At 64.6% G+C, this 56,538-nt stretch carries 54 protein-coding genes, 3 tRNA genes and 1 pseudogene (1 of these 58 only partly in view); 41 read left to right on the top strand and 17 right to left on the bottom strand.

Going from position 1 to position 56,538, the window contains the following annotated elements:
* Together glnA and IC50_RS11265 are read right to left on the bottom strand one after the other, a co-directional pair.
* On the bottom strand, positions 1-1,280 hold the 5' portion of the coding sequence (gene glnA / locus IC50_RS11270; protein ID WP_035704055.1) for a type I glutamate--ammonia ligase. Its footprint begins 130 nt before the window's first position; only the first 1,280 of its 1,410 coding nucleotides appear in the window; it begins with the start codon at positions 1,278-1,280; its stop codon lies beyond the left edge, outside the window.
* Positions 1,281-1,432: 152 nt separating this feature from the next.
* Entirely contained in the window at positions 1,433-1,771 is a 339-nt protein-coding gene (locus IC50_RS11265) for a P-II family nitrogen regulator (RefSeq protein WP_007603495.1), read from the bottom strand.
* Positions 1,772-2,152: 381 nt separating this feature from the next.
* Between IC50_RS11265 and IC50_RS11260 the strand changes: the two genes are divergently transcribed.
* On the top strand, positions 2,153-3,652 hold the full coding sequence (locus IC50_RS11260; RefSeq protein WP_035704053.1) for a bifunctional ADP-dependent NAD(P)H-hydrate dehydratase/NAD(P)H-hydrate epimerase: 1,500 nt from the start codon (positions 2,153-2,155) through the stop codon (positions 3,650-3,652).
* A 59-nt stretch (positions 3,653-3,711) separates the two neighbouring features.
* Here IC50_RS11260 and IC50_RS11255 read toward each other — a convergent pair whose 3' ends face one another.
* Positions 3,712-5,025, bottom strand: coding sequence for a multicopper oxidase domain-containing protein (locus IC50_RS11255; RefSeq protein ID WP_035704050.1), 1,314 nt, complete (start codon positions 5,023-5,025; stop codon positions 3,712-3,714).
* Between the two features lie 154 nt (positions 5,026-5,179).
* On the opposite strand from IC50_RS11255, the gene IC50_RS11250 reads away from it, so the two are divergent.
* From IC50_RS11250 to IC50_RS11220, 8 genes are all read left to right on the top strand, one after another.
* Positions 5,180-5,264: transfer RNA gene (locus IC50_RS11250), tRNA-Leu, on the top strand.
* A gap of 173 nt (positions 5,265-5,437) precedes the next feature.
* Positions 5,438-6,799: a trigger factor gene (tig, locus tag IC50_RS11245; protein WP_035704047.1), complete on the top strand. Its 1,362-nt coding sequence runs from the start codon at positions 5,438-5,440 to the stop codon at positions 6,797-6,799.
* Between the two features lie 377 nt (positions 6,800-7,176).
* Positions 7,177-7,812 (top strand): ATP-dependent Clp protease proteolytic subunit, encoded by a 636-nt coding sequence (locus IC50_RS11240; RefSeq protein ID WP_027559514.1) that lies wholly within the window; start codon positions 7,177-7,179, stop codon positions 7,810-7,812.
* Positions 7,813-8,256: 444 nt separating this feature from the next.
* Positions 8,257-9,528, top strand: coding sequence for an ATP-dependent Clp protease ATP-binding subunit ClpX (gene clpX / locus IC50_RS11235; RefSeq protein WP_008547851.1), 1,272 nt, complete (start codon positions 8,257-8,259; stop codon positions 9,526-9,528).
* A gap of 321 nt (positions 9,529-9,849) precedes the next feature.
* Positions 9,850-12,273, top strand: a complete 2,424-nt coding sequence (lon, locus tag IC50_RS11230; RefSeq protein WP_035704042.1) for an endopeptidase La — start codon at positions 9,850-9,852, stop codon at positions 12,271-12,273.
* 168 nt (positions 12,274-12,441) lie between these two features.
* Complete coding sequence (locus tag IC50_RS41240; protein WP_157460954.1) at positions 12,442-13,113, top strand: hypothetical protein; 672 nt, start codon at positions 12,442-12,444, stop codon at positions 13,111-13,113.
* A gap of 213 nt (positions 13,114-13,326) precedes the next feature.
* Positions 13,327-13,731 (top strand): GFA family protein, encoded by a 405-nt coding sequence (locus IC50_RS11225; protein WP_035704040.1) that lies wholly within the window; start codon positions 13,327-13,329, stop codon positions 13,729-13,731.
* Between the two features lie 60 nt (positions 13,732-13,791).
* Positions 13,792-13,868 (top strand) — tRNA-Val (locus tag IC50_RS11220).
* A 203-nt stretch (positions 13,869-14,071) separates the two neighbouring features.
* Here the strand turns inward: IC50_RS11220 and IC50_RS11215 are convergent.
* Positions 14,072-14,431, bottom strand: a complete 360-nt coding sequence (locus IC50_RS11215) for a hypothetical protein (protein WP_050990967.1) — start codon at positions 14,429-14,431, stop codon at positions 14,072-14,074.
* A gap of 251 nt (positions 14,432-14,682) precedes the next feature.
* Here IC50_RS11215 and IC50_RS11210 point away from each other — a divergent pair, with 251 nt between their 5' ends.
* Complete coding sequence (locus IC50_RS11210; protein ID WP_035704039.1) at positions 14,683-15,543, top strand: class I SAM-dependent methyltransferase; 861 nt, start codon at positions 14,683-14,685, stop codon at positions 15,541-15,543.
* 126 nt (positions 15,544-15,669) lie between these two features.
* On the opposite strand, the gene IC50_RS11205 is transcribed toward IC50_RS11210, so the two are convergent.
* Genes IC50_RS11205 through IC50_RS11185 form a run of 5 tightly spaced genes read right to left on the bottom strand, consistent with a single transcriptional unit; the run spans position 15,670 to position 22,478 of the window.
* Positions 15,670-16,650: a cation diffusion facilitator family transporter gene (locus IC50_RS11205; RefSeq protein WP_035704037.1), complete on the bottom strand. Its 981-nt coding sequence runs from the start codon at positions 16,648-16,650 to the stop codon at positions 15,670-15,672.
* 2 nt (positions 16,651-16,652) lie between these two features.
* Positions 16,653-19,883, bottom strand: coding sequence for an efflux RND transporter permease subunit (locus tag IC50_RS11200; protein WP_035704035.1), 3,231 nt, complete (start codon positions 19,881-19,883; stop codon positions 16,653-16,655).
* Positions 19,876-20,853, bottom strand: a complete 978-nt coding sequence (gene ihpB / locus IC50_RS11195; RefSeq protein ID WP_035704031.1) for a divalent metal ion exporter adaptor subunit IhpB — start codon at positions 20,851-20,853, stop codon at positions 19,876-19,878. Before ihpB ends, IC50_RS11200 begins: the two co-directional genes overlap by 8 nt.
* Positions 20,850-22,124: a divalent metal ion exporter subunit IhpA gene (ihpA, locus tag IC50_RS11190; protein ID WP_035704028.1), complete on the bottom strand. Its 1,275-nt coding sequence runs from the start codon at positions 22,122-22,124 to the stop codon at positions 20,850-20,852. The genes ihpB and ihpA overlap by 4 nt, the downstream gene beginning before the upstream one ends.
* A gap of 54 nt (positions 22,125-22,178) precedes the next feature.
* Complete coding sequence (locus IC50_RS11185; protein ID WP_333938077.1) at positions 22,179-22,478, bottom strand: hypothetical protein; 300 nt, start codon at positions 22,476-22,478, stop codon at positions 22,179-22,181.
* A gap of 582 nt (positions 22,479-23,060) precedes the next feature.
* Here IC50_RS11185 and IC50_RS11180 point away from each other — a divergent pair.
* Positions 23,061-23,951, top strand: coding sequence for a phage holin family protein (locus IC50_RS11180; RefSeq protein WP_035704023.1), 891 nt, complete (start codon positions 23,061-23,063; stop codon positions 23,949-23,951).
* A 60-nt stretch (positions 23,952-24,011) separates the two neighbouring features.
* On the opposite strand, the gene pepT is transcribed toward IC50_RS11180, so the two are convergent.
* The 4 genes from pepT to IC50_RS11160 all read right to left on the bottom strand — a co-directional run bounded on the left by pepT (position 24,012) and on the right by IC50_RS11160 (position 26,332).
* Positions 24,012-25,262, bottom strand: a complete 1,251-nt coding sequence (gene pepT / locus IC50_RS11175; RefSeq protein ID WP_035704021.1) for a peptidase T — start codon at positions 25,260-25,262, stop codon at positions 24,012-24,014.
* Positions 25,263-25,378: 116 nt separating this feature from the next.
* A complete protein-coding gene (locus IC50_RS11170; protein WP_035704017.1) occupies positions 25,379-25,693 on the bottom strand; it encodes an HU family DNA-binding protein in 315 nt (104 codons plus the stop codon).
* A 200-nt stretch (positions 25,694-25,893) separates the two neighbouring features.
* Positions 25,894-25,970: transfer RNA gene (locus IC50_RS11165), tRNA-Asp, on the bottom strand.
* 158 nt (positions 25,971-26,128) lie between these two features.
* Entirely contained in the window at positions 26,129-26,332 is a 204-nt protein-coding gene (locus IC50_RS11160; RefSeq protein WP_035704016.1) for a hypothetical protein, read from the bottom strand.
* Positions 26,333-26,825: 493 nt separating this feature from the next.
* On the opposite strand from IC50_RS11160, the gene IC50_RS11155 reads away from it, so the two are divergent.
* The 29 genes from IC50_RS11155 to IC50_RS11015 all read left to right on the top strand — a co-directional run bounded on the left by IC50_RS11155 (position 26,826) and on the right by IC50_RS11015 (position 53,843).
* Positions 26,826-29,081 carry a TonB-dependent siderophore receptor gene (locus IC50_RS11155; protein ID WP_035704013.1) on the top strand — a complete coding sequence of 752 codons (2,256 nt, stop codon included), beginning with the start codon at positions 26,826-26,828 and terminating at the stop codon, positions 29,079-29,081.
* A 22-nt stretch (positions 29,082-29,103) separates the two neighbouring features.
* Complete coding sequence (locus IC50_RS11150; RefSeq protein WP_050990966.1) at positions 29,104-30,240, top strand: PepSY-associated TM helix domain-containing protein; 1,137 nt, start codon at positions 29,104-29,106, stop codon at positions 30,238-30,240.
* Positions 30,237-30,482 (top strand): hypothetical protein, encoded by a 246-nt coding sequence (locus tag IC50_RS11145; RefSeq protein ID WP_157460952.1) that lies wholly within the window; start codon positions 30,237-30,239, stop codon positions 30,480-30,482. Before IC50_RS11150 ends, IC50_RS11145 begins: the two co-directional genes overlap by 4 nt.
* A gap of 200 nt (positions 30,483-30,682) precedes the next feature.
* The gene (locus IC50_RS11140) at positions 30,683-31,048 is read left to right on the top strand and encodes an NADH-quinone oxidoreductase subunit A (RefSeq protein WP_035704009.1); all 366 of its coding nucleotides are present in this window, start codon (positions 30,683-30,685) and stop codon (positions 31,046-31,048) included.
* Positions 31,045-31,626: a NuoB/complex I 20 kDa subunit family protein gene (locus IC50_RS11135; protein ID WP_371740171.1), complete on the top strand. Its 582-nt coding sequence runs from the start codon at positions 31,045-31,047 to the stop codon at positions 31,624-31,626. Before IC50_RS11140 ends, IC50_RS11135 begins: the two co-directional genes overlap by 4 nt.
* Before the next feature lie 11 nt (positions 31,627-31,637).
* Positions 31,638-32,249 carry an NADH-quinone oxidoreductase subunit C gene (locus IC50_RS11130; protein WP_035704007.1) on the top strand — a complete coding sequence of 204 codons (612 nt, stop codon included), beginning with the start codon at positions 31,638-31,640 and terminating at the stop codon, positions 32,247-32,249.
* 2 nt (positions 32,250-32,251) lie between these two features.
* Positions 32,252-33,448: an NADH-quinone oxidoreductase subunit D gene (locus tag IC50_RS11125; protein ID WP_035704004.1), complete on the top strand. Its 1,197-nt coding sequence runs from the start codon at positions 32,252-32,254 to the stop codon at positions 33,446-33,448.
* Positions 33,448-34,425, top strand: a complete 978-nt coding sequence (locus IC50_RS11120; protein ID WP_035704003.1) for an FkbM family methyltransferase — start codon at positions 33,448-33,450, stop codon at positions 34,423-34,425. Before IC50_RS11125 ends, IC50_RS11120 begins: the two co-directional genes overlap by 1 nt.
* A gap of 10 nt (positions 34,426-34,435) precedes the next feature.
* Positions 34,436-35,047 (top strand): NADH-quinone oxidoreductase subunit NuoE, encoded by a 612-nt coding sequence (gene nuoE, locus IC50_RS11115; RefSeq protein WP_035704001.1) that lies wholly within the window; start codon positions 34,436-34,438, stop codon positions 35,045-35,047.
* Positions 35,047-35,253, top strand: a complete 207-nt coding sequence (locus IC50_RS11110) for a hypothetical protein (protein ID WP_081492416.1) — start codon at positions 35,047-35,049, stop codon at positions 35,251-35,253. The genes nuoE and IC50_RS11110 overlap by 1 nt, the downstream gene beginning before the upstream one ends.
* A 15-nt stretch (positions 35,254-35,268) precedes the next feature.
* Positions 35,269-36,594 (top strand): NADH-quinone oxidoreductase subunit NuoF, encoded by a 1,326-nt coding sequence (gene nuoF, locus IC50_RS11105; protein ID WP_035703995.1) that lies wholly within the window; start codon positions 35,269-35,271, stop codon positions 36,592-36,594.
* A 5-nt stretch (positions 36,595-36,599) separates the two neighbouring features.
* Complete coding sequence (nuoG, locus tag IC50_RS11100; protein WP_035703993.1) at positions 36,600-38,675, top strand: NADH-quinone oxidoreductase subunit NuoG; 2,076 nt, start codon at positions 36,600-36,602, stop codon at positions 38,673-38,675.
* A gap of 10 nt (positions 38,676-38,685) precedes the next feature.
* Entirely contained in the window at positions 38,686-39,753 is a 1,068-nt protein-coding gene (gene nuoH, locus IC50_RS11095) for an NADH-quinone oxidoreductase subunit NuoH (protein WP_085973683.1), read from the top strand.
* An 8-nt stretch (positions 39,754-39,761) separates the two neighbouring features.
* Positions 39,762-40,256, top strand: a complete 495-nt coding sequence (gene nuoI, locus IC50_RS11090; RefSeq protein WP_191093171.1) for an NADH-quinone oxidoreductase subunit NuoI — start codon at positions 39,762-39,764, stop codon at positions 40,254-40,256.
* Positions 40,257-40,393: 137 nt separating this feature from the next.
* Complete coding sequence (locus IC50_RS11085; RefSeq protein ID WP_035703988.1) at positions 40,394-41,032, top strand: NADH-quinone oxidoreductase subunit J; 639 nt, start codon at positions 40,394-40,396, stop codon at positions 41,030-41,032.
* A complete protein-coding gene (gene nuoK, locus IC50_RS11080) occupies positions 41,029-41,337 on the top strand; it encodes an NADH-quinone oxidoreductase subunit NuoK (RefSeq protein ID WP_008547737.1) in 309 nt (102 codons plus the stop codon). The genes IC50_RS11085 and nuoK overlap by 4 nt, the downstream gene beginning before the upstream one ends.
* Positions 41,338-41,345: 8 nt before the next feature.
* Positions 41,346-43,451: an NADH-quinone oxidoreductase subunit L gene (nuoL, locus tag IC50_RS11075; RefSeq protein WP_035703986.1), complete on the top strand. Its 2,106-nt coding sequence runs from the start codon at positions 41,346-41,348 to the stop codon at positions 43,449-43,451.
* Positions 43,452-44,960 (top strand): NADH-quinone oxidoreductase subunit M, encoded by a 1,509-nt coding sequence (locus tag IC50_RS11070; RefSeq protein ID WP_035703985.1) that lies wholly within the window; start codon positions 43,452-43,454, stop codon positions 44,958-44,960. It abuts the gene before it with no gap.
* 22 nt (positions 44,961-44,982) lie between these two features.
* Positions 44,983-46,419, top strand: coding sequence for an NADH-quinone oxidoreductase subunit NuoN (nuoN, locus tag IC50_RS11065; RefSeq protein ID WP_035703984.1), 1,437 nt, complete (start codon positions 44,983-44,985; stop codon positions 46,417-46,419).
* A 1-nt stretch (position 46,420) separates the two neighbouring features.
* Positions 46,421-47,227: a biotin--[acetyl-CoA-carboxylase] ligase gene (locus IC50_RS11060; RefSeq protein WP_035703982.1), complete on the top strand. Its 807-nt coding sequence runs from the start codon at positions 46,421-46,423 to the stop codon at positions 47,225-47,227.
* A complete protein-coding gene (locus IC50_RS11055) occupies positions 47,227-48,897 on the top strand; it encodes a ribonuclease J (RefSeq protein WP_035703980.1) in 1,671 nt (556 codons plus the stop codon). The genes IC50_RS11060 and IC50_RS11055 overlap by 1 nt, the downstream gene beginning before the upstream one ends.
* A 66-nt stretch (positions 48,898-48,963) precedes the next feature.
* Entirely contained in the window at positions 48,964-49,368 is a 405-nt protein-coding gene (gene mce, locus IC50_RS11050) for a methylmalonyl-CoA epimerase (protein WP_035703977.1), read from the top strand.
* Positions 49,369-49,377: 9 nt separating this feature from the next.
* The gene (locus tag IC50_RS11045; RefSeq protein ID WP_035703975.1) at positions 49,378-49,653 is read left to right on the top strand and encodes a DUF1467 family protein; all 276 of its coding nucleotides are present in this window, start codon (positions 49,378-49,380) and stop codon (positions 49,651-49,653) included.
* A 145-nt stretch (positions 49,654-49,798) separates the two neighbouring features.
* Complete coding sequence (locus tag IC50_RS11040; RefSeq protein ID WP_035703972.1) at positions 49,799-50,146, top strand: hypothetical protein; 348 nt, start codon at positions 49,799-49,801, stop codon at positions 50,144-50,146.
* A 33-nt stretch (positions 50,147-50,179) separates the two neighbouring features.
* Complete coding sequence (mtnK, locus tag IC50_RS11035; protein ID WP_035703970.1) at positions 50,180-51,472, top strand: S-methyl-5-thioribose kinase; 1,293 nt, start codon at positions 50,180-50,182, stop codon at positions 51,470-51,472.
* Positions 51,473-51,656: 184 nt separating this feature from the next.
* Complete coding sequence (gene minC, locus IC50_RS11030) at positions 51,657-52,355, top strand: septum site-determining protein MinC (protein WP_035703967.1); 699 nt, start codon at positions 51,657-51,659, stop codon at positions 52,353-52,355.
* Between the two features lie 21 nt (positions 52,356-52,376).
* Positions 52,377-53,192, top strand: coding sequence for a septum site-determining protein MinD (gene minD / locus IC50_RS11025; protein WP_035703965.1), 816 nt, complete (start codon positions 52,377-52,379; stop codon positions 53,190-53,192).
* Positions 53,189-53,470: a cell division topological specificity factor MinE gene (gene minE / locus IC50_RS11020; RefSeq protein WP_035703963.1), complete on the top strand. Its 282-nt coding sequence runs from the start codon at positions 53,189-53,191 to the stop codon at positions 53,468-53,470. Before minD ends, minE begins: the two co-directional genes overlap by 4 nt.
* A 187-nt stretch (positions 53,471-53,657) precedes the next feature.
* Positions 53,658-53,843 carry a hypothetical protein gene (locus IC50_RS11015; RefSeq protein WP_035703960.1) on the top strand — a complete coding sequence of 62 codons (186 nt, stop codon included), beginning with the start codon at positions 53,658-53,660 and terminating at the stop codon, positions 53,841-53,843.
* Between the two features lie 21 nt (positions 53,844-53,864).
* Here IC50_RS11015 and IC50_RS11010 read toward each other — a convergent pair whose 3' ends face one another.
* Together IC50_RS11010 and IC50_RS11005 are read right to left on the bottom strand one after the other, a co-directional pair.
* Complete coding sequence (locus IC50_RS11010; RefSeq protein WP_035703959.1) at positions 53,865-54,113, bottom strand: hypothetical protein; 249 nt, start codon at positions 54,111-54,113, stop codon at positions 53,865-53,867.
* 112 nt (positions 54,114-54,225) lie between these two features.
* Positions 54,226-54,618: a hypothetical protein gene (locus IC50_RS11005; RefSeq protein ID WP_035703957.1), complete on the bottom strand. Its 393-nt coding sequence runs from the start codon at positions 54,616-54,618 to the stop codon at positions 54,226-54,228.
* Positions 54,619-54,744: 126 nt separating this feature from the next.
* Here IC50_RS11005 and IC50_RS11000 point away from each other — a divergent pair, with 126 nt between their 5' ends.
* The gene (locus tag IC50_RS11000) at positions 54,745-55,527 is read left to right on the top strand and encodes an SDR family NAD(P)-dependent oxidoreductase (RefSeq protein WP_035703954.1); all 783 of its coding nucleotides are present in this window, start codon (positions 54,745-54,747) and stop codon (positions 55,525-55,527) included.
* A 1-nt stretch (position 55,528) separates the two neighbouring features.
* Here IC50_RS11000 and IC50_RS10995 read toward each other — a convergent pair whose 3' ends face one another.
* Positions 55,529-55,759, bottom strand: a complete 231-nt coding sequence (locus IC50_RS10995; protein ID WP_025035960.1) for a DUF6894 family protein — start codon at positions 55,757-55,759, stop codon at positions 55,529-55,531.
* Between the two features lie 384 nt (positions 55,760-56,143).
* A pseudogene (locus IC50_RS10990) lies at positions 56,144-56,538 on the bottom strand (hypothetical protein); the annotation flags it as partial.

Below are 56,538 nucleotides of genomic sequence, written 5' to 3'. Positions count from 1 at the left end.
GCGCGGTCCTTGTCGAGGTTTTCGAGCGCCTCGCGCAGGCTGCCGCACACCGTCGGGATCTGCTTCAGCTCTTCCTTCGGCAGATCGTAGAGATCCTTGTCCATCGCCGGACCCGGATCGATCTTGTTCTTGATGCCGTCGAGGCCGGCCATCAGCATCGCGGCGAAGCCGAGATAGGGGTTGGCGAGCGGATCGGGGAAGCGCACCTCGACGCGCTTGGCCTTCGGCGAAGCGGTGTAGGGGATGCGGCAGGAGGCCGAGCGGTTGCGCGCGGAATAGGCGAGCAGCACAGGGGCCTCATAGCCCGGGACCAGACGCTTGTAGGAGTTGGTCGAGGGGTTGGTGAAGGCGTTGATCGCCTTGGCGTGCTTGATGATGCCGCCGATGTAGTGGAGGCAGGTCTCCGACAGGTCGGCATATTTGTTGCCGGCGAACACCGGCTTGCCGTCCTTCCAGATCGACTGGTGCACGTGCATGCCCGAGCCGTTGTCGCCATAGACCGGCTTCGGCATGAAGGTGGCGGTCTTGCCGTAGATGTGCGCGACCTGGTGGATGCAGTATTTGTAGATCTGGAGGTGGTCGGCCATCAGCGTCAGCGTGTCGAACTTCATGCCGAGTTCGTGCTGGGCGGAAGCGACCTCGTGGTGATGCTTCTCGACCTTGACGCCCATCTTGGCCATGGCGCCCAGCATCTCCGAGCGCATGTCCTGCACGGAGTCCTGCGGCGGAACCGGGAAATAGCCGCCCTTAGTGCGGACGCGGTGGCCGAGATTGCCGCCTTCATATTCGGTGTCGGAATTGGTCGGCAGCTCCGAGGAGTCGAGACGGAAACCGGTGTTGTAGGGAGTGGCCGAGAAGCGCACGTCGTCGAACACGAAGAACTCGGCTTCGGGACCGACGAACACGCTGTCGCCCACGCCCATCGACTTCACCATCGCCTCGGCCTTCTTGGCGATGCCGCGGGGATCGCGGTTGTAGGGCTCGCCGGTGGTCGGCTCGAGCACGTCGCAGGTGATGACCATGGTGGTCTCTGCGAAGAACGGATCGATCGTCGCGGTCACCGGATCGGGCATCAGGCACATGTCGGATTCGTTGATCGCCTTCCAGCCGGCAATCGAGGAGCCGTCGAACATCGTCCCTTCGGCGAAGATGTCTTCATCGATCATGCTGACGTCGAACGTGACGTGCTGCCACTTGCCGCGCGGATCGGTGAAGCGCAGGTCGACGTACTTGACGTCGTTGTCCTTGATCGATTTCAGGACGTCTTTGGCGGTCTTCATGCATACCCCTTTTGGCTCTGCGGATCGGTTTCCAGATGAGCAAAATTATTCTCGCTTTGGGCGAGTTTTGCGCGACCGCACAAACGAAATCAGGCCGCCGAAGCAGCCTTATTTCTTGTCGGAGTGTCGCAAAATGCGGGATAGCACCCGGCTCAGATAGCGTCCAGCCCGGATTCGCCGGTCCGGATGCGGATCGCTTCTTCGATGTTGGAGACGAAGATCTTGCCGTCGCCGATACGGCCGGTCTGCGCGGCGCGGCGGATCGCGTCGATGGCGCGCTCGACCAGATCGTCGCCGATCACGATCTCGATTTTTACCTTCGGCAGGAAGTCGACGATGTATTCTGCGCCGCGATAAAGTTCGGCGTGACCCTTCTGCCGGCCAAAGCCCTTGGCTTCGGTGACGGTGATGCCCTGAAGACCGACTTCCTGAAGCGCTTCCTTCACCTCGTCGAGCTTGAATGGCTTGATGATGGCTTCGATTTTCTTCACTGCGCGACTCCCGGCCTTTCGATCAAATAGCAACGTCTTCGTCAGGATGCGCATTTCTCAACGCACGATCTAGTCTTCTCTATGCCGGGATCCCTGACCAGTCCGGCAACGACGGCCGGCCACCCCCTGTAAGATGCCAGTGAGCACGACAAACCGAAGCGGCTTCCTCGAAAGCAGGGTCTATGCCAAGTTGCAAATGCCCTGATTATTGGAGCGTTATCAGCCTTTTAACGAGCATCTCTGACCGGTGGCGCCGATCTGCACAAAATACCGAAGACCACGAAATAGGCAAATGGTTCAATATATGTGCAAATCGATGTCCCCGCCGTCGGATCGGCAAGGAAGATGCCTGTTGAAGAGGCGTTTGTACTAGGAAGTGGCATGGAAGTTCTGACCAATGCCGAAATGCAGCGCGCCGACCAGCTCACCATCGCGGCCGGCACGCCTGGTTTCGAGCTGATGCTGAGCGCGGGCCAGGCGGTCGCCGAGGCCGCCCATGCGTTGGTGGAGGAAGGGCCGATCCTGATCGTGGCCGGCCCCGGCAACAATGGCGGCGACGGATTCGTCGCGGCCGCCGAGCTCGCCGCCCAGGGGCGGGAGGTCTCGGTGATCTCGATGTGCGAGCGCGACCAGCTCCAGGGCGATGCGGCCTCCGCGGCGCGCGGCTGGAAGCATCCGCTGCTTCCGTTCAATCCCCAGGCCATCGGAAGGCCGGCGCTGATCGTCGATGCGCTGTTCGGCGCCGGCCTCAGCCGTCCCGTCGACGGCGAGGCTGGCGCGATGATCGAGGCGATCAACGCCAACGGTGCCCCGGTGCTCGCGGTCGACCTGCCGAGCGGCATCAACGGCACCAGTGCGGCCGTGATGGGTGCGGCGGTGAACGCCACCGAGACCGTCACCTTCTTCCGCAAGAAGCCGGCGCATCTGCTTCTGCCCGGGCGGATGCATTGCGGCCGCGTGCGCCTCGCCGATATCGGCATCGATGCGCAGGTGCTGGACGAGATCGCGCCGCAGACCTTCGAGAACGATCCGGACCTCTGGGGCGCCGCCTTTCCGGTGCCGCGCATCGACGGCCACAAATACGCGCGCGGCCATGTGCTGGCGGTCTCCGGCGATGCGGCCGCGACCGGTGCCGCGCGGCTCGCCGCGCGCGGCGCGCTGCGGGCAGGGGCGGGCCTCGTGACGCTGGCGAGCCCGCGCGATGCGCTCGCGATCAACGCGGCTGCGCTGACGGCGGTGATGGTCCGCCCCGTCGACACCGCGATCGAGTTCGGCGAGCTGCTCGGCGACAAGCGTTATGATACCTGCATGATCGGCCCCGGCGCGGGCGTCAGTGAGCGCACCTGCAATCTGGTTCACACCGCGCTGTCGGCGCAGCGGCATCTCGTGCTGGACGCAGATGCGCTGACCAGCTTTGCCGCAAAGCCCGAGCGTCTGTTTGAATCGATCAAGTCGTCACACGACAATGCGGTGGTACTGACGCCGCATGAGGGCGAGTTTCCGCGCCTGTTCTCCGACCTCAGCAACAAGCATCCCGGCCGCTCCAAGCTCGAGCGCGTCCGCGCCGCCGCCGAGCGCTCCGGCGCGGTCGTGCTCCTGAAGGGGCCGGACACCACGATCGCCGCCCCCGACGGACGCGCCGCCATCGCTGCCAACGCGCCGCCCTGGCTCGCCACCGCCGGTGCCGGCGACGTGCTCTCCGGCATCATCGCGGGGCTGCTGGCGCAGGGCGTGCCGGCGTTCGAGGCCGCCAGCATCGGTGTCTGGATGCATGGCGAGGCGGCACGCGAAGCGGGTCCGGGACTGATTGCGGAAGATCTCACCGAGACGCTGCCGGCGGTGCACCGGCGGATCTATGACGCGCTGGGGGTGGAGTACTGATCTGCCCGCTATGGCGGGTAGGATGGGTAGAGCGTGCGCTCTACCCATCCTACAAGAGCTCACTCCACCGCATACCACCGCACCAGCCGTGGCGCGGCCCAATCGGTTGCCACGGACTCGATCAGCCAGCGTCCGGGTGAGATCGCCGCGAAGGCGACGCGCTGGGCCTGACCGGGCTCGATCGCGAGCGTGTCGAGCCAATAGGGCTTCCAGCCGTCGTCGAGCTTGTCGAGCAGGCGGAACGGGTGGCCGTGCAGGTGGAACACGGTGGTGACAGGGGCGGGGTTCTTCAGGGCCAGCACGACGGTGCGGCCGGTCCTGGCCTGGAAGGCGGGGGCGGAGGCGGTGGAGAAGTTCGCGGGCCGCGTCCAGGCGGCGTCGGGTGCGCCGAGCGCGACATCGAACCGCAGGGCGCCTCTCAGATCGAGCTTCTCGGGAAGGTCGTTCGAAGGGAGCGGCTGCGGCGGCAACAGCGGCGCACGCTCAAGCTTCGCCGAGATGGTGAGGCGCCCGACCTGGCGCGCCTCCTTGCCGTCATGCAGCAGGAATGCGGCCGATGTGGCCGTGTCCACGAACGCGTCGGCACGTCCGCCGGGGGCCAGCACAAGGGCGCCATTGCGCGCGGCAAACGGCTCGGCCGGCTGTCCGTCCAGGGCCATGACCCGGACCTCATGGCTTTCCAATTTGATTGCCAAAACAGTACGTTGGGAGCCATTGATGAAGCGCAGCCGGAGCCGCTCATTGACCGCAGCTGAGAGTTCGAATGAAGTTCTGCCATTGACCGTGTAGAGCGGCGTCGCGTCCTGCGGGTTCTGGCCCGGCGGGACTGCGGTGCCGTTCGGCCGCAGGCGCCATTCCTCGATCAACAGGACCTCGTCACGATCGACGGCAACCCGGCTGGGCTCGACCGCGACAATCGGGAGCGGCCGTGCAGGCTGCTTCAGGCCGTCCTCGAAGAGACGGAAGTCCGCCAGCAGGGTTCCCGCGCTTGGTATTGAAATAATTGATGTTTCAACCGCATTGGGTGGTGCAGGGGCGCGCCCGCGTAGCGGGTCGATCGTGGCCGGGCCATTGAGGCCGTACCAGACTGGCGCAAGTGGCACAGGCAGGTCGTTCCGAAACACGAACTCGCAACGGTCGCCCCGCTTGAGACGGACGTCCCCGAGATGGCTTACCGCGGCCAGCTCCCAGATTGGTGTAGGTGGCTGACCCGGCTTCAGAGCCAGGCTTGCCGCCCGTCCCTGGAGGGCGATCTGGGCGGTCACGGCCGGGGTCGCTCCACCCGCCATCAACCCGGCCGTGGACGCGCCGAGCGCCGCTCCGAGGCCGGCCAAAATCTCGCGTCTGGTCGGGTCGAAGATCCGCGGTTTCATGCAGCGATCCGGACCATGTCGTGCTGGATAAGTCCAGTCATCGTGCCTACTTTAAGCGTGCCTCCAACCGGCCATTTTTTTGCTGCGAACAGTCAGGCACATGCTATAAGCCCGGCCGCCCGCGGCATCGCGGCCGGTCTTGATGCAGATTAACGCGGGCGTGGCGGAACTGGTAGACGCGCTGGATTTAGGTTCCAGTGACGAAAGTTGTGGGGGTTCGAGTCCCTCCGCCCGCACCAAGCGCTTATCGCGTTTGCACGGATTACGAGACCTGCTTCCGCGCGGATGACCATCCGTCCGGAGCCGGTCCGATGAACCACCGGCGTGGAGGCGTTTGCCTCGCGCCGGATCGATTAATGACAGCGTCCCGACGCATGCGCGCCGGGACCGAGCGAAAAGAAGATTGGACGCCATGCAGGTCACAGAAACCCTCTCGGAAGGTTTGAAGCACGAGTTCAAGATCAGCGTTCCCGCGTCTGATCTCGACGCCAAGGCCGGTGCCAAGCTCGTCGACCTCAAGGACAAGGTCCGCATCAACGGCTTCCGTCCGGGCAAGGTGCCGGTCGCGCACCTGAAGAAGGTCTACGGCCGCTCGGTGATGGCCGAGACCATCGACCAGACCATCCGCGACACCAACACGCAGCTGTTCTCCGAGCGCGGCTTTCGCCTCGCGACCGAGCCGAAGATCACCATGCCGAGCGAGCAGGCCGAGGTCGAGGAGCTGCTGAGTGGCAAGACCGATCTGACCTACACGGTCGCGATCGAGGTGGTGCCGGCGATCGCGCTCGCCGACTTCAAGACCTTCCAGGTCGAGAAGCCCGTCGCCGACGTCTCCGACACCGACGTCGACGAGGCGATCAAGCGCATCGCCGATTCCAACCGCACCTATGCGGCGAAGGGCGAGGGCGAAAAGGCCGCCTCCGGCGACCGCGTCACCATCAACTTCAAGGGCAGCATCAACGGCGAAGTCTTCGAGGGCGGCACCGGCGAAGGCATCCAGGTCGTGATCGGCTCCAACACCTTCATTCCGGGCTTCGAGGAGCAACTCGTCGGCATCGGCGCGGGCGAGACCCGCACGCTGAAGGTGTCGTTCCCCAAGAACTACATGAACGACAAGCTGGCCGGCCAGCCGGCCGAATTCGAGACCACCGCGACCCTGATCGAGGCGCCGCAGGACCTTGCGATCGACGATGAGTTCGCCAAGTCGCTCGGCCTGGAATCGCTGGACAAGCTGAAGGAAGCCGCGCGCGAACGTCTCTCCGCCGAGTTCGCGACCGCGACGCGCCAGCGCGTCAAGCGCGCGCTGCTCGACCGCCTCGACGAGGCGCACCGCTTCGAGGCGCCGCCCTCGCTGGTCGACGAGGAGTTCAATCTGATGTGGAACTCGGTCAAGGCCGAGATGGATTCCGCGGGCAAGACCTTTGCCGACGAGGACACCACCGAGGACAAGGCCAAGGAAGAGTACCGCAAGATCGCCGACCGCCGCGTGCGGCTCGGCCTCGTGCTCTCCGAGATCGGCGAGAAGAACAAGATCACCGTGACCGACGACGAGGTCGGCCGTGCCGTGATCGAGCGCGCGCGCTCGATGCCCGGCCGCGAGAAGGAAGTCTGGGATTTCTATCGCAACAACGCCCAGGCGTTGGCCCAGCTCCGCGCACCGATCTACGAGGACAAGGTGGTCGACTTCATCCTCGAACTCGCCAACGTGACCGAAAAGAAGGTCTCGCGCGAGGACCTCTACAAGGACGACGAGGCGGAAAAGACCGCGGCCTGATGGGTCTGTAGCGTTTCGAGCGAAGCGGATACCGGTTCGCGCAAAGAAAGCGCGTCAAGACCAGAATCCAGGGGCCCGTTCCGATACCATCGGAATGGGACTCCGAGACAGTCTTCCATTAAGGATGATCGGCGAAGAGGCCCAGCTAGCCAGATGGCCGGCTGGGCCTCATTGTACGAATCAGCTTCAACTCCCTGACGGATTAAGCCTTAATGCGCTCCGCACTTGTCAGGCGCGAATTGGGCTATATCTGTCGCTACGCCTTCTACCTCTACCAAGTTCCTGCATCACGGGACGTCCATCCGCCTTCCGGCAGATCCAGCCCGACTGGCAGCCAAGACTGGCGATGTCCGCCTCTCAAAAACCCTAGGTGACTCATGCGCGATCCGGTTGAAACCTACATGAACCTCGTGCCCATGGTGGTCGAGCAGACCAACCGTGGCGAGCGCGCCTACGACATTTTCTCGCGCCTCCTGAAGGAGCGCATCATCTTCGTGACCGGCCCGGTCGAGGACGGCATGTCGACGCTCATCGTCGCGCAGCTCCTGTTCCTCGAGGCGGAAAATCCGAAGAAGGAAATCTCGATGTACATCAACTCGCCGGGCGGCGTGGTGACGTCGGGCCTTGCGATCTACGACACCATGCAGTTCATCCGCCCGCCGGTCTCGACGCTCTGCACGGGGCAGGCGGCCTCGATGGGCTCGCTGCTGCTCGCGGCCGGCGAGAAGGACATGCGCTTCTCGCTGCCGAACGCGCGCATCATGGTGCACCAGCCGTCCGGCGGCTTCCAGGGCCAGGCCACCGACATCATGCTGCACGCCCAGGAAATCCTGAACCTGAAGAAGCGGCTCAACGAGATCTACGTGAAGCACACCGGCCAGACCTACAAGTCGATCGAGGATGCGCTGGAACGCGACAAGTTCCTGACGGCGAACGACGCCAAGGAGTTCGGCCTGGTCGACAAGGTCATCGACAAGCGCGCCGAGGAGCCGGCGCCGGCGAAGGCTCCGTAGCACTACGGGGTTCGCGGCGATCCTCGGATCGCCGCGGTCCCGTCGGGGCGGCGTTCACGCCAGGCGCGCGTGCGCGCGTCGCAAAACGCGTTTTGCGCGCTGCGACAAGCAGAAAGTTCCGCTTTCGTGCTTGTTTTTCGTGGCAATCCAGCAACGCCGGGGTCATTTCCATCACTTCGTCCGTGCCAAGACCGGAAATCACGGTATTGTCACGGGTAGCCGGCGAGCCCCGATTAGCGAATTCTTGATAGTCGGGTGACAGCATGGTTGGCTACGATTGATCGGCTATGATCGCGGGAGAATCGAGTGACCGTGATTCGCACGGGATATAACGCGTAGGGTCTTTTTTGGTACGGAATTTGCTCTACTTAAGCTTCATACCGGCCATCGTGTCGGAATGGAGCGATCGAGCGGAACGGGATCGAACCGCGGACGGAGACAGGAATGAGTAAGGTCGGCACGAGCGACTCCAAGAACACGCTATATTGCTCGTTCTGCGGCAAGAGCCAGCACGAAGTCCGCAAACTGATCGCGGGTCCCACGGTCTTCATTTGCGACGAGTGCGTCGAGCTCTGCATGGACATCATCCGCGAGGAGAACAAGTCCTCGCTGGTCAAGTCGCGCGACGGCATTCCGACGCCGAAGGAAATCTGCAAGGTGCTGGACGATTACGTGATCGGCCAGAGCCATGCGAAGAAGGTCCTGTCGGTCGCGGTGCACAACCACTACAAGCGCCTCAACCACCAGACCAAGCACAACGACGTCGAGCTCGCGAAGTCGAACATCCTGCTGATCGGTCCGACCGGCTCGGGCAAGACGCTGCTCGCGCAGACGCTCGCCCGCATCCTGGACGTCCCGTTCACGATGGCGGACGCGACGACGCTGACCGAAGCCGGCTATGTCGGTGAGGACGTCGAGAACATCATCCTGAAGCTGCTCCAGGCCGCCGACTACAATGTCGAGCGCGCCCAGCGCGGCATCGTCTACATCGACGAAATCGACAAGATCAGCCGCAAGTCCGACAACCCCTCGATCACGCGCGACGTGTCGGGTGAGGGCGTGCAGCAGGCGCTGCTCAAGATCATGGAAGGCACGGTGGCTTCGGTCCCGCCGCAGGGCGGCCGCAAGCATCCGCAGCAGGAATTCCTGCAGGTGGATACCACCAACATCCTCTTCATCTGCGGCGGCGCTTTCGCCGGCCTTGAGAAGATCATCTCGGCGCGCGGACGGTCGACCTCGATCGGCTTCGGCGCCCAGGTGCTGGCGCCGGAGGACCGCCGTACCGGCGAGATCTTCCGTCACGTCGAGCCTGAGGACCTCCTGAAGTACGGCCTCATCCCCGAGTTCGTCGGCCGTCTGCCCGTCGTGGCGACGCTCGAGGATCTCGATGAGACCTCGCTGAAGAAGATCCTCACGGAGCCGAAGAACGCGCTGGTGAAACAGTACCAGCGGCTGTTCGAGATGGAGAACATCGAGCTGACCTTCGCCGACGAGGCGCTTGGCGCGGTCGCCCGCAAGGCGATCGAGCGCAAGACCGGCGCGCGGGGCCTGCGTTCGATCCTCGAGGCGATCCTGCTCGAGACCATGTTCGACCTGCCGGGCCTGGAAGGTGTGGAAGAAGTCGTGATTTCCCGCGAAGTGGTGGAAGGTACGGCGCGTCCGCTCTACATCTACGCCGATCGATCCGATCGCGCCGTCGAGAACGCCAGCGCCTGATCCGGCGGCGCCGGAACGCTTCAATTGTCGCCTCAAGTCGGGCTGCGGAACTGTATCTCCGCAGCCGATGTTGCGTCGCTTATCGCGTTGCGTAAGCGCCTGATGGCGCGCGTTTTTCAATGACTTGACACCCCCCGGGTCGATAGCCACCTAATGTCGGCGGCGAGCGGAAATTCTCTTCAAGATTCGCCTCAGTTCTATCCGGCGAGCCGGTCCGACTGGTAGAGGACCGACCGGTTCTGCGGATCACCTCAGCACCTTGTGGCGGTTGCGCATGATCAGCGGGCTGCGTGCAAGGGGGCAAAGCAAAAGGAAAAGGCCATGACCAATCCCAAACCCCGGCCAACCATCGTCCATGGCGAAACGCACGCTTATCCCGTGCTGCCGTTGCGCGACATCGTCGTCTTCCCGCACATGATCGTTCCGCTCTTCGTCGGCCGCGAGAAGTCGATCCGCGCGCTCGAAGAGGTGATGAAGAACGACGCGCTGATCATGCTCGCGACGCAGAAGAACGCGTCCGACGATGATCCGGCGCCCGATGCCATTTACGAGACCGGGACGCTCGCCAGCGTGCTGCAGCTCTTGAAGCTTCCGGACGGCACCGTGAAGGTGCTGGTCGAAGGGCTCGAGCGTGCCCGCGTGTCGAAATACACCGACCGCGCCGACTATTACGAGGCGACTGCGGTTGCGCTCGCCGATACCGATGCGAAGTCGGTCGAGGCGGAAGCGCTGGCGCGCTCGGTCGTGTCGGACTTCGAGAGCTATGTGAAGCTCAACAAGAAGATCTCGGCCGAGGTCGTCGGTGTCGTGCAGGCGATCACCGATTTCGCCAAGCTCGCCGACACCGTCGCGTCGCATCTCGCGGTCAAGATCGCCGATCGCCAGGGCATCCTGGAGACGCTTTCGGTGACCACGCGCCTGGAGAAGGTGCTGGGCCTGATGGAGAGCGAGATCTCGGTGCTGCAGGTCGAGAAGCGGATTCGTTCTCGTGTCAAACGACAAATGGAGAAGACCCAGCGCGAGTACTATCTCAACGAGCAGATGAAGGCGATCCAGAAGGAACTCGGCGATGACGACGGTCGCGACGAGCTCGCCGATCTCGAAGAGAAGATCTCCAAGACCAAGCTTTCCAAGGAAGCGCGCGAGAAGGCGCAGCACGAATTGAAGAAGCTGCGGCAGATGTCGCCGATGTCCGCGGAAGCGACCGTCGTGCGCAACTATCTGGACTGGCTGCTGTCGATTCCGTGGAACAAGAAGTCCAAGGTGAAGAAGGATCTGGAGGCCGCGCAGGCCATCCTGGACTCCGATCACTATGGGCTGGAGAAGGTCAAGGAACGCATCGTCGAGTATCTCGCCGTGCAGTCGCGCGCCAACAAGCTGACCGGGCCGATCCTGTGCCTCGTCGGGCCTCCCGGCGTCGGCAAGACCTCGCTCGGCAAGTCGATCGCGAAGGCGACGGGGCGCGAATTCGTTCGCGTCTCGCTCGGTGGTGTGCGCGACGAGGCCGAGATCCGCGGTCACCGCCGCACCTATATCGGCTCGATGCCCGGCAAGATCATCCAGTCGATGCGCAAGGCGAAGTCGTCCAATCCGCTGTTCCTGCTGGACGAGATCGACAAGATGGGCGCCGATTTCCGCGGCGATCCGTCCTCGGCGCTGCTCGAGGTCCTCGATCCCGAGCAGAACGCGACCTTCAACGACCACTATCTCGAGGTCGACTACGATCTGTCCAACGTGATGTTCATCACGACCGCGAATACGCTCAATATTCCCGGGCCGCTGATGGATCGCATGGAGATCATCCGGATCGCGGGCTACACCGAGAACGAGAAGGTCGAGATCGCGCGCAAGCACCTGATCCCGAACGCGGTGTCCAAGCACGGCCTGGACTCCAAGGAGTTCTCGATCGACGACGACGCGCTGCTGCTTTTGATCCGCCGCTACACCCGCGAAGCGGGCGTGCGCAACCTGGAGCGTGAGCTCTCCACACTCGCCCGCAAGGCGGTGAAGGAGCTGATGATCTCCAAGAAGAAGTCGGTCAAGGTCACCGAGAAGACTCTGGAAGAGCTGCTCGGCGTGCCGAAGTACCGCTTCGGCGAGATCGAGAGCGAGCCGCAGGTCGGCATCGTCACGGGCCTCGCCTGGACCGATGTCGGCGGCGAGCTCTTGACGATCGAAGGCGTCATGATGCCCGGCAAGGGCAAGATGACGGTCACGGGCAATCTGCGCGACGTGATGAAGGAATCGATCTCGGCGGCGGCGTCCTACGTCCGCTCGCGCGCGATCACCTACGGCATCGAGCCGCCGCTGTTCGACCGGCGCGACATCCACGTGCACGTGCCTGAGGGCGCGACGCCGAAGGATGGTCCGTCCGCAGGCGTCGCCATGGCCACCGCGATCATCTCGGTCATGACCGGCATTCCGGTCCGCCATGATGTCGCGATGACCGGCGAGATCACGCTGCGCGGCCGCGTGCTGCCGATCGGCGGCCTCAAGGAGAAGCTGCTGGCTGCGGCCCGCGGCGGCATCAAGACGGTGCTGATTCCCGAGGACAACGCCAAGGATCTCACGGAGATTTCCGATGCGATCAAGGGCGGCATGGAGATCATCCCGGTCTCGCGCCTCGACGACGTCATCGCCAAGGCGCTGGTGAGGAAGCCCGTGCCGATCGTGTGGGAAGAAGACACCAAGGTGACGGTGAAGCCGGACGGAGATGAGGCCGCCGGCGGCCTGACCGCTCACTGAGCCATCGCGAAAGATGATAAAACGGCGCCTTCGGGCGCCGTTTTTGTTTTGGGGGAGAGCTTCCTGTCGTCGGGGGTCTACTTTTGCCCTACTTGCCGACACTAGCATTACGAGCCGCTTCCCGGTTAAGTTGCCGGCTCAATACCAAAACCATTCCTCGGGGGATGCATGGTTTCGGCAAAGCAATTTGTTAGTTTGGCGGCGGCGGCAATTGGACTGTCGGGCTGCATCACCACGTCGATGCAGGGCTATGCTGATAAACAGCTGCCAGCGAAGCCGATCAATCACGTCATCGCATATGTGGCTGGGCCAAACCCACTCGTCTCTAAAATTCAACTCAGCATTGCTGAGGAGGCCAAGAAGCGTGGTGTCGTTGCAGGCGATGCGCTTCAATTGTTTCCGCCGACGCGAACCTATACGAGCGCTGAAATCCAACGAGGACTTGCCGGTGACGGCGTAGACGGTGTGCTTATTATCAATGTGGGAGATACCGGCGTCCAACAGCAATACGCTGGGACGATCTTTTCGGGCCAATACTCTGGTTCTTCGAGCGCTAGCGGAACTGTTAGTACAGCAGGCAATGTCTCTGCGGTTTCACTCGATGGTGTGTCGTCTGGGACGATGACTGCTACCGCGACCCCTGTGTATCGCTATCGTCGTCAAACCATGTTTACAGCCCGGCTGCTTGAGGCATCGAGCGGACGAAATCTCTGGGTAGGCAACGGCCAAGTGAATGCGGGAGGACTTCTTTTCGTGGGCGATGGCTCTAGTGCTTCAACCTCAGTCGCGGCCATTTTCGAGGACTTGCAGCAGAAGGGTATCATTGGGCCTTCGAGTTGAGGTGGCGAAGTCTCCGACCGCTCACTAAGTTCCAGCGAAAGATGTTAAAATGGGGCCTTCGGGCTTGTTTTTGTTTTGGGTGTACTGTGATCTTTCACGGCAAGTGACGAGCACCGTGTCGAGAACGTCATAGGATTACGGCGCGCAGTCCGATCGTTGAGGTCGGACACTCGCAAGTCGGCGGGGGCTAGCAGGGCCCGAGGGATCAGGGCGATGCTGATCGACGGAAAATGCCATTGCGGGCGGATCACCTTCGAGGCCGAGGTCAATCCGGAGGAGGTCTCGGTGTGCCATTGCACCGATTGCCAGACGCTGACCGGCTCGCCGTTCCGCGTGACGGCCATCTGCACCAAGGCCGATGTCCGCGTGACCGCCGGCACGCCCAAGATTTATGGCAAGCGCGGCGACAACGGCCGGATGCGCTTCCAGCATTTTTGCGCCGATTGCGGTTCCCCGCTGTTCACCAGCGGCGAGGGCGACCAGGCCGACGATTGGGGTATCCGCTGGGGCTCGATCCGCCAGCGCGACAAATTGCGCCCCGCCCGGCAGATCTGGTGCCAGTCCGCGGCAGTCTGGATCGACGCGGTGCCGCTGCTGCCGGGGCGGCCACAGGATTGAGACGGGAATGACGATCCGCGCTTGCCCGCCCGGGGCGCGAGAGGCTAAAGAGGCCGGCGAGGGCGGTTAGCTCAGCTGGTTAGAGCATCTCGTTTACACCGAGAGGGTCCGCGGTTCGAATCCGTGACCGCCCACCAGTCTTCGCTTTGCGGAGCCAAGTAGGCTGCCATGCCGGGAAACCAATTGGAGCATGGCATCAGCGCAAAACCTCTATTCGGTCGCGGCTGGCTGGTTCGTTCGTAGGGCATATCACCCTGTAAACCTCGACCGGGCATGCCGACAGCCGCCGTGGAGCGGTCACGTGCCCCACAGTGGCGCGTGGTCATTCCTGATGGAAATATCAGGCCGTCTTGGTGAATAGTGTCAGGACGCCTTCGGCAATGTTGATCGCAACGACCTGCGACGAGGTCAGACCCTTCGCCTTGAGCGCGGATGCCGCCTGGGGAGTCGCGTCAATCGTCTTCCGGAGCGATTGAATATCGTCATCGCTTGTCTGTGCGACGATTTCATCGACCTTCGAGCGCACGGCTGGTTGCAGGTCCTTAATGTCGACAACCTGGATCTGGCGGATGACGGTGCTCTGAGCGGTCGGCGATTCTGCTCCCGATTGCGACGATGTTCCTTGCGCCTGCACGAAAGTCGGCGTCCCGAAGGAGAGGGTTGCGATAACGAGGGGTGCCATGAAGCTGCGCATGGTCATGCCTTTCCAAGGTGAACAACCTGAAAACGCTATCCTCGAAATCTGGTTGTCGTCTGCTTCCGTTGGGGCCATTCGGTGAAAGCTATGCGGCCACAATGCGAGCACTTCCTGCCGGAAGCGTAGCCAATTCTCGGCAGCAGCGGCTGTGATCTTTGCAGAAAATTGCGCTACGATCAGGGCAGGGATCCGACGCAGGCGCGCCCGCAATTGCGGGAGCGGCGGATCGACAAATGCTAGGGATCAAAGACCTGATGGAACAGCCGAGCGGACACGAGCAAAACGCCGACCAGATCGCCTATTGGAACGGCCCCAGCGGGCAGCGCTGGGCCGATCGCCATGCGGTGCAGGAGAGGCTGCTCGGCCCTATTGCCGACGTGCTGATCGACCGCGCCAAGCCGAAGGCGGGCGAGCGCGTCATCGACGTCGGCTGCGGCTCCGGCGCCACCACAATGGCGTTCGCAAAGGCTGTGGCGCCGAACGGGTTCGCGCTCGGCCTCGACGTGTCCGAGCCGATGCTGTCGCAGGCGCGCGCGTTTGCGCCGAAGGGCCTGCCGCTCGATTTCGTGCTGGCGGATGCGACGGTGCATCCGTTCGAACCGGCGAGCTTCGATCTGCTCGCTTCGCGGTTCGGCGTGATGTTCTTCGCCGATCCCGTCGCATCCTTCACCAATCTCCGCCGCGCGCTGAAGCCGACCGGGCGGCTCGCCTTCGTCTGCTGGCGCGAGCCGAAGGAAAACCCCTGGATGATGGCGCCGCTGATGGCGGTCTACAAGCACGTGCCAAAGATGCCGCCGGTCGGGCCGGAGGAACCGGGCCCGTTCGCCTTCGCCTCGGAGGAGCGCGTGACGCGCATCCTGAAAGGCGCGGGCTTCGTCGACGTGGCGATGGAGCCGCACAATCTGCCGATGGACGTCGCCATCGGCGGCGGGCTCGATGCCGCCGTCGACGGCGCGCTCCAGATCGGCCCGGCCAGCCGCGCGCTGCAAGGCCATCCGCCGGAGACCTATGAGGCCGCCAAGGCTTCGATCCGCGAGATGCTCGCGCCGTTCCTGAAGGACCAGAGCGTGACACTCCAGGGCGCGATCTGGATCGTGACGGCGAAGGCGGGGTGAGGCCCCGCACTCTCTCCGCGTCATTGCGAGGAGCACTTGCGACGAAGCAATCCAGACTGCCTCCTCGGAGACAGTCTGGATTGCTTCGCTACGCTCGCAATGACGACGTGGATAGGCCGGAGAATTCTACACCACATCATCCGGCGCCAGCGCGCAGCCGTTGTCCGGATGGGTCTCGATCTGAAGCGTGGTGTGGCCGATGCGGAACGAGGTCTTCAGCAACTGCGCGGTCTCCATCAGGAAGGCGTCGCCTGTACCGGCGGGCATCACGAGGTGGCAGGTCAGCGCCGTCTCGGTGGTCGAGATCGGCCAGACGTGGAGGTCGTGAATCCCTGACACGCCAGGCCGCTCCAGCAGAAACACCTTGATCGCGGCGATGTCGGTGCCCTTGGGTGCCGCCGCCATCGACATGTCGATCGAGCCGCGCAAGAGGCTCGTCGTGCTCCAGAGGATGGTGGCGCAGATGACGAGGCTGGTGACTGGATCGAGCCAGAGCCAGCCGGTCCAGATGATCAGCGCCGCCGAGACCACGACGCCGAGCGAGACCGCAGCGTCGGCCGCCATGTGCAGATACGCGCCCTCGATATTGATGTCGTCCTTGCGTCCGCTCGCGAACAGCAGCGCCGTGAAGCCGTTGATGAGGATGCCGATACCCGCGACCACCATCACCGTGATGCCTGCGACCGGCTCGGGCTGTTGCAGGCGCAGGATCGCCTCCCAGCCGATGGCGCCGGTCGCGACCAGCAGGAACACCGCATTCGCAAGTGCCGCAAGGATGGTGGAGGCGCGCAGGCCGTAGGTGAAGCGGCCGCTCGGCGCGCGCTTTGCCGCGATCGAGGCGCCCCAGGCAATGACGAGGCCGAGCACGTCGGACAGGTTATGACCGGCGTCCGCGAGCAGCGCGGTGGAGTTGCCGATATAGCCATAGATCGCCTCGGCGACGACCAGCGCGGTGTTGAGAGTGATGCCGATCGCGAACGCCTTGCCGAAATTGGCGGGCGCATGGACATGCGCGTGGTCATGAGCATGACCATGACCATGACTGTGATCATGCGAATGGCCGTCATGATCATGATGGTGATGACCATGATGGTTGCGATTGCCCACCTCTAGCGCTCCCCGGAAGCCGCCAAATCAGGCGCCATTGTAGGCGTTTCGCCAGCGACGTCACGGCGGAACAGCACGTAGAGCGCCGGCAGCACCAAGAGCGTCAGCACCGTGGAGGAGATGATGCCGCCGATCACCACGGTCGCGAGCGGCCGCTGCACCTCGGCGCCGGCGCCGGTGGCCAGCGCCATCGGCACGAAGCCGAGCGAGGCGACCAGGGCCGTCATCAGCACCGGGCGCAGCCGCGTCAGCGCGCCCTCGCGGACGGCCTCCACGACGGATCGGCCCTCGCTGCGCAGCCGCTCGATGAAGGCGATGATGACGAGGCCGTTGAGCACGGCGACGCCCGACAGCGCGATGAAGCCGACGCCGGCGCTGATGGACAAGGGAATGTCGCGCAGCAGCAGCGCCGCGACGCCGCCGGTCAGCGCCAGCGGCACGCCGGAGAACACCAGCGCCGCATCCGCCGCCGATCCCATCCCCATGAACAGCAGCAGGAACACCAGAAGCAGCGCCACCGGCACCACGATGGTCAGCCGCTTGGTGGCTGAGACCAACTGCTCGAACTGTCCGCCCCAGCCGATCCAGTAGCCGGGCGGCAGCTTGACCTTTTCGGCCACGGCGCTCTCTGCCTCGGCCACGAAGGAGCCGAGGTCGCGGGCGCGGACATTGGCGGTGACGACGATCCGCCGCTTGCCGTTCTCGCGGCTGATCTGGTTCGGTCCGGGCGTCGCATCGACGGTGGCGACCGACGACAGCGGCACATAGCGCATCTGGGCGAGGGGGGAGGCGGACAGCGCCGTTCGAATCGCCGTGCCGGAGCCGGCCTCCTCACCGGGCGGCAGCGGGATCGGGATGGCCCGGATCGCCTCGAGATTGCCGCGCAGATGCTCCGGCAGGCGGACCACGATGTCGAAGCGGCGGTCGCCCTCGAACAGCTTGCCGGCCGACTTGCCGCCGACTGCGATCTCGACGATGCCCTGCACCTCGCCGATGCTGAGGCCGTAGCGGGCGAGCGCCTGGCGGTCGAGGCGGACGGTGAGGATCGGCAGGCCCGCGACCTGCTCGATCTTGACGTCGCTGGCGCCGCGGATGCCGCGGATCGCGGCCTCCACCTGCCTGGCGGCGCTTTGCAGGATGTCGAGGTCATCGCCGAAGATCTTGACGCCGACGTCGCTGCGCACGCCGGAGATCAGCTCGTTGACACGGAACTGGATCGGCTGGGAGATCTCATAGGCACTGCCGGGAATTTCGTCCGCGGCAAGGTCGATCGCCTCGATCACCTCCGATTTCGGCTTGTCCGGGTCGGGCCATTCGGCGCGCGGCTTCAGCATGATGTAGCCGTCGGTCTGTGCCGGCGACATCGGGTCGGTCGCGATCTCGGCGGTGCCGATGCGGGTGAAGAACTCCTTCACTTCAGGGATCTGCTTGATGCGCTTCTCCAGCGCCTTCTGAAGGTCCAGCGACTGGGTGAGGCTGGTGCCGGGAATCCGGATCGACGCCAGCGCGATGTCGCCCTCGTCGAGGCTCGGAATGAACTCGCCGCCCATGCGCGCGGCGGCGATGCCGCTCGCAACCACGATGACGACGGCCATGATGGCGACCGCGGCCCGATTGTCGATGGCAAAGCGGAGCAGGGGGAGATAGCCGCGCTTCGCCGTCCGCATGAACAGGTTCTCATGCTCGGACACCTTGCCGGTGACGACGATGGCAACGGCCGCCGGCACGAAGGTGATGGAGAACAGCACGGCCGCGCCCAGAGCCATCAGCACGGTCAGCGCCATCGGCGTGAACATCTTGCCCTCGACCCCCGTCAGCGTCAGCACGGGCAGGTAGACCACGGCTATGATCAGCGTTCCGAACAGGCTCGGCTTGATGACGTCGCTCGACCCGCGGAGGATCGCGCCCAGCCGTTCGGAGGTCGTCAGCAGCCGGCCTTTTTCGCGCTGGGCCGCGGCCAGCATGCGCAGGCAATTCTCGACGATGATCACGGCGCCGTCGACGATGATGCCGAAGTCGATCGCGCCGAGGCTCATCAGGTTGGCGCTGACCTTGGTCTCGACCATGCCTGATATCGTCATGGCCATGGACAGAGGAATGACGCAGGCCGTGACCAGTGCGGCGCGGATGTTTCCGAGAATCAGGAACAAGACGGCCACGACCAGCGCGGCGCCTTCCATCAGGTTGTTCCGGACGGTGCGGATGGTGGCTTCGACCAGATCGGTGCGGTCGTAGACGGTCCGCGTCACGACGCCCTCGGGCAGAGATTTGGCGATCTCCTCGAGCCGGGCTGCGACGCGGCGGGCGACGCTGCGGCTGTTCTCGCCGATCAGCAGCATGGCGGTGCCGAGCACGGTCTCCTCGCCGTCTCGCGTCGCCGCGCCCGTGCGCAGATCGCGCCCCTCGGTGACGGTCGCGACGTCCCTGATCCTGACGGGATTGCCGCCGCGCGAGCCGATCACGATATCCCGGATTTCACCGATATTGCCGACCTGGCCCGGTGAGCGAACCAGGTATTGCTCGCCGTTGCGCTCGATATAGCCGGCGCCGACATTGGCGTTGTTGGCGGCGAGCGCCGTCATGACGTCGCGAAAGCCGAGCCGGTAGGCCATCAGCTTGCCGGGGTCCGGCAGCACGTGGAACTGCCGCTCGAAGCCGCCGATGGTGTTGACCTCGATCACACCCGGCACGTTGCGAAGCTGCGGCCGGATGATCCAGTCCTGCACGGTGCGCAAATCGGTCAGCGAATAGTCGTGACCGCCTTGCGTCTTGACGTCAGTCTTGGCGCCCGCCTTGGCCTCGACGGTGTACATGAAGATTTCGCCGAGCCCGGTCGAGACCGGACCCATCGCGACCTCGACGCCCGCCGGGAGCTGGTCCTTCACCTGCTGGATGCGTTCGCCGACCAGCTGGCGGGCGAAATAGATGTCCGTGCCGTCCTTGAAGACGACCGTCACCTGGCTGAGGCCGTAGCGCGACAGCGAGCGGGTGTAGTCGAGCCTGGGCAGGCCGCCCATCGCGGTCTCGACGGGAAAGGTGATGCGCTGCTCGGTCTCGAGCGGCGAATAGCCGGGCGCGCGGGTGTTGATCTGGACCTGGACGTTGGTGATATCGGGGACGGCATCGATCGGCAGGCGCTGGAAATTCCAGCCGCCGAAGGCGAGGGCGCCGAGCGCGAGCAGAAGGACCAGCCAGCGCTGATGCAGCGAGAAGGCGAGGATGCGCTCAATCATGCTCGGCCTCGCCCTTGCCCATCTCCGCCTTCACGACGAAGCTGTTCTCCGCGACGTAGTGCTCGCCGGCCGCAAGACCGGCCTTGATCTCGACGAACTTCGGATCGGAATCGCCAAGCTCGACCGGGCGCGCCTCGATCTTGTCGCCGTCCTCGCGCACGAACACGATGGTCCGGTTCTCCAGCGTCTGGATCGCGCTGCGTCGCACGGCGACGGCAACGTTGCGCGCCGCGAGGATCAGCCGCGCCGTGACGAACAGGCCGGGACGCAAGCGCCCGTCCGGATTCGGCAGCACCACGCGCGCCAGCGCGGTCTGGGTTTCGCTACTGCCGATCGGTGCCATGTAGGAGATCGTGCCCTTGATCTCGCCGCGGCCGTCGTCGGGATCGATCAGCACCTCGTCGTTGAGGCGTACGCGGCGGAGGTCCTGCCGGTAGATCGAGAGATCGACCCAGATCGTGGAAAGGTCGGCGACCACGAAAGCCGGCTTCTGCTCGGAGGCGTACTCGCCGAGCGAGATCTGACGCTCGATGATGGTGCCGGCGATCGGCGCCTTGAGCTCGTAGACGGTGAGGCTCTGGTTGCTTTCGATCGCGGCGAGCAGATCGTCCTTGGCGACCTTGTCGCCGATGCGCTTCTGGATGGATTTGGCGAGGCCCGGAAAGCGCGGCGTCACCTGCACCACGGCCTCCTGGTTGGCGCGCAGGATGCCGTTGAAGGCGAGGGTGTCGGTCAGCGTTGCGCTCGCGGCTTCCGCCAGCGTGACGCCCGCGGCCGCGAGCTTGACGTCGGAGATCCGGATGCGGTCGGCGCCGTGCTCGTCCTGCTCGACATGGTCGTTCGGCTTCTTCTGTTCAGAATGCTCGGCATGCTCCGCGGGGGCGAGCTTTGCCGGCGCGAGCCGGGAATAGCCATAGGCGCCGAGGGCGGCGGCAATGATGGCGATCAGGATGGTGTAGGCCGTCCTCATCGTGCGCTCTCCCGCGCCAGCGTGAAGGGATTGCCGACGAGGCCCTCGATGGTCGCAACGCCGGCGTGGAAGTTCTGCAGCGCCTCCTGCTCGCGCAGCCGCGCCTGGGTGACGCTCGCCTGCGCGTCGAGCACCTCGAGCAGGGTGAAGCGGCCCTGGCCGTAGCCCTGCGAGATCGCTTCCGACGCTTCAACGGCCTTGGGGATCGCGGTCTCACGCAGCACCGCGAGCTCGCGCAGCGAGCCCCGGAGCGAGTCGTAGGCGCGGCCGGCGATCACGATCAGCGTGTTGCGGTTGGCCTCGCGCTCGGCGCGGGTCCTGGCGAGGCTTTCCTGCGCCGAGAGGATGTTGCCCTGGTTCTGGTCGAACATGGGAATCGGCACGGAGAAGGTGAGACGAACCGCGTCGTCATTGGTCTCGCTGAAATGACGCCAGCCGGCAGCGATCCGCACGTCGGGATAGGGCTTGAGCCGCGCCAGCAGCAGCTCGGCATTGCGCTGGGCGTAAACGGCGGTCCAGCGCACCAGTTGCGGATTGGCGTCGATGGCGGCGATCACCGCCTGGAACGAAGGCGGGCGTCCTGTGGTGTCGAGCCGTCCGGAGACCTCGCCGAATTTTGCGGCGGGATCGCCCATCAGCACCGCAAGCTCGCGCCGGGCGCTGGCCAGCGTCGCCTTGAAGCGCTCGCGATCGGCTTTCACCAGGGCGGAGGCGACCTCGGCGCGGCCGGTCTCGGCAGGTGAGGAGGCGCCGGCCTCGACGCGGCGGCGCAGCAGCGGCGTCAGGCGGTCGATGGCGGCAATCTGCTCGTCGAGGATATGAATGCGCCGCTGCGCGCCGAGCACGCTGAGGAAGGCGATCGCGGTCTCCGACAGCACCTCAAGCCGGACGGCCTTGCGCTGGATCGCGGCCACTTCGACTCCGGCGACGCCTGCGGCAATCCGCGCGTCGCGCTTGCCGAACAGCTCGAAGGCCTGGCTGATCTGGAGCGTGGTCTCGGCCGATCGCGTCCCGCGATATTTGCCCGAGCCGAATGAATCGTCCTGTTCGTAGGACAGTTCCGGATTGAGGAGGGCGCCCGCCTGGATGCGCTGGCCCGTGGCGATGCCGACGTCGCGCTCCGCCGCGGTCAGCCGCGGGCTTGCGGCCAGCGCGCGCAACAACGCGCTCCGCATCGTCAAGGTCTGGGCGTGAGACGGCGCAATCGCGAGTCCGGCAATCAGACACGCCGCCGCGCACGCCAGGCGCGCGGCCATTCCCCTGCAAAACATGAAACCGACCTGTGAAGGATGAACCTATGGGCGCGGCACGCCCGACCAATCCGCTCAGGCAATAGGCTTGGGAGGGGGAGAGTCGGTATCAGGGACAATTCCGGCGAGCCGGGGGGCCGGCCGCGGGCTCGTTGCCGACACAGGCGCGACAGTGATGATCGACGGCGCCGGCTGTGTCAGCGTCAGCGAGAAGCAGCCGTGGCAATGATGTCCGCCGATGGCCTTGTGTTCGCCGTGACCGGAGGCGCCGTCGAGGACCGCGGCGATCTCCGAGCCACCCCCGGGTGTGGTGACGTCGATGTCGTGCGAGCCGTGCAGCGCACCCGCGAGCAGATAGACGATCGCGATCAGCACGGACAGCAGCCCGCGGCAGCTGCGCGGACGGCAAGTTGCTGAGGGCTGGCGGTTCGCGGGCACGACGTCACTCTGTTGCGGTAGATGCCCGGCCTAGCATGGCGGCGGGAACAGTGTCGACCCGCAACATTGTTACGTCCCTGGAACAATTGCCGCAGCGGCGTGACCGCTCCTCACGGCTGGGCGGCGACGCCGATGCGGGACGAAGGTTTTGATGATGTGCGGGTCGGCTCCGGAACGCCACCGCCATTGTCCGCCTTGTGCGGTGATGGCGGCGCGACGGCGTCGTCACCACAGCGGAGGAACTGCCGCGGTGATTGCACACGGAATGGCCCCACCCGGCGCTGGCCGGTTGAGGCCTTGTGCTCACAATCTTCATCCTTGGGACTCCCACAAACAATTCGCATCTCGCCCGTTCGTTCCCGCCGCTCCGTCGAATTTGGAACGTTCCTGATACGTCGCGATTAGCGAGCAGAAGAAATGAAGGAGGACGGACAATGGACGGACTGATTTATTTGATCGGCTTGATCGTCGTCATCATGGCGATCCTGTCGTTCTTCGGCCTGCGCTGAGAGAGCCGCAATGACGGTCGAAACGCTCGTGCGGGACGAAATCACGGAGGGCGGCCTTGAAGGGGAAGCGCCCCGAAACATCCAGTGGAGCTCGGTATTCGCCGGCGCGCTCGCCGCGGGCGCGATGTCTTTCATCCTGATCGGCTTTGGCGTAGCCGTCGGCCTCGGTGTCAGTTCGGCCTCGCCGACATGGCGCGATGCATCAGCGGCGCTGGCTTTGCTCTCCGGCTTGTACCTGATCATCCAGGCGGTGATCAGCTTCGGCTTCGGCGGCTACATCGCCGGCCGGACGGCGCGTCGGGCGCCCGCGCTGGCGACGATCGAAGACGATGGCGAGCGCCGGGACGGCCTGCACGGGCTGACCTCCTGGGCCCTGGCCGTGCTGGCCGGCGCGGCTCTGCTCGCGCTTCTCGGCGCTGCTGCGATCGACCGTTCGCCGATGCGCAGCTCGGCGAGCAACACGTCCACGGCGGAGCCCCTGTTGAGCTACGAGCTCGACAAGCTGTTCCGCGCGCCGCGCCGCCCGCCAAATATCGATCTGAGGGAAGTGCGCGCCGAAGCGGGGCGTATCCTGATGACGTCGTCCAGCCACAGCGGCGTCAGCACCGACGATCGGACGTATCTCGTGCAACAGGTCGCCGCCGTTACGGGACTGGCGGCTCCCGACTCCGAACGGCGGGTCGATGCGCTGATCGCAGACTCGAAGACGGCCATCAGCCGCGCGCGCCGCAACTCGATCATCGTGGCGTTCTCGATCGCCGCCGCGACCCTGATCGGTGCCGCAGTGGCCTGGGCTGCAGCCGTCGCCGGCGGACGGCATCGCGATGGCGAACCGTTGCCGAACTGGATGGCAAGCTCGAACCGCTTCCATCGCAGCCCGCGCGCAATGCCGGTGCCGTAAGCTCGAAAACGGACGGCCGGGCGCAAGCCCGGCCATAACGGACGCCTGTAGGAAGAAGCCTCAGGCCTTCTCCTCCCAGATCATCGCCAGATGCACGATGGTCTGCACCGCCTTTTCCATGTCCTGCCGACTGACCCATTCGAGCCGCGAATGAAACGCGTGCTCGCCGGCGAAGATGTTGGGGCAGGGCAGTCCCATGAAGGACAGGCGGGAGCCGTCGGTACCGCCGCGGATGGCGGTGCGCATCGGGCGCAGGCCGGCGCGGCGGATGGCCTCGATGGCGTATTCGACGACGTGCGGGTGACGGTCGATCACCTGCTTCATGTTGCGGTACTGCTCCTTGACCTCGAATTTGTAAGTCGAGCGCGGATAGTCCTTCATCACGTCCTTGACGATGGCCTCGAGCAGGACTTCCTTCTCCCTCAAGCCTTCCTCGGTGAAGTCGCGCACGATGAAGGAGAGCGTCGCCTGCTCCAGCGCGCCCTCGATGCCGATCGGATGCAGAAAGCCCTGCTTGCCCGAGGTCGTCTCCGGCGAGCAGCCTTCCCTGGGCAGCCGCTCGACGATGGCGGCCGCGATCTTGATCGCGTGCTCCATCTTGCCCTTGGCGTAGCCGGGATGGGCGCTGACGCCGTTGATGGTGATGGTGGCGCCGTCGGCCGAGAAGGTCTCGTCCTCGACGCAACCGGCGCTCTCGCCGTCCATGGTGTAACCGAAATCGGCGCCCAGCTTCTTCAGGTCGACGTTGTCGACGCCGCGGCCGATCTCCTCGTCCGGCGTGAACAGGATCTTGATGGTGCCGTGCTTCACATCGGGATTGTTGATGAAGAAATGCGCGGCATCCATGATCTCGGCGACACCGGCCTTGTTGTCGGCTCCCAGCAGCGTGGTGCCGTCGGTGGTGATGATGTCGTTGCCGATCTGGTTCTTCAGCGCGGGATGCTCGGCAAAGCGGATCACCTGGCTGGTGTCGCCCGGCAGCACGATGTCGCCGCCGCGATAGTTCTTCACGACCTGCGGCTTGACGTCCTTGCCGGTGACATCGGGCGAGGTGTCCATGTGCGAGCAGAAGCAGATCACCGGCACCTTCTTGTCGGTGTTGGCGGGGATCGTTCCGTAGACGTAGCCGTACTCGTCGAGATGAGCGTCCTCGACGCCCATGGCCTTCAGCTCGGCGGCGAGCACGCGGCCGAGATCCTTCTGCTTCCCGGTCGAGGGCGAGCTGGGAGAGTCCGGGTCGGACTGGGTGTCGATGGTGACATAGCGCAGGAAGCGCTCGGTCACGGTATGCGAAAAGGTGAGGGAGGACATTTCTGGTCAAACCGCCGGGTCTTTGGGAGCAGGTCTTGGGGAAGCAGGCGGTATATCAGAAAAGCGGGCCGTGATGCGGCCAGAACGAGCTACGATCAGGCCTAATGAATCGTAAGCTAGATCGCCTCTTTCAGTTCCTTCACCGGGCGGAATGCGACCTTCCTGCTGGCCTTGATGTGGATGGCTTCGCCGGTGCCGGGATTGCGGCCAGTGCGGGCTGCCCGCTTCCGGACCTGGAGGATGCCAAGGCCCACGATGCGGACGCGGTCGCCCTTCTTGAGGTGCTTGGCGATCAGGTCGACCATGTCGGTCAAGACGGCCTCGGCGTGCTTTTTCGACAGGTCCTGGCGCTCCGCGATGTCTGCGGCGAGGTGCTTGAGCGTGATGGTGGCGGGGGCGGCTGCCTTTTTCGCCGAATCTTTCTTAGCCATGACTGGCCTCCTCGATTCCAATGACAGGGAAGCCCCGGAAAAGCCGGAAACGCGAGGGGGCACCCTAAGTCCCGGAAGGCGTAGACGATTCGAGCGTCGGCTGACTATGCCGAGAGTTCCCGCCGGACATCGGCAATCACCGGCGCAGATGCGACAGGCGTCGAGGAATTCGGGCTAAGACTATGAAGGGATTACCAAAATGGCGCGAGAGACGGGGCTCGAACCCGCGACCTCCGGCGTGACAGGCCGGCGCTCTAACCAACTGAGCTACTCCCGCGTGGTTCGCTCGACGCGCGCGGAACGAGGGGGGACTTAAAGGCGGGGCTTGGTGAAGTCAAGGACGTTGCGCGTTGCCCGTCTGTCCCGGCCAAGCATTGCTTTGGAAAACAAAAAGGCCGCCGGAGGCGGCCATTGGTCAGCCCGGAAGAGGGCCCATCAGCGAATCTCCGACCCAGCCGCGCTCGTCACCGCCACCGGCTTGCCGGCCTTGATCACATGCGTCGATTGGGCGGTCTGATTGTAGTCGGCATTGGTGCGGGCTGCGATTCCGAAGCCGGCCACGATGATGCCGGCCACCAGCGCCACCACCACGATCTTCAGGTGGGTCGCACGATCGGCAGAGTGGATTGAGTGGTTCATCTGAGCCTCCCGACGGGCTTTGCCGCCGTCTATGGGCTGTTGTCTTAAGGACCATCTGTTTCCGGATGGTTTCGCGGGTTCCGCAAAATGGTTTCATCTCCCCGCCCGGCGGATTTCGTCCGGGGACGGAAGCGGCCGGCCTGAGGCGGTCCCCTGTCGAAGTTGACCCGGATTGTGCGACGGCCCGGACGAACAGCGCGGCGCGGCGCCGAGGCCGTCGGTCCGGACAGGGAGCAGATCGGCTGCGCGTTCGCAGATCGGTCGTCGCGCAAGCTCATGCAAAATCTGTAAATCCGAATACGGCCGCGAGTAGCTGATCGCGCTGCAACAGCGGAAACGTTGGAACGCTTCCAAGAGTCTTTCTAAGAAGCCTTCAATTAGGGAAATCGCGCGCCCTCACATAAGCGTCACCTTCAAGCGCATGCCGTTCCGGGACGGGCGGCATGACGCATCAAAACATGCAGCTTGGGGTGGCGCGTTGAACAGTCTTGGAATGCTGCGGTCGGCCGTGTTGGCGACCGCATCCGCTTGGGTCTTGATGCCGCAGGCATCGCTCGCACAATCGTCCGCGCAGGGTGGCGCGCAGAACATTCCGTCGGTGACCGTCACGGCGCCGGAAGCGCGCCGCCGCGCCGCAGCGACCCCTCAGCGCCGTGCCCCGCGGTCGTCGGTGCAGACCGCCAACAGGAACAAGCCGCAGCCGCAGCGCAATGTCGGCTTCGTCGAGACGCCGCGCGGTCCGGTGAACGGCTACGTCGCCGGCCGCAGCTCCACGGGCACCAAGACCAACACGCCGATCATGGAGACGCCGCAGGCGATCTCGGTGGTCGGTGCGGAACAGATTCGCGACCAGAAGCCGAACAAGCTCGACGAGGTGCTGCGCTACACCGCCGGCGTGCGCGCCGGAACGTTTGGCACAGATACCCGCAACGACTGGTGGCTGATCCGCGGCTTCAAGTCCGAGGATATCGGACTGTTCCTCGACGGCATGCAACTGTTCTACACGTCCTATGCGAGCTGGAAGCTGCAGCCGTTCAACATGGAGCGCGTCGAGGTGCTGCGCGGTCCCTCGGCCGTGCTTTACGGCGGATCGAGCCCGAGCGGCATCGTCAACGTCATCAGCAAGATGCCGCCGGCCGAGCCGATCCGCTACATCGAGACCGGGGTCAACAATTTCGGCAATGCCTATGTCGGCTTCGATTTCGGCGGACCGGTCGCGACGAGCCCTGAGAACGGCAAGCTGTTCGCCCGCGTGGTCGGCCAGGTCCAGAACGGCCCCACGCAGGTCAACTTCACGCCGGACAACAACTATTTCATCGCGCCGTCGGTCACCTGGAAGCCCGATGCCGACACGACCTTGACGGTGCTGGCCTCGGCCTCGAAGCAGGACACTCGCGGCATCAACTTCCTGCCTTATCAGGGCACGGTGACCAGCGCGCCGTTCGGCAAGATCCCGACCAGCTTCTTCGTCGGCGATCCCAGCGTCGACAAGTTCACGCGCGAGCAGGAAATGCTAGGCTACCAGTTCGAGCGCAATCTCACCGACGACCTGACGTTCCGTCAGAACGCCCGCTTTGCACATGTCGACATCACCTACCGCGGCTATGTCGGCAACGGTTGGGCCGACATCAACACGGCCACTCTCAATCGGTACAATTGGTATGCGAAGAACACTGCCAATCAGGCCAATCTCGACAATCAGCTTGAGTACCGCTTCGACACCGGCTCGGTCAGGCACACGATGCTGTTCGGGGTCGACCTGAGGGGCTACCAGATCGACGACTATCAGGCCTTCGGGTTCGGCGTGCCTGCGATCAACGTCTTCAATCCCGTCTATGGATCAGCCGAGGTTCCATTACCGAGCGCTCCGTTCCGGAACTTCCTGATCACGCAGAAGCAGGCGGGCACGTATCTTCAGGACCAGATGAAGCTCGGCAACTTCACGCTGGTGCTGAGTGGCCGCAATGATTGGGTCGAGACGACGCAGGAAGCGCGCGACACCGGCGCTCTGGTCGCCAGCCGCGACGACAGCAGGTTCAGCGGCCGCGCCGGGCTGATCTACAATTTCGACAATGGCATCGCGCCCTACATCTCCTATTCGACGAGCTACAATCCGATCATCGGCCTCAACGCCCAGAACCAGCTGTTTCTGCCGGAGACCGGCAAGCAGGCCGAAATCGGTGTGAAGGTCGCGCCAAAAGGCTTCGACGGCTATTTCACGGTCTCGGCTTTCGATTTGGTCCGGCAAAATGTCGCGACGACATTGCCGGGCAGCGTGCCCGTGCTGCAGAACCAGACCGGCGAGGTGACCTCGCGCGGCATCGAGCTCGAAGCAGTGGCCAATGCCACAAGGGAGCTGAAGCTGATTGGCTCCTTCACGGCCTATCATCTCTTCAACAGCAAGGACCTCGATCCGGCGCTGGTCGGCAAGACGCCGACCAACACGCCTGAACTCCTGGTCTCGGGCTGGGCCGACTACACCTTCAAGGACGGGCCGCTTGCAGGGTTCGGCTTCGGCGGCGGCGTGCGCTATATCGGCTCGTCCTGGGCCGACCAGGCCAACACCCTCGAAGTTCCCGCAGTAGTGCTCGGCGATCTCGCGGTCCATTACGAATGGCAGAACTGGCGCACGGCGCTCAACGTGATCAACGTGACCGACAAGATGTATGTCGCGAGCTGCGCGTCGGCCACGTCCTGCTTCTACGGCGACCGCCGGCGCGTGACCGCCAGCGTCTCCTACAAATGGTAAGCGCAGGCGAGGGGAGGCGGTCGTGAAGGCGCGCACGGTCAGGCTCTGGTCCGTGGTCCATACCTGGACCAGCCTGGTCTCGACCGTGTTCCTGCTGCTGCTCTGCCTGACCGGCCTGCCGCTGGTCTTCCATCACGAGATCGATGAGCTCCTGGGCTATGCCCCCCAGCCCGAAGCTCATGCGAGCGCGGCGCGCGCGACGCCACAAGCCGTCGCCGACGCCGCGCTCGCCGCCGATCCCGGCCGGGTCATGCAATATATCTCCTGGGACAGGGACGAGCCCGGGATCGTGATGGCCTTCACCAACGACGCGCGTGACGGGCTGCCCGACAATGCGACGGTGCGGGCCTTCGACGCGGTCTCGGCAAAACTGCTCGGGGCGGTCGGCGTCGGGCCGATGCTGATCGTGCTCAAGCTGCACACCGACATGTTCGCTGGCCAGGCCGGAAAATTGTTTCTCGGTGCGATGGGGCTGCTCTTTGCCGTCGCCATCGTCTCGGGCGTGGTGCTGTATTGGCCGTTCACGCGCCGCCTGCGCTTTGCCACCATCCGCGATCATGCGTCCCGTCGCGTGCGCTGGCTCGACTGGCACAATCTGATCGGGGTGGTGACGGTGGCCTGGGCGCTGGTGGTCGGACTGACCGGCGTCGTCAACACCTGGGCCGAGTTGATGCTGAACCAGTGGAAGGCGACGGAGCTCGCCAGCATGGTCGCGCCCTATGCCGGCAAGCCGCCGCCCGTTCACCTGGCCTCGCTCGACGATGTGGTCGTGCGCGCGAAGAGGGCGGCACCCGGCATGGACGTCGCCTTCATCGCATTCCCGGGCACCCCATTCACCTCCTCGCATCACTTTGCCGCCTTCATGCGCGGCGACACGGCGCTGACGGCGCGGCTGCTCAAACCTGTCCTCCTGGATGGCGAAAGCGGGGAGGTGGCCGACAGCAGGGCACTGCCGCTCTATCTCCAGGCCCTGTTGATCTCGCAGCCGCTGCATTTCGGCGACTACGGCGGCATGCCGCTCAAGGTGATCTGGGCCGCGCTCGACGTGCTCACGATCGTCGTGATCGGCAGCGGCCTCTATCTTTGGCTGGCGCGGTGGCGGAAGCGAACCTCCGCCCGCGCCGACGCATTCGCCAGACGAGCCCCGGTCCCGTCGTGATGCATGGCTCGCCCGACCGCTCGCGGCTGTGGATACGTGTCTTTGCCGCACCTATCCTGCTCTCGGCTGCGACCATCACCGGCTTGCTGGCCGCGTTGCTCTGGGGCAAGGCCGGCCAATATGTCGCCTGGGTGACGGTGGGAGCGCCTGTCCTGGTCGTAATCTGGACTTTGCTGCGCCTCAGCCTAGATAAAGTGCGGCTTCCCAACAGCGGACGTCACGGCCGAGCGCGCCTGGACTGATCGGGATCGCCCTTGCTGGGTCAGCTGATCTGCTCCATACCAGCGCGGGGTGATTCCGGGATTTCCACCGTTCTGGGAGCGGCAAAGGGCCTGAAAAGAGCGTGTCTTGCGCCCATTGGTGCACTGCGCTAAGGCTCAGAATAATTCCAAATCGGACGAATCCGTGGCTGTCCCGAGGCTGCGGGAAAAAGGGCTCGTCAATGAGCGGCATTCTACAGAACTATCTTCCACTCGTCGTCTTTATTGGGGTAGCTGGCCTGATTGGCCTCGTGCTGCTGGTCGCGCCCTTCATCGTGGCGTTCCAGCAGCCGGACCCGGAGAAGCTGTCGGCGTATGAGTGCGGTTTCAACGCCTTCGACGACGCTCGCATGAAGTTCGACGTCCGTTTCTATCTGGTCGCCATCCTCTTCATCATCTTCGACCTCGAGGTGGCGTTCCTGTTTCCCTGGGCGGTGGCGTTCGGCAAGCTTGGCGCGACCGGCTTCTGGTCCATGGTGGTGTTCCTCGCCGTGCTGACGGTCGGGTTCGCCTATGAATGGAAGAAGGGAGCACTCGAATGGGATTGAACCCTGCACCGTCCGCCGGTCCGGTTGTCGCGCCGGCCCCCAAGGGCATCCTCGATCCGTCGACCGGCAAGCCGGTCGGGGCCAATGATCCGTTCTTCCTCGAGGTCAATTCGGAGCTGTCCGACAAGGGCTTCTTCGTGGCCGCGACCGACGATCTCATCACCTGGGCGCGCACCGGCTCCCTGATGTGGATGACCTTCGGTCTCGCCTGCTGCGCGGTGGAGATGATGCAGGTGTCGATGCCGCGCTACGACGTCGAGCGCTTCGGCTTCGCGCCGCGTGCCTCGCCGCGCCAGTCCGACGTGATGATCGTCGCGGGAACCCTGACCAACAAGATGGCCCCGGCGCTGCGCAAGGTCTACGACCAGATGCCCGAGCCGCGCTACGTCATCTCGATGGGCTCCTGCGCCAATGGCGGCGGCTACTACCACTATTCCTACTCGGTCGTGCGCGGTTGCGACCGCATCGTGCCGATCGACATCTACGTGCCGGGCTGTCCGCCCACGGCGGAAGCGCTGCTCTACGGCGTGCTGCTGCTGCAGAAGAAGATCCGGCGCACCGGCACCATCGAACGCTAAGGTTTTACGTCATGGACGACGCCAAGCTCGACGCCCTGGGGCAGACGATCGTTAGCGCGCTTCCGGGCGCCGCCACCGGTCATTCGGTGGCCTTCAACCAGCTCACCGTGGATGTCGAGGCCGCCAAGATCGTCGAGGTGGTCAAGTACCTCCGCGATGACCCGAACTGCCGTTTCGTCAACATCACCGACATCACGGCGGTGGACTACCCGGATCGCGAGAAGCGTTTCGACGTGATCTATCACTTCCTGTCGCCGACGCTGAACACGCGGATCCGGCTCCGGGCCCAGGCGGACGAGACCACGCAGGTGCCCTCGCTGATCGACGTATTCCCGGGTGCCGACTGGTTCGAGCGCGAAGCCTACGATCTCTATGGCGTGTTCTTCGTCGGTCATCCCGACATGCGCCGCCTCCTTACCGACTACGGCTTCGAGGGCCATCCGTTGCGCAAAGACTTCCCGACGACCGGTTTCGTCGAGGTCCGCTACGACGACCAGGAGAAGCGCGTGGTCTACGAGCCCGTGCGGCTAAACCAGGAATTCCGCAAGTTCGATTTCTTGTCGCCGTGGGAGGGTGCGGACTATCCGCTGCCTGGCGACGAAAAGGCGGGGCCGAAGGTCTGATCATGAATGAACAACCTGAGAACCTCAGAAACTTCACCATCAATTTCGGCCCGCAGCATCCGGCTGCGCACGGCGTCTTGCGCCTCGTGCTGGAGCTGGATGGTGAGGTGGTCGAGCGCGTCGATCCGCATATCGGTCTCTTGCACCGCGGCACCGAAAAGCTGATCGAGCAGAAGACCTATCTGCAGGCGATCCCTTATTTCGACCGGCTCGACTACGTCGCGCCGATGAACCAGGAGCATGCCTTCTGCCTGGCTGCCGAAAGGCTGCTTGGCATCGAGGTGCCGCGCCGCGGCCAGCTGATCCGCGTGCTCTATTGCGAGATCGGCCGCATCCTGTCGCATCTGCTCAACGTCACCACGCAGGCAATGGACGTTGGCGCGCTGACCCCGCCGCTGTGGGGCTTCGAAGAGCGCGAGAAGCTGATGGTGTTCTACGAGCGGGCCTCGGGCAGCCGCATGCACGCAGCCTTCTTCCGCGTCGGCGGCGTGCACCAGGACCTGCCGCAGAAGCTGGTCGACGACATCGAAGCCTGGTGCGATCCGTTCCTGAAAGTGGTGGACGACCTCGACCGCCTGCTTACCGCCAACCGCATCTTCAAGCAGCGCAACGTCGACATCGGCGTGGTGCCGCTCAAGGAAGCCTGGGAGTGGGGCTTCTCCGGCGTGATGGTACGCGGCTCGGGCGCGGCGTGGGACCTGCGCAAGTCGCAGCCCTATGAGTGCTACGCCGAGATGGATTTCGACATTCCGATCGGCAAGAACGGCGACTGCTACGACCGCTACCTGATCCGCATGGAAGAGATGCGCCAGTCCGTTCGCATCATGAAGCAGTGCATCGAGAAGCTGAACGCGCCTGACGGGAAGGGGCCCGTCGTCGTCGCCGACAACAAGGTGGCGCCGCCGCGCCGTGGCGAGATGAAGCGCTCGATGGAAGCGCTGATCCACCACTTCAAGCTCTACACCGAAGGCGTTCACGTGCCGGCCGGCGAAGTCTACGCCGCGGTCGAAGCGCCCAAGGGCGAGTTCGGCGTCTATCTCGTCTCCGACGGCACCAACAAGCCCTACAAGTGCAAGATCCGCGCGCCGGGCTTTGCCCATCTGCAGGCCATGGATCACATCTGTCGCGGCCATCTGCTGGCCGACGTTTCGGCGATCCTCGGCTCGCTCGACATCGTGTTCGGAGAGGTCGATCGGTGATGGCGCAGGCGCCAATTCAGTTCGACCGCGCCTCGGGGGCCCTTGAAGGGGCCAGCCTGTGGGAGCGGACGGCTGCCTTGGCGCTGGTGACGGGATCGAAGATTTCGTCCCACTTCTCGCACATGGGTTACATCGCCTGCGCCAATTTGCTGCGCAGGACGCTGCCCGAACGCAACATCGCGATCAGGCTCAATCCGGACGCCGTGTTCGAATTTCCCTACGGCGACGGCTATTGGAGCAAGCTGCTCAACCGCTCCTACATTTACGAGGACGAGCTCGAGCTGCTGTTCGCCGACTCCATCGACGTCGACTACACGCTGCTCGATTGCGGCGCCAATTACGGCTACTGGTCGGTGCTGGTGTCGAGCAAGCCGTTCGGCGCGCACAAGGCGATCGCAATCGAGCCGTCGGGGCAGAACTATACGAAACTCGCCAACAATGCGCGGGTCAACGGTGGCCGCTTCGAGACCTTGAAATGCGCCATCGGCGCGGCCCGCGGCACCGCGCGGCTGTCCGGCACCAAGCACGAGGCCTTCAGCATTGCCGGCGATTCGTCGGTGGGCGGTGAGGACGTGCCGGTCGTTGCGCTCGACGATCTGATCGACGACGGCAAGATCGCCAGCACGGGGAAATATCTGATCAAGCTCGATGTCGAGGGCGTCGAGATCGAGGCGATCAAGGGTGGCGTCCGGCTGCTGCAGGCGGACAGCGTCATCATGTGCGAGGAGCACGGCAGCGACCGCTCTCATGCCGTGTCGCGCTTCATCCTCGAGCAGACCCCGCTGAAGCTGATCGTGTTCGATCCGCGCAGCAACCGGATGGAGACCGTGACCGAGCTGTCGATCCTCGACCGCATCAAGGTCTCGACCCACGTCGGCTACAACGTTTTCGGCACCGCAAGCGCATTCTGGCAGGACAGGATCGAAGCCATGAATGCCAAGAACTTGAATGCGAAAACCGCGCGCCGCATGCAGTGAGAGATCAGAGATGTCCGTTCGCCGATTAGCACCGAAGGAAGTCCAGCCCGCGAGCTTTGCGTTCACGGAGGAGAACCTCGCATTCGCCAGGCAGCAGATCGCGAAATATCCGGCCGGCCGCCAGGCCTCCGCCGTCATCGCCATCCTCTGGCGGGCGCAGGAGCAGAACGAGGGCTGGGTGTCGGAAGCCGCGATCCGCGTCATCGCCGACATGCTCGACATGCCCTATATCCGCGTGCTGGAGGTCGCGACCTTCTACACGATGTTCCAGCTCGCGCCGGTCGGCAAGAAGGCCCATGTCCAGGTCTGCGGCACCACGCCGTGCCGCCTGCGCGGCGCCGAGGATCTGATCCACGTCTGCGAGCACCGCATCCATCATGAGCCCTTCCATCTGTCCAAGGACGGCAATTTCAGCTGGGAAGAGGTGGAGTGCCTGGGCGCCTGCGTGAACGCGCCGATGGTGCTGATCGGCAAGGACACCTATGAGGACCTGACCAAGGAGAGCTTCGGCAAGGTGCTCGACGGCTTCGCTTCGGGCAATCCGCCCAAGCCGGGTCCGCAGAACGGCCGCCAGTTCTCGGCGCCGATATCAGGGCCGACCACGCTGAAGGAGATCACCTGATGCGTGATCTTTCGTCGCCGGCACGAGAGGGAAGCGGTGCCATGAAGAAGTGGGGCTTCATCGCGATGCATGCCGCCGTGGCGGCTGCCTTCATCTTTCTCCTGCAACGCTTCAGCCTGAATGCGTCGCTGGAATCCAGTCTGCTCTGGGCGCTGACGTTTGGTATCTGCGCCGCCGGACTTGCCTACAAGCAGTCCAATCGTTGATCGGAAAGCACTGACATGCTCGAGGACAAGGACCGCATCTTCAAGAACCTCTACGGCCTCCACGACTGGGGGCTGGAGGGCGCGCGGCGCCGCGGCGCCTGGGACGGCACCAAGACCATCATCGACAAGGGCCGCGACTGGATCATCAACGAGATGAAGGCCTCAGGGCTGCGCGGCCGCGGCGGCGCCGGCTTCCCGACCGGTCTGAAATGGTCCTTCATGCCGAAGGAATCGACCGACGGCAGGCCGAGCTATCTCGTCGTCAACGCCGACGAATCCGAGCCCGGCACCTGCAAGGACCGCGAGATCATGCGGCATGATCCGCATCTCCTGATCGAGGGTTGCCTGATCGCCAGCTGCGCGATGAACGCGCACGCCTGTTACATCTATGTCCGCGGCGAGTTCATCCGCGAGCGCGAGCACCTCCAGGCCGCGATCGACCAGGCCTATGAGGCCAAGCTGGTCGGCAAGGACAACGTCAATGGCTGGCCGTTCGACATCTACGTCGCGCACGGCGCCGGCGCCTATATCTGCGGCGAGGAAACCGCACTGCTCGAAAGCCTCGAAGGCAAGAAGGGCCAGCCGCGGCTGAAGCCGCCGTTCCCGGCGAACGTTGGTCTGTTCGGCTGCCCGACCACCGTCAACAACGTCGAGTCCATCGCCGTTGCTCCCGACATCCTGCGTCGCGGCGCGGCCTGGTTCGCCGGCATCGGCCGTCCGAACAATGTCGGCACGAAGCTGTTCTGCATCTCCGGCCATGTCGAGCGGCCCTGCAACGTCGAAGAAGCCATGGGCATTCCGTTCCGTGAGCTGATCGAAAAGCATTGCGGCGGCATCCGCGGCGGCTGGGACAACCTCAAGGCCGTGATCCCCGGCGGCTCGTCGGTGCGCATGGTGCCGGCCGAGCAGATCATCGACACGCCGATGGATTTCGACAGCTTGAGCAAGCTGCGCTCGGGTCTCGGCACCGCGGCGGTGATCGTGATGGACAAGTCCACCGATCTGATCCGCGCCATCGCCCGCATCTCCTATTTCTACAAGCACGAGAGCTGCGGCCAGTGCACGCCGTGCCGCGAGGGCACAGGCTGGATGTGGCGGGTCTTGACCCGCATGGCCGAGGGCCGCGCCCACAAGCGCGAGATCGACATGCTGCTCGAGGTGACGAAGCAGGTCGAAGGCCACACCATCTGCGCGCTCGGCGACGCGGCGGCCTGGCCGATCCAGGGCCTGATCGCGCATTTCCGTCACGAGATCGAAGCGCGCATCGACCAGTATTCGCACAAGGCCGATATCGACGATATCGGCGTCCGCGATCCCGTGAACATGGTCGCGGCGGAGTAAGAAGAATGACCAAGCTCATCATCGACGGCAAAGAGATCGATGTCCCCGCCGAGTACACGCTGCTTCAGGCATGCGAGGCGGCCGGCGCCGAGATTCCGCGCTTCTGCTATCACGAGCGGCTGTCGATCGCCGGCAATTGCCGGATGTGCCTCGTCGAGGTGAAGGGCGGCCCGAAGCCGGTCGCGAGCTGCGCCTGGGGTGTGCGCGACTGCCGTCCGGGCCCCAAGGGCGAGCCGCCGGAAATCTCCACGCGTTCGCCGATGGTGAAGAAGGCACGCGAAGGCGTGATGGAATTCCTTCTCATCAACCATCCGCTGGACTGCCCGATCTGCGACCAGGGCGGCGAGTGCGACCTCCAGGACCAGGCGATGGGCTATGGCGTCGACACCAGCCGCTTCGCCGAGAACAAGCGCGCGGTCGAGGACAAATATCTCGGCGCGCTGGTCAAGACCTCGATGAACCGCTGCATCCAGTGCACGCGCTGCGTCCGCTTCTCGGCGGAAGTTGCCGGCGCCCCCGAGATGGGCGCCACCGGCCGCGGCGAGGACATGGAGATCACGACCTATCTCGAGCACGCGCTGACCTCGGAACTGCAGGGCAATCTCGTCGACATCTGCCCGGTCGGCGCGCTGACCTCGAAGCCCTATGCGTTCGCGGCACGCCCGTGGGAGCTCGGCAAGACCCAGTCGATCGACGTCATGGACGGCCTGGGATCGGCGATCCGCGTCGATACGCGCGGCCGTGAGGTGATGCGTATTCTGCCGCGCATCAACGAGGCCGTGAACGAGGAGTGGATCTCCGACAAGACCCGTCACGTCGTCGACGGGCTGCGCACCCAGCGGCTCGACCGGCCCTATATCCGCGAGGCCGGCAAGCTGCGCGCGGCAAGCTGGCCCGAGGCCTTTGCTGCGATTGCCGCCAAGGCGGCGCGCACCGACGGCAAGCGCATCGGCGCGATCGCCGGCGACCTTGCCGGTGTCGAGGAGATGTTCGCGCTGAAGGATCTGCTCGCCAGGCACGGCTCGAGCAATCTGGCGGTGCAGGGGGGCGACGCCTTCGATCCCGCGCTCGGCCGCGGCTCCTACCTCTTCAACCCGACGCTCGCTGGCGTCGAGCAGGCCGACGCGCTGCTCATCATCGGCGCCAATCCGCGGAAGGAGGCAGCCGTGTTCAACGCCCGCATCCGCAAGCGCTGGCGTGCCGGCGGCTTCAAGGTCGGCGTGATCGGCGCCAAGGCCGATCTGACCTACGACTACGATCATCTCGGCGCAGGCACCGAGACGCTCGGCGAACTCGCGGCCGGCAAGCACTCCTTCATGGACGTGCTGAAGAACGCCAAGCATCCGATCATCATGGTCGGCGCGGGCGCGGCTGCTCGCCACGACGGCGCCGCCATCCTCGCGGCCGCTGCCAAGCTCGCGCTCGATGTCGGCGCGGTGAAGGACGGCTGGAACGGCTTTGGCGTGCTGCACGAGACCGCCTCGCGCGTCGGTGCGCTCGATATCGGCTTCACGGCGGGGCAGGGTGGCCTGAACGCGGCGCAGATGACGACGTTCGGCACGCTCGACCTGTTGTTCCTGCTCGGAGCCGACGAGATCAAGGCGCCCGACGGCACCTTCGTCGTCTATATCGGCACCCACGGCGACCGCGGCGCGCACCGAGCCGACGTGATCCTGCCGGCCGCGGCCTACACTGAGAAGTCCGCGATCTATGTCAACACCGAAGGCCGCGTGCAGATGACGGGCCGCGCCGCGTTCCCGCCGGGCGAAGCCCGCGAGGACTGGGCGATCGTCCGCGCATTGTCGGAGGCGCTCGGCAAGAAGATCGGCTACGACTCGCTGGCCGCGCTGCGCCAGGCGGTCTTCAAGGCGGTGCCGCATCTGATCCGTCTCGACCAGATCGAGGCCGGCTCGGCCGACCAGATCAAGAAGCTGGCGGGGAAGGGCGGCTCGCCGGAGAAGGCGCCGTTCAAGCCCCTGGTCGAGGACTTCTATTTGACCAACCCAATCGCGCGTGCGTCCGCCGTGATGGCGGAATGTTCGCGCCTCGCCTCCGGGCACATGCTGAACGCAGCGGAGTGAGCGTGATCTGATGGAATTCTTCGAAAGCGCATTCTGGACCGGATTTCTCTGGCCGCTGATCATCATGGTCGCCGAGAGCGTCCTGGTGCTCGTCGTGCTCCTGGTCGCGATCGCCTACATCCTGCTTGCCGACCGCAAGATCTGGGCGGCGGTGCAGATCCGGCGCGGCCCGAACGTGGTCGGCCCCTGGGGCCTGCTGCAGTCCTTCGCGGACCTTTTGAAGTTCGTGCTGAAGGAGCCGATCATTCCGGCCGGCGCCAACAAGGGCGTGTTCCTGCTGGCGCCGCTGGTGTCCTGCGTGCTCGCGCTCGCGGCCTGGGCGGTGATCCCGACCAATCTCGGCTGGGTGATCGCCGACATCAATGTCGGCATCCTCTTCATCTTCGCGATCTCGTCGCTGTCGATCTATGGCATCATCATGGCCGGCTGGTCGTCGAATTCCAAGTACCCGTTCCTGGCCGCGCTGCGCTCGGCGGCACAGATGGTGTCCTACGAAGTCTCGATCGGCTTCGTCATCATCACGGTGCTGCTCTGCGCCGGCACGCTGAACCTCTCGGCGGTGGTCGAGGCCCAGCATGCGCGCGGTCTCGCCAGCCTGATCGGGCTGCCGCAGCTCACCATCCTGAACTGGTACGTCTGGCCGCTGTTCCCGATGTTCGTGGTGTTCTACGTCTCGGCGCTGGCGGAGACCAACCGTCCGCCCTTCGACCTGGTCGAAGCGGAATCCGAGCTGGTCGCCGGCTTCATGGTCGAATACGGCTCGACGCCATACCTTCTGTTCATGCTCGGCGAGTATGTCGCGATCGTCACGATGTGCGCGCTGGCGACCATCCTGTTCCTCGGGGGCTGGCTGCCGCCGGTGGACCTGCCGCCCTTCAACTGGGTGCCGGGGATCATCTGGTTCTCGCTGAAACTCTTCTTCATGTTCTTCCTGTTCGCGATGGCGAAGGCGATCGTGCCCCGCTACCGCTACGATCAACTGATGCGCCTCGGCTGGAAGGTGTTCCTGCCGCTGTCGCTGGCGATGGTGATCGTGGTGGCCGGCGTGCTGCATTTCGCCGGCATCGCGCCGAAGTGAGGGCCGCCATGGGTATCAACGTCAACGCCACTGCACGCTCGCTCCTGCTGTCGGAATTCGTCTCGGCATTCTTCCTCGCCATGCGCTATTTCTTCCAGCCGAAGCCGACGCTGAACTATCCGTTCGAGAAGGGCCCGATCTCGCCGCGCTTCCGCGGCGAGCACGCGCTGCGCCGCTATCCGAACGGCGAAGAGCGCTGCATCGCCTGCAAGCTGTGCGAAGCGGTCTGCCCGGCACAGGCCATCACGATCGAGGCCGGCCCGCGCCGCAACGACGGCACCCGCCGCACCGTGCGCTACGACATCGACATGGTGAAGTGTATCTATTGCGGTCTCTGCCAGGAGGCCTGTCCGGTCGATGCCATCGTCGAAGGCCCGAACTTCGAGTTCGCGACCGAGACCCGTGAGGAACTGTTCTATGACAAGGCCAAGCTGCTCGCCAACGGCGACCGCTGGGAACGCGAGATCGCGAAAGCGATCGAGCTCGACGCGCCGTACCGGTGAGGTGAGGGCATGATCCTTTCCGCCATATCCTCGTCATTCCGGGGCGCGCGAAGCGCGAACCCGGAATCTCGCGCCACAACCTCCAGATTCCGGGTTCGCGGGCTTTGCCCGCGCCCCGGAATGACGGGGAATGCCTGATGATCCTTCCCGCGCTGTTCTTCTATCTCTTCGCCGGCATCTGCGTCGCCTCGGCCGTGATGGTGATTGTCTCGCGCAATCCCGTGCACTCCGTGCTGTACCTGATCCTGGCCTTCGTCAACGCCTCCGGCCTGTTCGTGCTGATGGGTGCCGAGTTCCTCGGCATGATGCTGATCGTCGTCTATGTCGGCGCGGTTGCGGTGCTGTTCCTGTTCGTGATCATGATGCTCGACGTCGATTTCCTCGAGCTGCGCGAGGGCTTCATCGAGTACCTGCCGGTCGGCCTCGTGATCGGCGGCATCTTCCTGTTCGAGCTGCTGCTCACCGTCGGCTTCTGGGTCATCAATCCCGGCGTGTCCAAGACGATCACGGCGGCGATCCCGACCAACGTCTCGAACACCGAGGCGCTCGGCCTCGTGCTCTATACGAAGTACATCCACTACTTCCAGCTCGCCGGCATGGTGCTGCTGGTCGCGATGATCGGTGCGATCGTGCTGACGCTGCGACACAAGGCGAAGGTCAAGCGGCAGGACATCAACGTTCAGAACGCACGCACGCCAGAGATGGCGATGGCGATGCGCAAGGTGGCGCCGGGGCAGGGGCTCTCGGACGCCGATGCGGCGGAGTGGGTGAAATGACGATCGGGCTCGGACATTATCTGGCGGTCGGCGCGATCTTGTTCACGCTCGGCATCCTCGGCATCTTCCTGAACCGCAAGAACATCATCGTCATCCTGATGTCGATCGAGCTGATCCTGCTCTCGGTCAACATCAACCTCGTGGCGTTCTCGACCTTCCTCGGCGACATCGTCGGCCAGGTCTTCGCGCTGTTGGTGCTCACCGTCGCGGCCGCCGAAGCCGCGATCGGTCTCGCCATCCTGGTGGTCTATTTCCGCAACCGCGGCTCGATCGCGGTTGAGGACGTCAATCTGATGAAGGGCTGAGCTCGGTCATGGTTCAGGCGATTGTCTTTCTGCCTCTGCTGGGCGCCATCCTCGCCGGCCTGATTGCGCTGGCCGGTGCGCATGCCCGCAACCCCTCGGGCGACGAGGTCGAGCATCACGGCGACCACGGCCATGGTGCGCATGCGCATGCGTCCGATACGATCAGCGAGGATGCGTCCGTCATCCACGTGACCCATCACGAGCCCGGCGATGGGCACGACGATCACGCTCACGGCCCGGCCGAGCCGCCCGCGGCAGGCTCGCGCGCGGCGGAGTTGATCACCACGGCGCTGCTGTTCGTCTCGGCCGCGCTGTCCTGGATGACGCTGGTCGATGTCGGCTTCATGCACCATGACGCCCGCATCCAGCTTCTGCCCTGGATCTTCTCCGGCGACCTCCAGGTCTGGTGGACGCTGCGAGTCGACACGCTCACCGCCGTGATGCTGGTGGTTGTCACGACCGTATCCTCGCTCGTGCACCTCTATTCGATCGGCTACATGGACGAGGATCCGAACCGGCCGCGTTTCTTCGGCTATCTCAGCTTGTTCACCTTCGCCATGCTGATGCTGGTGACCGCGGACAACCTCGTGCAGCTGTTCTTCGGCTGGGAGGGCGTGGGTCTCGCCAGCTATCTGCTGATCGGCTTCTGGTACCAGAAGCCGTCGGCGAACGCCGCCGCCATCAAGGCCTTCGTGGTCAACCGCGTCGGCGATTTCGGCTTCGCGCTCGGTATCTTCGCGATCTTCATGCTTGTCGGTTCGACCGACTTCGAGACGATCTTCCATGCCGCGCCCAGCCTCACCGGCAAGACCGTCAACTTCCTCGGCTGGCACGCCGACGCGCTGACCCTGACTTGCCTGCTGCTGTTCATGGGCGCGATGGGCAAGTCGGCGCAGTTCCTGCTGCACACCTGGCTGCCCGACGCGATGGAAGGCCCGACCCCGGTCTCGGCGCTGATCCATGCCGCGACCATGGTCACCGCCGGCGTCTTCATGGTGGCGCGCCTGTCGCCGCTGTTCGAGCTCGCCCCGAACGCGCAGGCCGTGGTGATGTTCTTCGGCGCGACCACGGCGTTCTTCGCGGCCACGATCGGTCTCGTCCAGAACGACATCAAGCGCATCGTCGCGTACTCGACCTGTTCGCAGCTCGGCTACATGTTCGTGGCGATGGGAGCAGGGGCCTATTCGGTCGGCATGTTCCACCTGTTCACGCACGCCTTCTTCAAGGCGCTGCTGTTCCTGGGCTCCGGCTCGGTGATCTACGCGATGCACCACGAGCAGGACATCCGCAACATGGGTGGTCTCTGGAGGAAGATCCCGTACACCTATGCGGTTATGGTGGTCGGCACGCTGGCGCTCACCGGCTTCCCGCTCACCGCCGGCTATTTCTCCAAGGACGCGATCATCGAGTCCGCCTACGCCTCGCACAATCCGTTTGCGATGTACGGCTTCCTGATGACGGTCGTCGCCGCCGGCCTGACCTCGTTCTACTCCTGGCGCCTGATCTTCAAGACCTTCCACGGCGAGCCGCATGACGAGCATCACTACGAAGCTGCGCATGAGGCCCCGGTCTGGATCCTGATCCCGATCGGCGTGCTCGCGGTCGGCTCGTTCGTCGCAGGCCTCCCGTTCAAGGAGCTGTTCGCCGGTCACGGCATCGAGGAGTTCTTCCGCGAGTCCGTGAAGATGAACCCGCACATCATCGAGGAGATGCACCACATCCCCGAGACCATCGCCTTCCTGCCGACGGTCATGATGGTGCTGGGCTTCCTGGTGTCGTACCTGTTCTACATCCGCCGGCCCTATCTGCCGGTCGAGTTCGCGAAGACGCAGCCGATGCTGTACCAGTTCCTGCTCAACAAATGGTACTTCGACGAGCTCTACGACGTCATCTTCGTCCGTCCGGCGAAGTGGATCGGCTACCAGCTCTGGAAGAAGGGCGACGGCTTCATCATCGACGGCTTCGGCCCCGACGGCGTCTCGGCCCGCGTGCTGGACGTCACCCGCAACGTCGTGAAGATCCAGACCGGCTATCTCTATCACTACGCGTTCGCCATGCTGATCGGCGCCGCCGGCCTGATCACCTGGTTCATGTTCGGCTTTGGAGGCCAGTAAATGACAACCTGGCCCATTCTCTCGGTCACGACGTTCCTGCCGCTGGTCGGCGCGCTGATCGTCTATCTCAGCCGCGGCGATGATGAGGCGGCGCGGCGCAACTCGCGCTGGATCGCGCTCTGGACCACGCTGATCACCTTCGCGGTGTCGGTGATCCTGGTCATGCGCTTCGACCCGTCCAACCCCGACTTCCAGTTTGTCGAGAAGGCGAACTGGCTTGCCACCGGGATTACCTACCACATGGGCGTCGACGGCATCTCGCTGCCGCTCGTGATCCTCACCACCGCCGTGATGCCGTTCTGCATCATCGCGAGCTGGAAGGCGATCACCAGCCGCGTCCGCGAATACATGATGGCGTTCCTGATCCTGGAAACGCTGATGATCGGCACCTTCTCGGCGCTCGATCTCGTGCTGTTCTATCTGTTCTTCGAGGGCGGCCTGATCCCGATGTTCCTGATCATCGGCGTCTGGGGCGGGCCGCGGCGGGTCTATGCGTCGTTCAAGTTCTTCCTCTACACGCTGCTCGGCTCGGTCCTGATGCTGCTCGCCATCATGGCGCTGTACTGGAACGGCGGCACCACCGACATCCCGACCCTGATGCACACCGCCGTGCCGCGGTCCCTGCAGACCTGGGCGTGGCTTGCCTTCTTCGCCTCGTTTGCGGTGAAGATGCCGATGTGGCCGGTGCACACCTGGCTCCCCGACGCGCATGTCGAGGCGCCGACAGCGGGCTCGGTGGTCCTGGCCGCGATCCTCCTGAAGATGGGCGGCTACGGCTTCCTGCGCTTCTCGCTGCCGATGTTCCCGTTGGCCTCGCACGACTTCGCGCCGCTGATCTTCACGCTCTCGGCCATCGCCATCATCTACACCTCGCTGGTGGCCCTGATGCAGGAGGACATGAAGAAGCTGATCGCGTACTCGTCAGTGGCGCATATGGGCTTCGTCACCATGGGCATCTTCGCCGGCACCATGCAGGGCGTCGCCGGCGGCGTGTTCCAGATGATCTCGCACGGCATCGTCTCCGGCGCGCTCTTCCTCTGCGTCGGCGTCGTCTACGACCGCCTGCACACCCGCGAGATCGCGGCCTATGGCGGCCTCGTCAACCGGATGCCGCTCTACGCGATGACATTCATGGTCTTCACCATGGCCAATGTGGGCCTGCCCGGAACGAGCGGCTTCGTCGGCGAGTTCATGACGCTGCTCGGCACTTTCAAGGTCTCGATCCCGACCGCGTTCTTCGCCAGCTTCGGCGTGATCCTGTCGGCGGCCTATGCGCTGTGGCTCTACCGCAAGGTGGTGTTCGGGGCCCTGGTCAAGCCGTCGCTGATGAGCATGAAGGATCTCACCTTGCGGGAGTGCGTGATCCTGTTCCCGATGATCGCGCTGACGATCCTGTTCGGCGTCTATCCGAAGCCGGTGCTCGACATGTCGGCCGCGTCGGTCCAGCAACTCGTCAACAACTACAACACCGCTGTGACGGCCGTGAAGGCCGCCGCACTGCTCCAGTGATCGGGCAGGTCAGGATATCGCCATGAGCTTTGAGACTGCAGGTTATCAACTGGCGCCGGTGCTGCCCGAACTCGTGCTCGCGGTCGGCGCGATGGCGCTTCTGATGCTGGGAGCCTATCGCGGGCAGGGGACGACCAGGACGGTCACGTTGCTGGCGGTGGTGCTCCTGATCGTGGTCGGCGCGCTCGTCTACATGCAGCCCGCAGGCAAGCAGGCGACCTTCGGCGGCAGCTTCATCGTCGACGACTTCGCCCGCTTCATGAAGATCCTGGCCCTGATCGGCTCGGCGGTGACGCTGATCCTGTCGACCGAGTTCCTGTCCGACCCGTCGCGCCGCATCTTCGAATATTCGATCCTGGTGCTGCTCTCGACGCTCGGCATGATGGTGCTGATCTCGGCCGGCGATCTGATCTCGCTCTATCTCGGCCTCGAACTGATGTCGCTGGCGCTCTACGTCGTGGCGGCCTCGAACCGCGACAACGCGAAGTCGACCGAAGCCGGCCTGAAGTATTTTGTCCTGGGCGCGCTGTCCTCGGGCATGCTGCTGTACGGCGCCTCGCTGATCTACGGCTTCACCGGTACGGTCAGCTTCACCGGGATCGCCGCAGCCGCCACGGTCTCGAATGTCGGCCTGGTCTTCGGCCTCGTCTTCCTGCTCGTCGGCCTCTGCTTCAAGGTCTCGGCCGTGCCGTTCCACATGTGGACGCCCGACGTCTATGAGGGCGCCCCGACCCCGGTCACCGCGTTCTTCGCCTCGGCGCCAAAGGTGGCCGCGCTCGCCGTTTTCACCCGTGTGACGCTGACCGCATTCCCCGGCATCCTTTCGCAATGGCAGCAGATCCTCGTGTTCGTGTCGATCGCTTCGATGGCGCTCGGCTCCTTCGCCGCGATCGGCCAGACCAATATCAAGCGGCTGATGGCCTATTCGTCGATCGGCCACATGGGCTTCGCGCTGGTCGGCCTTGCCTCCGGCACGGTCGAGGGCGCACAGGGCGTGCTGATGTACATCGTGATCTATGTCGCGATGACGCTCGGCTCGTTCTCGATCATCCTCGCCATGAAGCGCAACGGCCAGGCCGTTGAGCAGATCAGCGATTTCGCCGGACTGTCGCGGACTAATCCGTTGCTCGCCTTCATGTTCGCGATGCTGCTGTTCTCGCTCGCCGGCATTCCGCCGCTGGCCGGCTTCTTCGCCAAATGGTACGTCTTCGTCGCCGCGATCAAGGCGAACCTGTTCACGCTCGCGGTCATCGGCGTGCTGACCAGCGTGGTCGGCGCCTATTACTACCTCGCCATCGTCAAGACGATGTACTTCGACGAGCCGGCCGGCCAGGTCGATCCGGTGCGCATCGAAGTGCGGACGGTGCTGGCGGTCGCAGGCCTGTTCAACATCCTGTTCGCGCTGTTCGCAGGCCCGGTGGTGAGCGTCGCCTCCGCCGCGGCAAAGTCGCTGTTCTAGGATGGCTTTCGCGCTCGGTCCTCGCGCATTGTCCGCGGGCTACAAGCTCGCGGCGTTCGAACGGACCGGCTCGACCAACACCGAGGCGATCGAGCGCGCCAGGGCCGGCGAACGTGGCCCGATGTGGTTCGTCACATCCGAGCAGACCGCCGGCCGCGGCCGCCGTCAGCGCGCCTGGATTGCGCCGCGCGGCAATCTCGCCGCCAGCATCCTCGAGGTCATGGACGTCGCCCCGGCCGTAGCCGCCACGCTCGGCTTTGCCGCCGGGCTGGCGGAGGAGGCGGCGCTGGAGAAGGCGAGCCTCGAGGCTGCGCTCCGCCTCGGCGAGGGCCGGCCCCGCTACGCCCTGAAATGGCCGAATGATGTGCTCGCTGGCGGCAAGAAGCTGGTCGGCATCGGCCTCGAGGCCGAGGCCGTCGGCAACGGTCTCGCCGTCGTCGTCGGCATGGGCACCAATGTGGTCGCAGCACCCGAGGGCACCCCGACGCCCGCGGTGTCGCTGGCCGCGCTCGGGGTCCAGATCAGCGCCGAGGAGCTGTTCTCGGCCCTCTCCGATGCCTGGATCGAGTTCCGTGGCATTTGGGACAATGGCCGCGGCTTTGCCGAGATCCGGAAGCTCTGGCTCGAGCGTGCCGCCGGCCTCGGCGAGCGGGTTGCGATCAACACGGGAACCATGACGCTGGAAGGCATCTTTGACACCATCGACGATACCGGCTGCCTGATCGTCCGCACTGCCGAGGACCGCCTTGTGCCGGTGGCCGCCGGCGAGGTGTTCTTTGGCCCCGTTGCCTCCGTGGGAGCTGCGTGATGGCAAGGCCCGACGAACTGGTGTTTGCGCCGCTCGGCGGCGTCGGCGAGATCGGCATGAACCTGTCGATCTACGGCCTCGGCAACCGCCACCAGCGTGCCTGGCTGGCGGTCGATCTCGGCGTCTCCTTCGGCGACGAGGAGCATCTGCCGGGCATCGACCTGATCATGCCCGACATCAGCTTCCTGGAGAAGGAACGCAAGAACCTGATGGGCCTGGTGCTGACCCACGCCCATGAGGACCATTTCGGCGCCATCATCGATCTCTGGCCCAGGCTGAAATGCCCGATCTATGCGACCAAGTTCAGCGCGGCGTTGTTCGAGGCCAAATGCGCCGCCGAGCGCAATGCGCCTGATATCCCTGTTACCGTGATCCCGTCCGGCGGTCGCGTCGATATCGGCCCGTTCAACGTCGAGTTCATCCCTGTCGCGCATTCGATTCCGGAAGCGCACGCGCTGGCGATCCACACTGAGGCCGGCACGGTGCTGCACACCGGCGACTGGAAGATCGATCCGACCCCGACCCTGGGGGCTCCGACCGACGAGAAGCGGCTGCGCGAATTGGGCGAGCAGGGCGTGCTCGCCTTGATCGGCGATTCCACCAACGCCGTGCGCGACGGCCGCTCGCCGTCGGAAGCGGAGGTCGCCCGGACCATCATCGACCTCGTCAAGTCGGCCAAGGGCCGCGTCGCCGTCACGACCTTCGCCTCCAACGTCGCCCGGATCAAGGCCGTCGCCGACGCGGCGAAGGCCGCCGACCGCGAGGTCGTCGTGGTCGGCCGCGCCATGGAGCGCGTGGTGCAGGTGGCGCGCGAGACCGGCTATCTCGAGGGCGTGCAGAATTTCCGTTCACCCGAGGTCTACGGTCACCTTCCGCCGGACAAGGTGCTGGCGCTGTGCACCGGCAGCCAGGGCGAGCCGCGTGCGGCGCTGGCGCGCATCGCCAACGACGACCATCCCGAGATCACGCTCAACCGCGGCGACAGCGTCATCTTCTCCTCGCGCACCATTCCAGGCAACGAGAAGGCCGTCAGCTCGATCGTCAACAATCTGCTGCTCCAGGGCGTCGAGATCATCACTGACCGCGACGCTCTGGTTCACGTCTCCGGCCATCCCCGCCGCGACGAGCTGCGCGACCTGATTTCCTGGGTGAAGCCGCAACTCCTGATTCCGGTCCACGGCGAGGCCCTGCACCTGCACGATCACGCAAAACTGGCGCGGGCAGCCGGCGTGCCGCGCGTGCTGGTCTGCCGCAACGGCGACCTCGTCAAGCTCGGCCCCGGCGACCCCGGCATCGTCGGCGAGGTGCCTTCCGGCCGTCTCTACAAGGACGGCACGATTTTGGAGGACTCCAAGTCCCGCGCCGTCGTCGAGCGGCGCCGCATGGCCTTTTCCGGCTGCGCCTTCGTCGCCATTGCCATGACCGAGCAGGGCGAGCTCGCCGACGATCCTGAGGTCGATCTGGTCGGCGTCCCCGAAAAGAACAGGGCGGGCGAGACCTTCGACGACCTGGTCTTCGACGCCGTGATGTCCACGATCGAGGGGCTGCCAAAGGCGCGCCGGCGAGATCCGGACGCGCTGGCCGAGTCGGTGCGACGTGCGGTCCGGGCCGTGATCAACGAACATTGGGGCAAAAAGCCCCCCTGTCTGGTACATGTCCTGACAGTGTAATTGTGTCAGCATCTCCGGGACGGCGGCTCGCCGCTGGCCCGGATCATGCGCCGAGGGAGAAGAACCATGCTGGGTCGCCTCAACCACGTCGCGATCGCGACCAGGGACGCCGTCAAGGCCGCAAAGATTTATGGCGCGGCGTTCGGCGCTCAGATCTCGGAGGCGGTGCCGCTGCCCGAGCACGGCGTCACCACCGTGTTCGCGACACTGCCCAACACCAAGATCGAGTTCATCGAGCCGCTCGGTGAATCGTCTCCCATTGCCAAATTCCTCGAGCGCAATGCCGACGGCGGCATCCACCATGTCTGCTACGAGGTCGTCGACATCATCGCCTCGCGCGACACGCTGGTGAAGGAGGGTGCCCGGGTGCTCGGCGACGGCGTGCCGAAGATCGGCGCCCACGGCAAGCCGGTGCTGTTCCTGCACCCGAAGGACTTTTCCGGCGCGCTGGTCGAGATCGAGCAGGCGTGAGGCCGTCCCATGGCCATTCAAATATCGACCGCGCTTGCGATCTACTTCGTCATCTGGTGGGTGGCGCTGTTCCTGACGCTGCCGTTCGGCGTTCGCAGCCAGCACGAGGATGGCGTCGGCGCACCGGGCACCGACCCCGGCGCACCGATCCTGACGCGGATGGGCCGCAAGCTGATCTGGACCACGATCATCTCGGCGGTGATCTACGGCCTCGGCGTCGCGGCCTATCATGCCGGTTATCTCTCGATCGAGCGCCTGTCGAAATTGATGGGCATGCCGTTCTAGGGGTGTAAGGGACGAAGGATATCAACCAAGCTCGTCATTGCGAGCGCAGCGAAGCAATCCAGAGTCTTACCGCGGAGGGATTCTGGATTGCTTCGCTGCGCTCGCAATGACGACGGAGATAGTTTGTATACTTGGGGGAATACGAATGGCTTTTCAGCGTATCGTGGTCGCGCTTCTGTTGCTGATCGTCGCCGGTCTTGGTGCGATCGGCTATTTCGAATGGAAGATGGCGGTGCAGGCGCGGACGCTGAAGGCGTTCGTCGAGGGCTATGTCTTCAACGAGGCGGTGATGGCCTGCGAGCAGTCCAAGAGCTCGACGCCGTTCAGGTGGAACGGGGGCAAGAGCACCTCTGTGATCGGCCTGAACTCGGTCAAGCTGGACAAATACACCGTCAGCGCCAGCTACACGCTGGTGGCGGACGGCATCTATTGTGACTACGATCCCATCAAAAGAAAGGCCGGGATCGGCTCCGGCTTCCTGGAGCGGGAATAACGATCCGGCCCATGCAAATGGGATGGGATCGTCATGACCGGGGACCGGACAGGGAACTATCGGATTCTGCATGAGGCCGATTTGCGGGACTATCTCGCAGGCCTTCCGGATATTCGTAAGCTGGTTGGCGGCGAGCCCGCGTCCTGGCCGGTCACCGAGGTCGGCGACGGCAATCTCAACCTCGTCTTCATCGTCAAGGGCGCGCGCGGCGGCATCGCCGTGAAGCAGGCGTTGCCCTATGTCCGTCTCGTCGGCGAGAGCTGGCCGCTGCCGCTGTCACGTGCCCATTACGAATATCTCGCGCTGTCCCGGCAGGCCCAACTCGCATCCGGCCTCGTGCCGGCAGTGTTGCATCACGACGACAAGCTGGCGCTGACCGTGATGGAGCTGCTCGAGCCGCACATCATCATGCGCAAGGGTCTGGTTGCGGGCACGCGATATCCGCGCTTCGCCAGCGACGTCACCACGTTCATGGCAAGGACCTTGTTCTTCACCTCCGACCTCGCACTCTCCGCCGCCGAGAAGAAGGAGGGCATCGCGGCCTTTGCCGGCAACCACGCACTGTGCAAGATCACAGAGGATCTGATCTTCACCGACCCGTACCGCATCGCCGAACAGAACCGCTGGACCGCGCCTTATCTCGACGGCTTGGCGGCGGCGTTGCGCGAAGACATGGACCTGCATGTCGCGATCTCCCGTCTCAAGCTGAAGTTCATGGCCAGCCCCGAGGCTCTGCTCCACGGTGACCTCCACACCGGATCGATCATGGTGACGGAGAGCCAGACACGGGTGATCGACCCGGAATTCGCATTCTACGGCCCGATCGGCTTCGACGTCGGCGCGGTGCTGGCCAATCTCCTGATGGCCTATTTCGCCTCCGCCGGCCACGAGCGCGCACCGGGAGAACGGGCGGCATTCGAGGCCTGGGTGCTGGAGACGGTCGAGCAGGTCTGGAACGAGTTCGCCCGCAAATTCCTCGACCTCTGGCGCGGTGGAGCCGCCGGCGACGCCTACCCGGTCGCGCTCTTCGCCGGCGAGCAGGGCGCCGCGCGTCTCGAGGCCGAGCGACAGGCCTACATGCAGCGGCTGTTCACTGATTCGGTCGGCTTCGCCGCCGCCAAGATCATCCGCCGTATCTTCGGCCTCGCCCACAACATTGATTTCGAGCTGATCGAGGATCCGCGGATGCGGGCAACGAGCGAGGCGCGTGCGGTACGGCTGGCGAGGGCGATGATGGTGGAGGCGGGGACATTTCCGGCCGTTGCCGACATCACTGGTGCTGCGCGAAAATTGCGCAACTGGCAGCCGAAGTTGGCTGCAGGCTAAGGCGCGTCCTTTCCGGCGGCCATCCTTCGAGTCGCCCGCCTGCGGCGGGCCTTCGCGATGACGGAACGGGGCGATACCCGGGGCCCGGGCTTCACTTCCTGCGTAACCCTGGAGGCATTAACTCGTCGTTAACCACGTTGGCCGCATCGTTAACCATTCAATAACAGGGAACGAGTCGGCCGCCATGGAGGCTGCAGCAAAAGTCCAACGTCAAATGGTGCGCCTGCGCGGGCGCTCCTATGTGGCTTTCGTGTTCACGCCGACGGTTCCGATTCAGGACTGGCTGCATGAGGTCGACGCCACCATTGCACGCTCGCCGGGCTTTTTTGCCGGGCGGCCCGTGGTGATCGATCTGTCCTCGGTCGATCTCAGCCAGTCCGGGATCGGACATCTGCTCACGAGCCTTCAGGACCGCAACATCCGCGTGCTCGGCATCGAGGGCGTGGAGGAGGGCCGGCTGACCCCCATGATGCCGCCGCTCCTGTCGGGCGGGCGCAGCTGCGTGGTCGAGCCGAGCACGCCGAAGAAGGCCGAAGCGAAGGCCGAGACCAAGCCGACCTCGCTGCTCCTCGAAAACCCCGTGCGCTCGGGCCAGACCGTGATCTTCCCGGAAGGCGACGTCACCATTCTCGGCTCGGTCGGGTCCGGCGCCGAGGTCGTCGCCGGCGGCTCCATCCACGTCTACGGCGCGCTGCGCGGCCGCGCCATGGCAGGCGTGAACGGTCACACCAGCGCGCGCATCTATTGTCAGAAGATCGAGGCTGAACTGCTCGCAATTGACGGGTTTTACCAGACTGCGGACGACATCGACGCCGCCTTGCGCGGCAAGCCGGCGCAGGCCTGGCTGGAGGGAAATACCATGCGAATTACAGCACTGAACTGACCAGCAAAGGAGACATTTCAGATGAGTAAGGTACTGGTCGTGACATCAGGCAAGGGGGGGGTCGGCAAGACCACGACGACCGCCGCGCTGGGAGCGGCGCTCGCGCAGCGCGGCGACAAGGTCGTCGTCGTCGACTTCGACGTCGGCTTGCGCAACCTCGACCTCGTGATGGGCGCCGAACGCCGCGTCGTGTTCGACCTCATCAACGTGGTGCAGGGCGTCGCCAAGCTGCCGCAGGCGCTGATCCGCGACAAGCGGCTGGAGAACCTCTGGCTGCTGCCGGCCTCGCAGACCCGCGACAAGGACGCGCTGACGGAGGAGGGCGTCGGCAAGGTCATCGCCGATCTGCGCAGCCGCTTCGACTGGGTGATCTGCGACAGCCCGGCCGGCATCGAACGCGGCGCCTCCATGGCGATGCGTTTCGCCGACGAGGCCGTGATCGTCACCAATCCGGAGGTCTCCTCGGTGCGCGATTCCGATCGCATCATCGGCATGCTCGATTCCAAGACGGTGCGCGCCGAGAAGGGGGAGCGCGTCGAGAAGCACATCCTCATCACGCGCTACGATCCCTCTCGCGCCGCGCGCGGCGAGATGCTGACCATCGACGACATCCTCGAGATCCTGGCGACGCCCTTGCTCGGCATCATCCCGGAGAGCCAGGACGTGCTGAAGGCCTCCAACGTCGGAACGCCCGTGACGCTGTCGAATGCGGACGGCGCGCCGGCGCGGGCCTATATAGACGCGGCCAAGCGCCTCTGCGGCGAGAACGTAACGATGCATGTTCCTGCCGAGCGGAGGGGTCTGATGGATCGTCTGCTGCGACGGAGGGCTGCATGAGCATGGGCCTGCTTCGACTTCTCCGCGGCAAGAAGGCCTCGGCACCCGTCGCTCGCGAACGGCTGCAGATCCTGCTTGCCCATGAACGCGGAATGCGCGGCCAGCCAGATCTGCTCGGTGTGCTGCGTGAGGAAATTCTCGCCGTCGTGTCCAAGCACGTGACGCTGGACCCGACCAAGGTCATCGTCCGGCTCGAGCGCGGCGACGAGGTTTCGACTCTGGAGGTCGACATCGAGGTGCCCAACGATTTCGAGCGCAAAAAGGTGGCGGTCGCGTAGGGAGCCGCGGCCGACGACCGCCAGGTTTGGGGTGGGTGAAAGGCGGTCCGCTGGCAACAGCGGGCCGCCTTTGTCCTGAGGCTCACATCAATGGGACGGAACGAGTTCCGGGCCCCAATCGTTGTGAGAGACCCGCGGTGGCAGTCGCGCGCGCTGCACCGCAGTTCCCTCGAGCGGGAGACTGCCCATGATGTCCGAGGTCCAGGTTCATACCGTTGCCCGCCAGATGCTGGAACGGCACGGTTTTGCTGCGATCGCGAAGGCCGCCGAGCAGGCCCAGGCCTGCGAGAGCCGTGGCGAGGCCGACGAGGCCACGGAGTGGCGTCACATCGCCGACGCCATGAAGATCATGCGCGGGCCGCATCAGAGCTGACATTCGTCAGGGCGAGCCTCTTCAGCGCTCCTCGCGATCAGCGCCTTGCGGCGAGGTCCGGTGCTGTGTCTGCGGCTGCTCGCGCCCGCTTGTTTCCTTGCAGGGGAGTTGTTCCCACGAGCCGTCCGGTGCCTGCTGATAGGCACTGCAAGACGACGAAGTGGTTCTTTCCTCACCTTTCTGGGCGTCGGCATTCCTCGCCAGCACGGGCGCCGTCAGCACCGTGGCGGCCGCGATCGCGCCGGCGAAGACGAAATGGATACTCCGCATCAGGGTCTCCTGTTCGAATTCGAAGAGGTCGCATGCTTTCGAGAATTGTGACCATTTTGGGCCGGAGCAGAGGTTCCGTCGCGGCGTGCTTAACGTGGCGAAGGCGCGCCCGCTAGCCGCCCTTGCTGCGGATCAGGCCGGCGAGGTTGGTCTTCTGGACTTCGCACCAGCTGGACATGCCGAGGCGGCGTTGGTCCATGTCGGTGGCCTGGGTCGCGACCGCGACCTCGGCCATCAGATCGTCGTCCTGCTTCTCGCCCATCTTGCCGCCGGTGTGCATCCAGGCGATCGCCTTGCGCACCTTCTCGGTGGTGCCGTCGGGCAGGTGCATCTGCTGGGCCTTCTGCACGAGGTCCTGATAGACGAGGTCCGTGTTGGGACACTCGACCTTGGCGGCGAAGGCCTGCAAGACCATCGTCACATAGATCGACCGCGGCGGCGCGTCGGCCGCCTGTGCCGGCGCGGCCAACAGCAACAGGCCCGTCATCAGAAAACCGGTGCGCATCCCTGGAACCTCCTCCGTTTTTTGAGAGGCTAGCGCCCGGCGTGCCGCTCCGCAATGGTGCGCGGCACAATTGTCGTCCGTCCGGGCGGTGAGCTAACCTGGTGCTCCCCAGCCTCGGAGCGCGACATGAGCCTGTTCAGCACGCCGTTCGATACCGCACGCGACACCGCGCTCGTCACCGGCGCGGGCAATGGCATCGGCCGCGCGATCGCGCTAGGCTTGGTCGGCGAGGGCGTCCGCACCATGTTCGCGGATGTGAGCGCGGAGCGGGTGCGTGCCGCGATCAGCGCGAGCGAAAAGCCCGGTCTGGCCGCGCCCTGGGTCGGAGATCTCGCCAGGCCCGAGGCCTGCGACGAACTGCTGGCCGCCGCACAGGCAGCGCTGGGCGAGGTCACGCATTTCGTCCACAGCGCATCGCCGCCACGGCGCGAGGCCGATCATGCCCTCGCGGTCGATCGCAGGACGTGGCAGGAGATGCATGCGGTCAATCTCGATGCCGGCTTTCACCTGGCGCGCGAACTCGCAAGACGGCTGATCGCGGCGAAGCGGCCGGGCTCGTTCCTGTTTCTCACCTCGCTGCATGCTGGCACCCCGCGCAACCTGTTGCACTATTCGACGGCAAAGGCGGCAATGGCGATGCTGGTGAAGGAGCTCGCGAAGACGTTGGGGCGTTACGACATCCGCGTCAACGCGCTGGTGCCCGGCGCAATCGCCGCCGGTGGCTTCGTTGCCGATCCGGCGCTGGCGCGGCACGTTCCGCTCGGGCGTCTCGGCCAGGCCAAGGACCTCGCACCGATGGCGCTCACCGTATTGTCGAACAAGCTCTCCGCTTACGTCACCGGCGCAGCCTTCGTCGTTGACGGGGGATTGTCGCTGACGAACTGGTTCGAGCCGCCGACGCTGGACTAGCTCAGCGCTGCCAGGCCGGCACCGGATCGAGCGGCGTGCGATAGAGCTCGTTGTGATCGCGATCGGTGACGCGCACCGCGCAGCCCTTCTGCTGCAGCTCCGGCTTCACCTGCGACAGCTCGCATGCCAATTGATCGGCGCGGTCGGAGGCAACCTCGATGTCCTCGAGGATGATTCCTCCCTGGTTCTTGAACTCTTCACCAACCACAAGATCGAAATAGTAGTAGGGCATTCGAATTCCCCGATGTGACGATCCGAGTTTCAGTGCAAGTCTCAACAGATGTCAGATGATATCACGAGTCGATATCCAGCGAATGAACAGGCGGCGCAATCTCTGTGCTCATGGCGCAGAAATGATGTGCAGCATGCGAGGTCGTTAAGAATTTATTAAATATGCCGGCGCGATCATAAGGCATCGAATGGCGGCAGAACCGGGCTCCGGGAACCGGCAGCTGCAAGAGAAGGCCGGCGGCATAGATCCCGACGGCCTTTTCTCTTGATCGCGGACGATCGCAGCAGCGATCTCCGTAATTGCCCGGACTCAACGCATCACATCGACTCGGACAGCGTGCGCGCTGTCACAGCCACGCTGTGCTGCTGTCGCCCGGTGTTTGCCCTAACGCAGCGGCATTGGTGGACGCACGACGGGCCCATCGTCATCGGCAACGGCCTGTGTCGTTGCAACCGGCGCAGCTGGTGGCGGGGCCGCGGCGGACTGCGACGGCGGAGGCGCAAGCGGCGCAGGCGCATGGGCCGGCATGTAAGTGTGCGACACGGCCGGCTTCGGCCTGCGAACCGGCGGCTTCGGCGGAAGCGCAGAGGCACGCGCGCGGGGATCGGCGGGCGGCCTCACTTCAGCTGCCGGCTTCGGTGCCGGCGGCTTCGCCATCTCGCGCGCCATCTGCTCCTGCCCGGCCTTCAGCTCGGCGATGTTGGCCTTGAGCTGCTCGATCTGCTGCGCCATCGCGGCGAGATCGCGCGTCATCGATTGTACCGACTGCGTTGCGTCGA

Source organism: Bradyrhizobium genomosp. I (2014), assembly GCF_000261685.1.
In the GTDB taxonomy this organism is placed as follows: Bacteria; Pseudomonadota; Alphaproteobacteria; order Rhizobiales; family Xanthobacteraceae; genus Bradyrhizobium.
This window is presented reverse-complemented; position numbering and strand designations above follow the sequence as displayed.

Excerpts from the sequence above, each read along its gene's own strand:
- IC50_RS11260 (WP_035704053.1), top strand. The coding sequence starts at position 2,153 with ATGGAAGTTCTGACCAATGCCGAAATGCAGCGCGCCGACCAGCTCACC.
- IC50_RS11255 (WP_035704050.1), bottom strand. The coding sequence starts at position 5,025 with ATGAAACCGCGGATCTTCGACCCGACCAGACGCGAGATTTTGGCCGGC.
- tig (WP_035704047.1), top strand. The coding sequence starts at position 5,438 with ATGCAGGTCACAGAAACCCTCTCGGAAGGTTTGAAGCACGAGTTCAAG.
- IC50_RS11240 (WP_027559514.1), top strand. The coding sequence starts at position 7,177 with ATGCGCGATCCGGTTGAAACCTACATGAACCTCGTGCCCATGGTGGTC.
- clpX (WP_008547851.1), top strand. The coding sequence starts at position 8,257 with ATGAGTAAGGTCGGCACGAGCGACTCCAAGAACACGCTATATTGCTCG.
- lon (WP_035704042.1), top strand. The coding sequence starts at position 9,850 with ATGACCAATCCCAAACCCCGGCCAACCATCGTCCATGGCGAAACGCAC.
- IC50_RS41240 (WP_157460954.1), top strand. The coding sequence starts at position 12,442 with ATGGTTTCGGCAAAGCAATTTGTTAGTTTGGCGGCGGCGGCAATTGGA.
- IC50_RS11225 (WP_035704040.1), top strand. The coding sequence starts at position 13,327 with ATGCTGATCGACGGAAAATGCCATTGCGGGCGGATCACCTTCGAGGCC.
- IC50_RS11215 (WP_050990967.1), bottom strand. The coding sequence starts at position 14,431 with ATGACCATGCGCAGCTTCATGGCACCCCTCGTTATCGCAACCCTCTCC.
- IC50_RS11210 (WP_035704039.1), top strand. The coding sequence starts at position 14,683 with ATGGAACAGCCGAGCGGACACGAGCAAAACGCCGACCAGATCGCCTAT.
- IC50_RS11200 (WP_035704035.1), bottom strand. The coding sequence starts at position 19,883 with ATGATTGAGCGCATCCTCGCCTTCTCGCTGCATCAGCGCTGGCTGGTC.
- ihpB (WP_035704031.1), bottom strand. The coding sequence starts at position 20,853 with ATGAGGACGGCCTACACCATCCTGATCGCCATCATTGCCGCCGCCCTC.
- ihpA (WP_035704028.1), bottom strand. The coding sequence starts at position 22,124 with ATGTTTTGCAGGGGAATGGCCGCGCGCCTGGCGTGCGCGGCGGCGTGT.
- IC50_RS11180 (WP_035704023.1), top strand. The coding sequence starts at position 23,061 with ATGACGGTCGAAACGCTCGTGCGGGACGAAATCACGGAGGGCGGCCTT.
- pepT (WP_035704021.1), bottom strand. The coding sequence starts at position 25,262 with ATGTCCTCCCTCACCTTTTCGCATACCGTGACCGAGCGCTTCCTGCGC.
- IC50_RS11170 (WP_035704017.1), bottom strand. The coding sequence starts at position 25,693 with ATGGCTAAGAAAGATTCGGCGAAAAAGGCAGCCGCCCCCGCCACCATC.
- IC50_RS11160 (WP_035704016.1), bottom strand. The coding sequence starts at position 26,332 with ATGAACCACTCAATCCACTCTGCCGATCGTGCGACCCACCTGAAGATC.
- IC50_RS11155 (WP_035704013.1), top strand. The coding sequence starts at position 26,826 with ATGCTGCGGTCGGCCGTGTTGGCGACCGCATCCGCTTGGGTCTTGATG.
- IC50_RS11140 (WP_035704009.1), top strand. The coding sequence starts at position 30,683 with ATGAGCGGCATTCTACAGAACTATCTTCCACTCGTCGTCTTTATTGGG.
- IC50_RS11130 (WP_035704007.1), top strand. The coding sequence starts at position 31,638 with ATGGACGACGCCAAGCTCGACGCCCTGGGGCAGACGATCGTTAGCGCG.
- IC50_RS11125 (WP_035704004.1), top strand. The coding sequence starts at position 32,252 with ATGAATGAACAACCTGAGAACCTCAGAAACTTCACCATCAATTTCGGC.
- IC50_RS11120 (WP_035704003.1), top strand. The coding sequence starts at position 33,448 with ATGGCGCAGGCGCCAATTCAGTTCGACCGCGCCTCGGGGGCCCTTGAA.
- nuoE (WP_035704001.1), top strand. The coding sequence starts at position 34,436 with ATGTCCGTTCGCCGATTAGCACCGAAGGAAGTCCAGCCCGCGAGCTTT.
- IC50_RS11110 (WP_081492416.1), top strand. The coding sequence starts at position 35,047 with ATGCGTGATCTTTCGTCGCCGGCACGAGAGGGAAGCGGTGCCATGAAG.
- nuoF (WP_035703995.1), top strand. The coding sequence starts at position 35,269 with ATGCTCGAGGACAAGGACCGCATCTTCAAGAACCTCTACGGCCTCCAC.
- nuoG (WP_035703993.1), top strand. The coding sequence starts at position 36,600 with ATGACCAAGCTCATCATCGACGGCAAAGAGATCGATGTCCCCGCCGAG.
- nuoH (WP_085973683.1), top strand. The coding sequence starts at position 38,686 with ATGGAATTCTTCGAAAGCGCATTCTGGACCGGATTTCTCTGGCCGCTG.
- nuoI (WP_191093171.1), top strand. The coding sequence starts at position 39,762 with ATGGGTATCAACGTCAACGCCACTGCACGCTCGCTCCTGCTGTCGGAA.
- IC50_RS11085 (WP_035703988.1), top strand. The coding sequence starts at position 40,394 with ATGATCCTTCCCGCGCTGTTCTTCTATCTCTTCGCCGGCATCTGCGTC.
- nuoK (WP_008547737.1), top strand. The coding sequence starts at position 41,029 with ATGACGATCGGGCTCGGACATTATCTGGCGGTCGGCGCGATCTTGTTC.
- nuoL (WP_035703986.1), top strand. The coding sequence starts at position 41,346 with ATGGTTCAGGCGATTGTCTTTCTGCCTCTGCTGGGCGCCATCCTCGCC.
- IC50_RS11070 (WP_035703985.1), top strand. The coding sequence starts at position 43,452 with ATGACAACCTGGCCCATTCTCTCGGTCACGACGTTCCTGCCGCTGGTC.
- nuoN (WP_035703984.1), top strand. The coding sequence starts at position 44,983 with ATGAGCTTTGAGACTGCAGGTTATCAACTGGCGCCGGTGCTGCCCGAA.
- IC50_RS11060 (WP_035703982.1), top strand. The coding sequence starts at position 46,421 with ATGGCTTTCGCGCTCGGTCCTCGCGCATTGTCCGCGGGCTACAAGCTC.
- IC50_RS11055 (WP_035703980.1), top strand. The coding sequence starts at position 47,227 with ATGGCAAGGCCCGACGAACTGGTGTTTGCGCCGCTCGGCGGCGTCGGC.
- mce (WP_035703977.1), top strand. The coding sequence starts at position 48,964 with ATGCTGGGTCGCCTCAACCACGTCGCGATCGCGACCAGGGACGCCGTC.
- IC50_RS11045 (WP_035703975.1), top strand. The coding sequence starts at position 49,378 with ATGGCCATTCAAATATCGACCGCGCTTGCGATCTACTTCGTCATCTGG.
- IC50_RS11040 (WP_035703972.1), top strand. The coding sequence starts at position 49,799 with ATGGCTTTTCAGCGTATCGTGGTCGCGCTTCTGTTGCTGATCGTCGCC.
- mtnK (WP_035703970.1), top strand. The coding sequence starts at position 50,180 with ATGACCGGGGACCGGACAGGGAACTATCGGATTCTGCATGAGGCCGAT.
- minC (WP_035703967.1), top strand. The coding sequence starts at position 51,657 with ATGGAGGCTGCAGCAAAAGTCCAACGTCAAATGGTGCGCCTGCGCGGG.
- minD (WP_035703965.1), top strand. The coding sequence starts at position 52,377 with ATGAGTAAGGTACTGGTCGTGACATCAGGCAAGGGGGGGGTCGGCAAG.
- minE (WP_035703963.1), top strand. The coding sequence starts at position 53,189 with ATGAGCATGGGCCTGCTTCGACTTCTCCGCGGCAAGAAGGCCTCGGCA.
- IC50_RS11015 (WP_035703960.1), top strand. The coding sequence starts at position 53,658 with ATGATGTCCGAGGTCCAGGTTCATACCGTTGCCCGCCAGATGCTGGAA.
- IC50_RS11010 (WP_035703959.1), bottom strand. The coding sequence starts at position 54,113 with ATGCGGAGTATCCATTTCGTCTTCGCCGGCGCGATCGCGGCCGCCACG.
- IC50_RS11005 (WP_035703957.1), bottom strand. The coding sequence starts at position 54,618 with ATGCGCACCGGTTTTCTGATGACGGGCCTGTTGCTGTTGGCCGCGCCG.
- IC50_RS11000 (WP_035703954.1), top strand. The coding sequence starts at position 54,745 with ATGAGCCTGTTCAGCACGCCGTTCGATACCGCACGCGACACCGCGCTC.
- IC50_RS10995 (WP_025035960.1), bottom strand. The coding sequence starts at position 55,759 with ATGCCCTACTACTATTTCGATCTTGTGGTTGGTGAAGAGTTCAAGAAC.